Source organism: Amycolatopsis sp. NPDC004378 (assembly GCF_053602455.1).
On sequence record NZ_JBSGDR010000002.1, the window covers coordinates 446,658 to 502,525 of the forward strand.

General features: G+C 71.5%; 52 protein-coding genes, 1 tRNA gene and 1 pseudogene (1 of these 54 only partly in view). 35 read left to right on the top strand and 19 right to left on the bottom strand.

Translation table 11 applies throughout. From position 1 onward, the window contains the following. Positions 1 to 86: 86 nt before the first annotated feature. Genes ACWEN0_RS09815 through ACWEN0_RS09825 form a run of 3 tightly spaced genes read left to right on the top strand, consistent with a single transcriptional unit; the run spans position 87 to position 2,348 of the window. Positions 87 to 737 (top strand): hypothetical protein, encoded by a 651-nt coding sequence (locus ACWEN0_RS09815; RefSeq protein WP_451971007.1) that lies wholly within the window; start codon positions 87 to 89, stop codon positions 735 to 737. A gap of 10 nt (positions 738 to 747) precedes the next feature. After that, on the top strand, positions 748 to 1,398 hold the full coding sequence (locus ACWEN0_RS09820; protein ID WP_451971010.1) for an NAD(P)H-binding protein: 651 nt from the start codon (positions 748 to 750) through the stop codon (positions 1,396 to 1,398). Further along, on the top strand, positions 1,395 to 2,348 hold the full coding sequence (locus ACWEN0_RS09825; protein ID WP_451971013.1) for a ribose-phosphate diphosphokinase: 954 nt from the start codon (positions 1,395 to 1,397) through the stop codon (positions 2,346 to 2,348). Before ACWEN0_RS09820 ends, ACWEN0_RS09825 begins: the two co-directional genes overlap by 4 nt. On the opposite strand, the gene ACWEN0_RS09830 is transcribed toward ACWEN0_RS09825, so the two are convergent. Further along, a complete protein-coding gene (locus ACWEN0_RS09830) occupies positions 2,341 to 3,639 on the bottom strand; it encodes a D-arabinono-1,4-lactone oxidase (RefSeq protein WP_451971016.1) in 1,299 nt (432 codons plus the stop codon). The two genes, ACWEN0_RS09825 and ACWEN0_RS09830, sit on opposite strands and share 8 nt — an antisense overlap. Positions 3,640 to 3,724: 85 nt before the next feature. Between ACWEN0_RS09830 and ACWEN0_RS09835 the strand changes: the two genes are divergently transcribed. Then, on the top strand, positions 3,725 to 4,909 hold the full coding sequence (locus ACWEN0_RS09835; protein WP_451971019.1) for an amino acid deaminase/aldolase: 1,185 nt from the start codon (positions 3,725 to 3,727) through the stop codon (positions 4,907 to 4,909). Between the two features lie 495 nt (positions 4,910 to 5,404). On the opposite strand, the gene ACWEN0_RS09840 is transcribed toward ACWEN0_RS09835, so the two are convergent. Then, positions 5,405 to 6,052, bottom strand: coding sequence for a TetR family transcriptional regulator (locus ACWEN0_RS09840; RefSeq protein WP_451971021.1), 648 nt, complete (start codon positions 6,050 to 6,052; stop codon positions 5,405 to 5,407). 128 nt (positions 6,053 to 6,180) lie between these two features. Here ACWEN0_RS09840 and ACWEN0_RS09845 point away from each other — a divergent pair, with 128 nt between their 5' ends. Together ACWEN0_RS09845 and ACWEN0_RS09850 are read left to right on the top strand one after the other, a co-directional pair. After that, a complete protein-coding gene (locus tag ACWEN0_RS09845) occupies positions 6,181 to 7,497 on the top strand; it encodes a GH1 family beta-glucosidase (RefSeq protein ID WP_451971024.1) in 1,317 nt (438 codons plus the stop codon). Next, on the top strand, positions 7,490 to 8,749 hold the full coding sequence (locus ACWEN0_RS09850; protein WP_451971027.1) for an MFS transporter: 1,260 nt from the start codon (positions 7,490 to 7,492) through the stop codon (positions 8,747 to 8,749). Before ACWEN0_RS09845 ends, ACWEN0_RS09850 begins: the two co-directional genes overlap by 8 nt. Before the next feature lie 409 nt (positions 8,750 to 9,158). Here the strand turns inward: ACWEN0_RS09850 and ACWEN0_RS09855 are convergent, their stop codons facing one another. After that, on the bottom strand, positions 9,159 to 9,581 hold the full coding sequence (locus ACWEN0_RS09855; protein ID WP_451971030.1) for a hypothetical protein: 423 nt from the start codon (positions 9,579 to 9,581) through the stop codon (positions 9,159 to 9,161). Positions 9,582 to 9,593: 12 nt separating this feature from the next. Next, on the bottom strand, positions 9,594 to 9,929 hold the full coding sequence (locus tag ACWEN0_RS09860) for a hypothetical protein (protein WP_286000676.1): 336 nt from the start codon (positions 9,927 to 9,929) through the stop codon (positions 9,594 to 9,596). 316 nt (positions 9,930 to 10,245) lie between these two features. Here ACWEN0_RS09860 and ACWEN0_RS09865 point away from each other — a divergent pair, with 316 nt between their 5' ends. Next, a complete protein-coding gene (locus ACWEN0_RS09865) occupies positions 10,246 to 11,631 on the top strand; it encodes a tetratricopeptide repeat protein (protein ID WP_451971032.1) in 1,386 nt (461 codons plus the stop codon). A 22-nt stretch (positions 11,632 to 11,653) separates the two neighbouring features. After that, entirely contained in the window at positions 11,654 to 12,541 is an 888-nt protein-coding gene (locus ACWEN0_RS09870; protein WP_451971035.1) for a phosphotransferase family protein, read from the top strand. A gap of 211 nt (positions 12,542 to 12,752) precedes the next feature. On the opposite strand, the gene ACWEN0_RS09875 is transcribed toward ACWEN0_RS09870, so the two are convergent. The 4 genes from ACWEN0_RS09875 to ACWEN0_RS09890 form a co-directional block, all read right to left on the bottom strand. Then, on the bottom strand, positions 12,753 to 13,781 hold the full coding sequence (locus ACWEN0_RS09875) for a copper resistance D family protein (RefSeq protein WP_451971037.1): 1,029 nt from the start codon (positions 13,779 to 13,781) through the stop codon (positions 12,753 to 12,755). Beyond that, the gene (locus tag ACWEN0_RS09880) at positions 13,781 to 14,329 is read right to left on the bottom strand and encodes a copper resistance CopC family protein (protein ID WP_451971040.1); all 549 of its coding nucleotides are present in this window, start codon (positions 14,327 to 14,329) and stop codon (positions 13,781 to 13,783) included. Before ACWEN0_RS09880 ends, ACWEN0_RS09875 begins: the two co-directional genes overlap by 1 nt. Further along, positions 14,330 to 15,088, bottom strand: coding sequence for a YcnI family copper-binding membrane protein (locus ACWEN0_RS09885; protein ID WP_451971043.1), 759 nt, complete (start codon positions 15,086 to 15,088; stop codon positions 14,330 to 14,332). Positions 15,089 to 15,158: 70 nt separating this feature from the next. Beyond that, a complete protein-coding gene (locus tag ACWEN0_RS09890) occupies positions 15,159 to 15,647 on the bottom strand; it encodes a hypothetical protein (protein ID WP_451971985.1) in 489 nt (162 codons plus the stop codon). A 294-nt stretch (positions 15,648 to 15,941) separates the two neighbouring features. On the opposite strand from ACWEN0_RS09890, the gene ACWEN0_RS09895 reads away from it, so the two are divergent. Genes ACWEN0_RS09895 through ACWEN0_RS09910 form a run of 4 tightly spaced genes read left to right on the top strand, consistent with a single transcriptional unit; the run spans position 15,942 to position 19,489 of the window. Further along, positions 15,942 to 16,589, top strand: a complete 648-nt coding sequence (locus ACWEN0_RS09895) for an ABC transporter permease (RefSeq protein WP_451971046.1) — start codon at positions 15,942 to 15,944, stop codon at positions 16,587 to 16,589. Next, entirely contained in the window at positions 16,582 to 17,748 is a 1,167-nt protein-coding gene (locus ACWEN0_RS09900) for an ATP-binding cassette domain-containing protein (RefSeq protein WP_451971049.1), read from the top strand. The genes ACWEN0_RS09895 and ACWEN0_RS09900 overlap by 8 nt, the downstream gene beginning before the upstream one ends. After that, on the top strand, positions 17,745 to 18,524 hold the full coding sequence (locus tag ACWEN0_RS09905) for an ABC transporter permease (protein ID WP_451971052.1): 780 nt from the start codon (positions 17,745 to 17,747) through the stop codon (positions 18,522 to 18,524). The genes ACWEN0_RS09900 and ACWEN0_RS09905 overlap by 4 nt, the downstream gene beginning before the upstream one ends. After that, a complete protein-coding gene (locus ACWEN0_RS09910) occupies positions 18,521 to 19,489 on the top strand; it encodes a glycine betaine ABC transporter substrate-binding protein (RefSeq protein ID WP_451971055.1) in 969 nt (322 codons plus the stop codon). Before ACWEN0_RS09905 ends, ACWEN0_RS09910 begins: the two co-directional genes overlap by 4 nt. A gap of 51 nt (positions 19,490 to 19,540) precedes the next feature. Here ACWEN0_RS09910 and ACWEN0_RS09915 read toward each other — a convergent pair whose 3' ends face one another. Then, positions 19,541 to 20,002 carry a DUF6474 family protein gene (locus tag ACWEN0_RS09915; protein ID WP_451971058.1) on the bottom strand — a complete coding sequence of 154 codons (462 nt, stop codon included), beginning with the start codon at positions 20,000 to 20,002 and terminating at the stop codon, positions 19,541 to 19,543. A gap of 90 nt (positions 20,003 to 20,092) precedes the next feature. Here ACWEN0_RS09915 and ACWEN0_RS09920 point away from each other — a divergent pair, with 90 nt between their 5' ends. The 3 genes from ACWEN0_RS09920 (at position 20,093) to ACWEN0_RS09930 (ending at position 23,231) form a co-directional block, all read left to right on the top strand. Then, positions 20,093 to 21,733 carry a TM0106 family RecB-like putative nuclease gene (locus tag ACWEN0_RS09920; protein ID WP_451971061.1) on the top strand — a complete coding sequence of 547 codons (1,641 nt, stop codon included), beginning with the start codon at positions 20,093 to 20,095 and terminating at the stop codon, positions 21,731 to 21,733. 82 nt (positions 21,734 to 21,815) lie between these two features. Further along, positions 21,816 to 22,445: a PadR family transcriptional regulator gene (locus tag ACWEN0_RS09925; protein ID WP_451971064.1), complete on the top strand. Its 630-nt coding sequence runs from the start codon at positions 21,816 to 21,818 to the stop codon at positions 22,443 to 22,445. A 132-nt stretch (positions 22,446 to 22,577) separates the two neighbouring features. After that, entirely contained in the window at positions 22,578 to 23,231 is a 654-nt protein-coding gene (locus tag ACWEN0_RS09930; RefSeq protein ID WP_451971067.1) for a class I SAM-dependent methyltransferase, read from the top strand. Between the two features lie 47 nt (positions 23,232 to 23,278). On the opposite strand, the gene ACWEN0_RS09935 is transcribed toward ACWEN0_RS09930, so the two are convergent. Continuing rightward, entirely contained in the window at positions 23,279 to 24,037 is a 759-nt protein-coding gene (locus ACWEN0_RS09935) for an SDR family NAD(P)-dependent oxidoreductase (protein WP_451971070.1), read from the bottom strand. Positions 24,038 to 24,222: 185 nt separating this feature from the next. Here ACWEN0_RS09935 and ACWEN0_RS09940 point away from each other — a divergent pair, with 185 nt between their 5' ends. From ACWEN0_RS09940 to ACWEN0_RS09950, 3 genes are read left to right on the top strand one after another with little or no spacing between them, the layout of a single operon-like run. Then, the gene (locus ACWEN0_RS09940; protein WP_451971073.1) at positions 24,223 to 25,527 is read left to right on the top strand and encodes a UDP-glucose dehydrogenase family protein; all 1,305 of its coding nucleotides are present in this window, start codon (positions 24,223 to 24,225) and stop codon (positions 25,525 to 25,527) included. Positions 25,528 to 25,556: 29 nt separating this feature from the next. Beyond that, positions 25,557 to 25,973, top strand: coding sequence for a VOC family protein (locus ACWEN0_RS09945; RefSeq protein ID WP_451971076.1), 417 nt, complete (start codon positions 25,557 to 25,559; stop codon positions 25,971 to 25,973). Between the two features lie 28 nt (positions 25,974 to 26,001). Further along, complete coding sequence (locus ACWEN0_RS09950) at positions 26,002 to 27,768, top strand: gamma-glutamyltransferase family protein (RefSeq protein WP_451971079.1); 1,767 nt, start codon at positions 26,002 to 26,004, stop codon at positions 27,766 to 27,768. Here ACWEN0_RS09950 and ACWEN0_RS09955 read toward each other — a convergent pair. From ACWEN0_RS09955 to ACWEN0_RS09965, 3 genes are read right to left on the bottom strand one after another with little or no spacing between them, the layout of a single operon-like run. Further along, entirely contained in the window at positions 27,765 to 28,646 is an 882-nt protein-coding gene (locus ACWEN0_RS09955; RefSeq protein WP_451971082.1) for a VOC family protein, read from the bottom strand. The genes ACWEN0_RS09950 and ACWEN0_RS09955 overlap by 4 nt on opposite strands. Further along, positions 28,639 to 29,163, bottom strand: coding sequence for an RNA polymerase sigma factor (locus tag ACWEN0_RS09960; protein ID WP_451971085.1), 525 nt, complete (start codon positions 29,161 to 29,163; stop codon positions 28,639 to 28,641). Before ACWEN0_RS09960 ends, ACWEN0_RS09955 begins: the two co-directional genes overlap by 8 nt. A 53-nt stretch (positions 29,164 to 29,216) precedes the next feature. Beyond that, entirely contained in the window at positions 29,217 to 30,641 is a 1,425-nt protein-coding gene (locus tag ACWEN0_RS09965; RefSeq protein ID WP_451971088.1) for an MFS transporter, read from the bottom strand. 101 nt (positions 30,642 to 30,742) lie between these two features. Here ACWEN0_RS09965 and ACWEN0_RS09970 point away from each other — a divergent pair, with 101 nt between their 5' ends. The 6 genes from ACWEN0_RS09970 (at position 30,743) to ACWEN0_RS09995 (ending at position 37,841) form a co-directional block, all read left to right on the top strand. Then, positions 30,743 to 31,576, top strand: coding sequence for a helix-turn-helix transcriptional regulator (locus ACWEN0_RS09970; RefSeq protein ID WP_451971091.1), 834 nt, complete (start codon positions 30,743 to 30,745; stop codon positions 31,574 to 31,576). 67 nt (positions 31,577 to 31,643) lie between these two features. Then, on the top strand, positions 31,644 to 32,750 hold the full coding sequence (locus ACWEN0_RS09975; protein ID WP_451971094.1) for a sensor histidine kinase: 1,107 nt from the start codon (positions 31,644 to 31,646) through the stop codon (positions 32,748 to 32,750). Continuing rightward, positions 32,747 to 33,415, top strand: coding sequence for a response regulator (locus tag ACWEN0_RS09980; RefSeq protein ID WP_451971097.1), 669 nt, complete (start codon positions 32,747 to 32,749; stop codon positions 33,413 to 33,415). The genes ACWEN0_RS09975 and ACWEN0_RS09980 overlap by 4 nt, the downstream gene beginning before the upstream one ends. A 288-nt stretch (positions 33,416 to 33,703) precedes the next feature. Further along, entirely contained in the window at positions 33,704 to 34,867 is a 1,164-nt protein-coding gene (locus ACWEN0_RS09985) for a hypothetical protein (protein WP_451971101.1), read from the top strand. Positions 34,868 to 35,010: 143 nt separating this feature from the next. Continuing rightward, complete coding sequence (locus ACWEN0_RS09990) at positions 35,011 to 36,225, top strand: hypothetical protein (RefSeq protein WP_451971103.1); 1,215 nt, start codon at positions 35,011 to 35,013, stop codon at positions 36,223 to 36,225. Beyond that, a complete protein-coding gene (locus tag ACWEN0_RS09995) occupies positions 36,222 to 37,841 on the top strand; it encodes a class I SAM-dependent methyltransferase (protein ID WP_451971106.1) in 1,620 nt (539 codons plus the stop codon). The genes ACWEN0_RS09990 and ACWEN0_RS09995 overlap by 4 nt, the downstream gene beginning before the upstream one ends. Positions 37,842 to 37,845: 4 nt before the next feature. Here the strand turns inward: ACWEN0_RS09995 and ACWEN0_RS10000 are convergent, their stop codons facing one another. The 5 genes from ACWEN0_RS10000 to ACWEN0_RS10020 are packed head-to-tail and all read right to left on the bottom strand — an operon-like array spanning position 37,846 to position 44,798. Further along, positions 37,846 to 39,150, bottom strand: a complete 1,305-nt coding sequence (locus ACWEN0_RS10000) for an acyltransferase family protein (protein ID WP_451971109.1) — start codon at positions 39,148 to 39,150, stop codon at positions 37,846 to 37,848. Between the two features lie 3 nt (positions 39,151 to 39,153). Next, positions 39,154 to 40,959 (bottom strand): glycosyltransferase family protein, encoded by a 1,806-nt coding sequence (locus ACWEN0_RS10005; protein WP_451971111.1) that lies wholly within the window; start codon positions 40,957 to 40,959, stop codon positions 39,154 to 39,156. A 2-nt stretch (positions 40,960 to 40,961) separates the two neighbouring features. Beyond that, complete coding sequence (locus tag ACWEN0_RS10010) at positions 40,962 to 41,501, bottom strand: hypothetical protein (RefSeq protein WP_451971114.1); 540 nt, start codon at positions 41,499 to 41,501, stop codon at positions 40,962 to 40,964. Continuing rightward, entirely contained in the window at positions 41,498 to 43,438 is a 1,941-nt protein-coding gene (locus tag ACWEN0_RS10015; RefSeq protein ID WP_451971117.1) for a glycosyltransferase family 4 protein, read from the bottom strand. The genes ACWEN0_RS10010 and ACWEN0_RS10015 overlap by 4 nt, the downstream gene beginning before the upstream one ends. Positions 43,439 to 43,469: 31 nt before the next feature. Continuing rightward, positions 43,470 to 44,798, bottom strand: a complete 1,329-nt coding sequence (locus tag ACWEN0_RS10020) for an alginate O-acetyltransferase AlgX-related protein (RefSeq protein ID WP_451971119.1) — start codon at positions 44,796 to 44,798, stop codon at positions 43,470 to 43,472. Positions 44,799 to 44,946: 148 nt separating this feature from the next. Here ACWEN0_RS10020 and ACWEN0_RS10025 point away from each other — a divergent pair, with 148 nt between their 5' ends. From ACWEN0_RS10025 to ACWEN0_RS10045, 5 genes are all read left to right on the top strand, one after another. After that, positions 44,947 to 45,570, top strand: a complete 624-nt coding sequence (locus ACWEN0_RS10025; protein ID WP_451971121.1) for a hypothetical protein — start codon at positions 44,947 to 44,949, stop codon at positions 45,568 to 45,570. A 70-nt stretch (positions 45,571 to 45,640) separates the two neighbouring features. Further along, positions 45,641 to 47,194: a protein kinase domain-containing protein gene (locus ACWEN0_RS10030; protein ID WP_451971124.1), complete on the top strand. Its 1,554-nt coding sequence runs from the start codon at positions 45,641 to 45,643 to the stop codon at positions 47,192 to 47,194. A 142-nt stretch (positions 47,195 to 47,336) separates the two neighbouring features. Then, positions 47,337 to 47,876, top strand: a complete 540-nt coding sequence (locus ACWEN0_RS10035; RefSeq protein WP_451971127.1) for a DUF2716 domain-containing protein — start codon at positions 47,337 to 47,339, stop codon at positions 47,874 to 47,876. A gap of 33 nt (positions 47,877 to 47,909) precedes the next feature. Further along, positions 47,910 to 48,308 (top strand): Imm7 family immunity protein, encoded by a 399-nt coding sequence (locus tag ACWEN0_RS10040; RefSeq protein WP_451971129.1) that lies wholly within the window; start codon positions 47,910 to 47,912, stop codon positions 48,306 to 48,308. Between the two features lie 69 nt (positions 48,309 to 48,377). Beyond that, positions 48,378 to 48,671, top strand: coding sequence for a YiaA/YiaB family inner membrane protein (locus ACWEN0_RS10045; RefSeq protein ID WP_451971131.1), 294 nt, complete (start codon positions 48,378 to 48,380; stop codon positions 48,669 to 48,671). Between the two features lie 158 nt (positions 48,672 to 48,829). Here the strand turns inward: ACWEN0_RS10045 and ACWEN0_RS10050 are convergent. After that, positions 48,830 to 48,902, bottom strand: a tRNA-Gly gene (locus tag ACWEN0_RS10050). A 187-nt stretch (positions 48,903 to 49,089) separates the two neighbouring features. On the opposite strand from ACWEN0_RS10050, the gene ACWEN0_RS10055 reads away from it, so the two are divergent. The 6 genes and pseudogenes from ACWEN0_RS10055 to ACWEN0_RS10080 all read left to right on the top strand — a co-directional run. Continuing rightward, positions 49,090 to 50,634, top strand: coding sequence for a sigma-70 family RNA polymerase sigma factor (locus tag ACWEN0_RS10055; RefSeq protein ID WP_451971134.1), 1,545 nt, complete (start codon positions 49,090 to 49,092; stop codon positions 50,632 to 50,634). A 113-nt stretch (positions 50,635 to 50,747) separates the two neighbouring features. Further along, positions 50,748 to 51,188, top strand: a complete 441-nt coding sequence (locus tag ACWEN0_RS10060; RefSeq protein WP_451971137.1) for a DUF983 domain-containing protein — start codon at positions 50,748 to 50,750, stop codon at positions 51,186 to 51,188. 39 nt (positions 51,189 to 51,227) lie between these two features. Then, positions 51,228 to 52,088 (top strand): Fpg/Nei family DNA glycosylase, encoded by an 861-nt coding sequence (locus ACWEN0_RS10065; protein ID WP_451971140.1) that lies wholly within the window; start codon positions 51,228 to 51,230, stop codon positions 52,086 to 52,088. Positions 52,089 to 52,335: 247 nt separating this feature from the next. Further along, a complete protein-coding gene (locus tag ACWEN0_RS10070) occupies positions 52,336 to 53,652 on the top strand; it encodes a sensor histidine kinase (protein WP_451971143.1) in 1,317 nt (438 codons plus the stop codon). 19 nt (positions 53,653 to 53,671) lie between these two features. Then, complete coding sequence (locus ACWEN0_RS10075; RefSeq protein ID WP_451971146.1) at positions 53,672 to 54,517, top strand: S49 family peptidase; 846 nt, start codon at positions 53,672 to 53,674, stop codon at positions 54,515 to 54,517. Between the two features lie 104 nt (positions 54,518 to 54,621). Next, a pseudogene (locus tag ACWEN0_RS10080) lies at positions 54,622 to 55,868 on the top strand (long-chain-fatty-acid--CoA ligase) (its annotated part continues 295 nt past the right edge of the window); the annotation flags it as partial.

Below are 55,868 nucleotides of genomic sequence, written 5' to 3' on the forward strand. Positions count from 1 at the left end.
CGACTCCGCGCCGTCGCGCTGTTAGACAAGTGAGGTGCCGGTTTTCACCGGTCACGAAGCGGTGCAGGTTAGAAGGAGGCGGACTCGTGGCGGCTACACCTCAGAACACCGAGCGCTCGACGGTCGCCGGTGGCGCGAAGCGCAGCCGGTCGATGCCGAGCCGGGTGGTGCCGCCGATCGAGCTCCCCGCGAGCGTCGACGAACTCGCCCGCACCGCCGCCGCCCAGCTGGGCTGGAACGGCATCGTGCTCCCCGAGACCACGATCCTCGGCCGCAAGGTCTGCGTGGTCGCCAAGCTTCGCACCGAAGTGCACGCCGAGCGCATCGCGATGGGTGCCGGCCCGGTGGCCGACCGCGCCACCGTCGACACCTGGACCTGGCCGGAGCTGGCCGGAACCGCCCCCGCCCCGGCCGCCGAGATCGTCGGCGTCCTGGCCGTCGCGCGCCACTGGCGCACCGCGATGGCCTCCGCGGTTCCGTTCGCCCGCTACGGCGAGGCCGCGATGGTGCTCCCGTCGCCGGCCGTCCTCACCGAGGACTACGTCGGCAACTGCCTGCCGCGCGCCCGTGCGTACGGCCTCGCGGTCGTCACAGCCGACCCGAACGCGGTCGTCGACCTCGACCTCGAGGGCCGCACCGAGCGCGTCGTGCTGGCCGAGGACCCGGTCTCCCGTCTGGTGAACGAGCTGGTGTACGACCACCTGCTGCGCACCGCGGAGGCGCCCGCTTCGCACTAGGGTCGGCTCCATGCGAGTCGTCATTGCAGGTGGACACGGTCAGATCGCGCAGCGGCTGGAGCGGTTGCTCGCCGCGCGCGGGGACGAAGCGGTCGGCATCATCCGGAACCCCGCCCACGCGGCGGACCTCGAGGCCGCCGGCGCCCAAGGCGTGGTGCTGGACCTCGAGAACTCCGATGTGGACGCCGTCGCCGAAGTGCTGAAGGGGGCCGACGCCGCGGTGTTCTCCGCGGGCGCCGGGCCGGGCAGCGGCACCGCGCGCAAGGACACTGTGGACCGTGGTGCCGCGGCGTTGTTCGCCGAAGCGGCCGAGCGGGCCGGCGTCCGGCGGCACCTCCAGGTCGGCTCGATGGGGGCCGACAACCCGGACAACCCCGACGTCAGCGAAGAGTTCCGCTACTACGTGCGGGCCAAGCGCGCGGCGGAGGACGACCTCAAGGCCCGCGACCTGGACTGGACGATCCTCCGGCCGGGCCAGCTGACCAACGATCCCGGCACCGGCCTGGTGCTGCTCGCCGACAAGACCGGCCGCGGCCCGGTCCCGCGCGACGACGTCGCGGCCGTGCTCGCCGCCCTGCTCGACGCCCCCGCTTCCGTGCGCCGCACCCTTGAGCTGATCTCCGGTGACGTCGCGATCGGCGAAGCGATCGCAGCGCTGTGATCAGCCAGGCGTCGAGAGAGATCGCCGTCTTCAGCGGTTCCGCGCACCCCGAACTGGCCGAGGAGATCTGCACCCAGCTGGGCGTGCCGCTGCAGCCGGTCGAGATCCAGCGGTTCGCGAACGACTGCCTCGAGGTGCAGTTGCAGGCGAACTGCCGCGAGCGGGACGTCTTCATCATCCAGCCGCTGGTCAAGCCGGTGCAGGAGCACCTCGTCGAGCTGCTGCTGATGCTCGACGCGGCGCGCGGCGCCTCGGCGTCCCGCATCACCGCCGTGATGCCGCACTACTCCTACGCGCGCTCGGACAAGAAGGACAAGCCGCGGATCTCCATCGGCGGCCGTCTGGTCGCCGACCTGCTGACCACGGCGGGCGCGAACCGCGTGCTCGCGATGACGCTGCACTCGCCGCAGGTGCACGGCTTCTTCAGCGTCCCGGTCGACCACCTGCACGCCCTGCAGGAGCTGGCCCAGCACTTCCGGCAGTACGACCTCTCGCGCACCACGGTCGTCTCGCCCGACCTGGGCAACGCGAAGGAGGCGTCGCACTTCGCGCGGCTCCTCGGCGTGCAGGTCGCGGCGGGCGCGAAGGAGCGCTTCCCCGACGACCGCGTCCAGATCACGTCGGTGATCGGCGAGATCACCGGCCGCGACGTGATCGTGCTCGACGACGAGATCGCCAAGGGCAGCACCGTGCTCGAACTGCTCGACCGGCTGGCTGAGCTGGAGCCGCGCTCGATCCGCGTCGCGTGCACGCACGGGCTGTTCGCGGCGAAGGCCATCGAACGCATCGGCGGCCGGCCGGAAGTGCTGGAGATCGTCTGCACGAACACGGTCCCGGTGCCCGAGGAAGAGCGCACCGAAAAGCTCAAGATCCTGTCGATCGCCCCCGCCATGGCCGAGGCGATCAACCGCATCCACAACGGCGAATCGGTGTCCGCCCTGTTCAGGTGAGCGGGCCGAGCACCCGGTCGAGGTAGGTGTTGGTGAAGACGCCGGCCGGGTCGGTTTCCTTGCGCACGCGCAGGAAGTCGTCGAAGTGCGGGTAGCGCGAGCGGAGGACGCCGGCGTCGAGGTCGTGCATCTTGCCCCAGTGCGGGCGGCCGCCGACCGCGCCGGCGATCTTCTCGAACGCGCTGAAGTACTCGCGGTACGGCATGCCGGTGAACTGGTGAATGGCGATGTAGGCGGAGTCGCGGCCCTGCGCGGTCGAAAGCCAGATGTCGTCGGCCGCGGCGACGCGCACCTCGACCGGGAACATCACCGGGTCCTTCAGCGTCGGCACTACAGCCCGTAGTTCGGCGAGCACGTCGAGCACTGATTCACGTGGAACAGCGTATTCCGTTTCGGTGAAGCGGACATTGCGCGCGGTGACGAAGACCCGGTGGGAGGTGTCGCTGTACTCGCGCGCGGACAGCATGTTCGACGCGAAGCTGTTCAGCGGACGCACCAGCCGGGGCATCAGCCGGCCCGTCCGGCAGAGGCCGCCGAACGCGACGTTTTCCATGATCTGGTAGTCGACGAACTCGCGGAGCTTGCTCAGCGGCTCGGCCGTCTCGCTGCGGTTGTTGCGCTTGACCAGGGCGTTCTTGCCGTAGGGAAACCAGTAGAACTCGAAGTGCTCGTTGTTCTCGGCGAAGTCGTGGAAGCCCTCGAGGACCTGCTCCAGCGGCTCCGGCCGTTCCTGCGCGCGCAGGATGAACGACGGTTCGCACTTGAGCGTCACCGTGGTGATGACGCCGAGGGCGCCGAGGCCGACGCGGGCGGCGGCGAAGAGGTCGGGGCGTTCGTCGGCCGAGCAGGTGACGGTCGAGCCGTCCGCGAGCACGAGCTCGAGCGCGGCGATCTGCGTGGCGATGCCGCCGAGCTTCGCGCCGGTGCCGTGCGTGCCGGTGGAAATCGCGCCGGCGATGGTCTGTGCGTCGATGTCGCCGAGGTTGGTCATGGCCAGCCCGAGCGCGTCGAGCTCGGCGTTGAGCCGCTTGATCGTGGTGCCCGAGCGGACGGTCACGAGGCCCGTCTCGAGGTCGGCCTTTTCGATGCCGGTCCAGTGGCGCAGGTCGAGCGCGTCGGAGTCGGCGACGGCGATCGCGGTGAAGGAGTGTCCGCTGCCCCAGGGCCGCACGGTCCGGCCGGCCGCGGCGACGGCTTCGACGGCCGCCGCGATTTCGGCCGCGCTGCGCGGCTGGTGGACGTGCTGCGGCGACGCGGACGCCGTGCCCGCCCAGTTGGTCCACCGGGTCATGCGCGCACCCTCCATCGGTCGAGTGCCCGAAACAGTATGTGAACAGTATTCGCGTTTCAAGCCTTCGTGTCGTACTTTAGACCTCGTGACCAGTGCGACGGTGTACGACTTGGCGACCAAGGACCTCGATCCACCCTTGGCCGTGGTCGACTTGGCGGCCTTCGACGCGAACGCGGACGACCTCCGCCGCCGCGCGGCGGGCAAGCCGATCCGCGTCGTCTCGAAGTCGGTCCGCTGCCGGGCGTTGCTGGAGCGCGTGCTCGCGATGCCGGGCTTCGAAGGCCTGATGTGCTACTCGCTGGCGGAGGCGGTCTGGCACGTCGAGCAGGGCACGACCGACGACATCGTCGTCGCCTACCCGACGGCCGACCACGAGGCGCTGCGCCGCCTGGCCGAGTCCGAGCGGGCCCGCGCGGCGATCACGATCATGGTCGACTCGCCCGCGCACCTGGACCTGGTCGACGCCGCGCTCGGCCACGGCCACCCGGAGATCCGGGTGTGCCTGGAGCTGGACGCGTCGTGGCGCCCGCTGCCCGGAATCCACGTCGGCACGCGGCGTTCCCCGATTTTCACGCCGAAGCAGGCGTCGACGTTCGCCCAGCAGGTCGTCGCGCGCCCGGGTTTCCGCCTGGTGGGCGTCATGGCGTACGAGGGCCAGATCGCCGGCCTCGGCGACGCGGCCGGCGCGCGCCTGAACCGCGCGGTGATCGGCTGGATGCAACGCCGTTCGGCGGCGGAGCTGAACCGCCGCCGAGGCGAAGCGGTCCGCGCGGTCCAGGCGGTGACCCCGCTGGAGTTCGTCAACGGCGGCGGCACGGGCAGCGTCGAGTCGACGGGCGCGGACACGGTGGTCACGGAGATAGCGGCGGGCTCGGGCCTGATCGGCCCCACGCTGTTCGACGGCTACACGAAGTTCAAGCCCCGCCCGGCGGCCCTGTTCGCCTTGCCGGTGGTCCGCCGCCCCACGCGCAAGATCGCCACGCTGTTTTCGGGCGGCTACATCGCTTCGGGCCCGGCGGGCGCTTCGCGAGTCCCGCAGCCGTACTTGCCGACAGGCCTGAAGCTCCTGGGCTTCGAAGGAGCGGGCGAGGTCCAGACCCCGGTGACGGGCCGCGCAGCCCGCACCCTGCAACTCGGCGACCGAGTGTGGCTGCGCCACGCCAAGGCGGGCGAGCTGGCGGAGCGGTTCACGCACTACCACCTGCTCAACGGCGACCAGGTGGAGCGAACGGTTCCCACGTACCGGGGCGAGCACCAGAACTTCGGCTAGCGGATGAAGCTGATCTTCGCCAGCTCCCCGCGGAACGAGGCGAGCAGGAAGCCTTGTGGTCGCCCGGGAGCCGGGCGCCCAGCTGACGTTCTACTGCCGCCCAGTCGACGGGCACCGGCTCGACGTCCGGAGAACCCGAACACCCGCGCCACCTCGAAAACCGCATTCGCCGACCGCTGGGGCAAGGCATCTCTCTTTGAGATGGTGGCCAACGCATCAGCACTCGAAGGACCGATCGCGCGGGCCCGAGCAAGATGGCGGCCGGGGAGCAAGTCGCGGTCGCCGGTGCGCACTTCCACCGCGGGGAGCATCGTGGTGTCCCAGGCCCGGACGGGTGAACAAACTCTCCTGCCAGCCGGTGGCCGGGCCGCGGACGCAGCCCACCCTCCCCGGGGGAACCCCCACAACCAGTCTATCGGCGCACCCCGACGGACCCGGCCCCGAACACCGGGTTGTCCACAGCTGTGCATGGCTGTGGACAACTTCTGTGGACAGCTAGGACCGCTCCCCGAACCGAGCCGCCAGATACCCCTTCACGACGTACTTGGCCTCGGCGACGATCTTCTCGTCCCCACTGGGCTCCCTTCGGAACGCCAGCTTCAACAGCGCGTCGGCGACCTCGTTGGCGATCGTGATCGCGAACCGGAGGTCCTCCACCGGGCGGTCGACCTGGGCCGTCAGGAGCTCCGTCAGGGAGTCCACGATCACCGCGTTGTTGTCGCGGGTCTCGTCCAGCAGCTGGCGGTCGATGATGTCGCCGAAGTGGACCTTCGAGAAGCCCGGCACCGAGCGGTGCATCTCCAGGTAGATGTCGAGGATCGAGTCGACGACGTCCCACCAGTGCTCCGGGCCCAGCTGCTGCAGGCGCTCGTTCACCGCGCCTACGAAACGCTCCAGGTTGCGTGCGGTAAGCGCTTGCACGACGGCTCGCTTGTCCGGGAAAAACTGGTACAGCGAACCGACGGCCACTCCTGCGCGCTTGGCGATCAGGGTCGTCGTGAGTGCGTCGTAACCGAGCTCGTCGATCAGCGCCGCGCTGGCGTCGAGCATCTGCTCGACCCGCTTGGCGCTTCGCTGCTGGACCGGCTGACGGCGCAAGGGGGTGGCTTCTGCCGGCACCTTCGCGGCCTGGATGTCGGACACGGCACTCCTCCTCGTCTGATCTGGGACTTTATCGTGCCGACGGGCTTCCCCACGGACGAGTGAAGACCTAGTATATGAGAACTTTTCATGTTCACCCGAACGGGTGGCCTGACGAAGGGTCTTCAGCGGTGCAGAACCCGATCTTCCCGCCCGGCTTCCTCTGGGGTGTTTCGACCTCGGCGTTCCAGATCGAGGGCGCTACCAGCGAAGGTGGGCGCGGACCGTCCATCTGGGACACGTTCACCGCGACCGAGGGCAAGATCGCCCGCGGTGAAGAAGCAAAAGTAGCGGCCGACCACTACCACCGCTACCCCGAGGACATCGCCTTGATGGCGGAGCTCGGCGTCGGGGCCTACCGGATGTCCGTTGCCTGGCCGCGCATCCAGCCCGACGGCAAGGGCGCGCCCAACCCCGAGGGGCTCGGCTTCTACGACAAGCTCATCGACGCCGTCTGCGAGGCCGGTATCGCGCCCGCGGTCACGCTCTACCACTGGGACACGCCCCAGGCGATCGAAGACGAGGGCGGCTGGCTCACCCGCGCGACCGCTGAGCGCTTCGCGGAATACGCCCACATTCTCGGCGAACGCTTCGCCGATCGGGTGAAACTGTGGATTCCGCTCAACGAGCCCATGGTGATGTCGATCTTCGGCTACGCGATCGGCGAGTACGCGCCCGGCAAGACGCTCCTGCTCGACGCCATTCCGACCGCGCACCACCAGAACCTCGCGCACGGCCTCGCCGTCCAGGCGCTCCGCGCGGCCGGTGCGACGAACATCGGCACGGCCAACAACCACTCGCCGATCTGGCCCGCCGACGAGAGCGACCATGATGCCGCCGAGTGGCTCGACGCGCTCCTCAACCGGCTCTTCGCCGACCCCGTGCTGCTCGCCACCTACCCCGAGCAGCTCCACGAGCACCTGCCCGCCGGGTTCGCGGACGACCTGCCGGCCATCGCGCAGCCGCTCGACTTCTACGGCATCAACTACTACGAGCCGCAGGGGGTCGCGAAGCCCAGCCCGGGCAACCCGCTGCCCTTCGACCTTCGCCCGATCGAGGGCTACCCGATGACGACCAACGACTCGCCGATCGTCCCGCACGCGCTGCGCGAGCTGCTGCTCGGCTTCCACCGCCGCTACCGGGACAAGCTGCCGCCCATCCAGATCACCGAGAACGGCTGCAGCTTCGCCGACGTCGTCGCCGAGGACGGCGGCGTGCACGACCCCGAGCGCATCGAGTTCCTGCACAGCCACCTGACCGCCCTGCGCGAGGCGATGGACGCGGGTGTCGACGTCCGGGGGTACTTCTGCTGGTCCCTGATGGACAATTTCGAGTGGTCCAAGGGCTACGCGCCGCGCTTCGGCCTGGTGCACGTCGACTACGAAACCCTGCGGCGCACGCCGAAGGACTCGTTCCACTGGTATCGGAAGCTGGTGCGCGATGAGTGAAACGACCCGGACGGTCCCGGAAGCGCTCGCCGAGCCCGTCGTGCGGGTGCGGCCCGGCTGGATGAGCCTGCTGTTCTTCGCGAACATCGCGCTCTGGCTGGGGATCTACGCGCCGATCCAGGTGCTGCTGCCCCAGCAGGCGGAGCTGCTCGACCAGGCGAACAAGGAGTTCGTGCTCGGACTGGTGATGGGCGTCGGCGCGATCGTCGCGCTGATCGTCAACCCGGCGGTCGGGCTGCTGTCCGACCGGACGTGCTCACGCTTCGGCCGCCGCCACCCGTGGACGGTGATCGGCGCCGCCGTCGCGACCGTCGGGCTGCTGGTGCTGGCGTTCGCGCCGAACGTGGCGCTGCTGATCGTCGGCTGGTGCCTGGTCCAGGCGGGGCTCAACGGCATGCTCGCCACGCTGATGTCCGCGATCGCCGACCGCGTCCCGGTCGGGCAGCGCGCGCAGGTCGGCGGGCTCGTCGGCATCGCGCAGATGCTCGGCACCGTGCTGGGCGCGGTCGTCGTGGTCGTGATGCTCGGCATCGCCGGGATCCCGCTGGCGTACGCGGTCTGCGCGGTGATCGTCGTGGCCGGGGCCGCGTTCTTCGTGCTGCGGACGCCGGACGCGCGGCTGCCGGTCGAGTTCCGCCCGTCGTCCCAGGCCGGCGAGGTGCTGCGCAACCTGTGGGTCTCGCCGCGGCGGCACCCGGACTTCGCGTGGGCGTGGTCGTGCCACTTCATGATCAACCTCGGCAACGCGTTCGGGACGCTCTACCTGTTGTTCTTCCTGAAGGACGCGGTGCACTACGAGGACCCGGACACGGGCCTGCTGATCATGATGGGGCTGTACGGCGTCGCGCTCGTGATCGGCGCGGTGCTCGCCGGCCACTTCTCGGACAAGTCCGGACGGCGTAAGCCGTACGTCCTTGCGGCCTCCGGCGTGATGGCGTTGGCCGCTTTGCTGCTGGTCGTCTGGCAGAGCTGGCCGGTCGCGCTCGCGGCGTCGCCGCTGCTGGGCGTCGGCTTCGGTGCGTACATGGCCGTTGCGCTCGCGATGCTGACGCAGGTGCTGCCGACGGCGCAGGACCGCGCGAAGGACCTGGGCGTCATCAACATCGCGAACTCGCTGCCGCAGGTGGTCGCGCCGCTGCTGACGCCGCTGGTGCTCGCCTACCTGGGTGGCTATCCGGGACTCTTCGCCGCCTCGGCCGTCGCGACCCTCTTGGCCGCGGTCCTGGTGCTCCGGGTGAAGGCGGTTCGCTAGACGTGGAACCGCGGGCCGGTGCCGGTCGGGGGAGGGGAGTGCAACGGCACCGGCCCGCGGAATTCAGGGGCCGCAGGGGCGGATCAAGGCGGGGTGAACCAGTGGTCCACGTCCCGTTCGATGATCAATCTAGCGGGGGATTACCGCCTGGGCTAGGCCTGACGCGTATTTTTTTCGATTAATCGCGGTGGGGACCGGGTGGTGTGGCCGAGGACCGGTTCGCGCTGCTCGGGGGTGCGGGCGAAACAGTCCTCGGCCGGGCGAGAGCAGGCGCGGGTCCGATGGGGCGATCGGTCGGCCGCGCTCGCCGGTCTGGGTGGGCGGCGCCGGTGGGACCGGCGCGAACCCTGGTGGTTCGGTCAGGACGGGGGTGGGTCGCCACCGCGGGAGGAGGCGACGGCCCGGTCCGTCAGGCCGTGACCGCTCGGCGCGGGTTCACCAGTGCGTGGCGCCCAGTGGTCTCCGCCGCGGTGGGACCCGGGACCGGACGGCCCTGCGTGGGGACCGGGCTCTTGCGCCGGCCCTGCAGGCGGTTGTCCGCCGAGGTCTGCTGCGGCGCCAGCCCGCCGGCGACCAGGTGCTCGTGCGCGACCTGCCAGACCGAGCACGGCGCCTTGCAGCGGTGCCACCGGGTCGAACAGGTCGGGCAGTCACCGCGCTCGTCGGGCTCGTGCATCTTCAGCATCGCGCGCCACGCCTCCGTCAAGCGGGGCAGTTCGGAGCGCGCGACCGAGACGAGCGACTGGGCGTCGGCGCGGTTCGCCAGGTCGGTCAGCATGTCGAGGCGCTCCCAGACCGCATTGCGGAGGACCTGCCCGAGTACCTGATCCATGTCAGCTCACCGTTACCTTTCCGCCATCTTGGCGGCTTCGTTGAGCGCGGCGCGCAGCTGTCCGAGCTGGCCGGACGTCAACCGCGCGGTCTCGCCGGGGGGCGAGACCAGTACCACCTGGTTGTCTTCGACGAACACCGTCACCGCGCGTTCCCGGCTGATGAGGTCGCCGCACTGCACGCGCCACACCAGCTGGCCGCCCTCGTAGTGCCGGACGCTCGCGGTGCGGGGGTCCACCGCGGCGGCGGGGGTCACCGGGCGGACGGCGGAGATGGGAGAGACCACCGGCCGCACGGCGCGGGTCGCCGTGCCGGCATGTCCCCCTGCGAACGAGTCCACGAACTCCACGCCCTTCTCCGCTCTGTCGTCCTCTTCGGAGCGGGCTCCGAAGATGCCTTCTGCAACATCCCTGCGGTTTTCGTAGCTCTCCGTGATCGCTGCCGGTGTCCGGGCGGTGACGGAGATCTGACAACTACAGTGAGGTGAAACCGGGTGCGATAGAAGGTCGAAATGGCGTCATAGCGGTGACCGGACCGGGTTCCACGGTAAGCGGTCAGTGGACTTCGCCCGGACCGATCAGGGCACCAGTTCGGCTGTTCACACGGCTTCGCCGGTTTGCTTACGCTGTTTCACAGACGCCCGACCGGACAGTGGAGGGGGCGCGATGGACGCCAACAACGGTGGCAGTGCCGAAGCCCGGCAGAGCCACGCGGTTCCCGCCGACGCGTGGGAGCAGCCGGAGATGAGAGCAGCTCTCGCCACTCGCGAGATCAGCGCCGTCTACCGCCTCTTGCGCAAGCACGGTGTCTCTCAGCGCCAGATCGCCGCGATGACCGGCCAGTCCCAGTCCGAGGTGTCGGAGATCCTCAAGGGCCGCCAGGTCATGGCCTACGACGTGCTCACGAGGATCGCCGACGGCCTGGGCGTCCCCCGTGGGTACATGGGTCTCGCCTACGACGAGGCCACGGCGATACGGGTCGTCGGCTCCGCCGACGGCCAGCAGGCTGAGGAGGACGAGTCCGTGAAGCGACGGAGGTTCCTCGCGCACGCCGCCCAGGTCACGATGGGTGCGGCGGTGTTCGGTCCGGAATCGGGCACGTGGTCGGCGGGACCGGCCAGGACGCCGGCGCCCGGGCGCATCGGCATGACCGACGTGCGCCAGGTGGAGGCCGCGACGCGGGCCCTCCGGGCCCTGGACTACCAGTACGGCGGCGGGTTCTGCCGCGACGCCGTCGTGGCGCAGCTGTCCTGGGGGCAGCAGATGCTCGAGGCCAACGGCACCGACATCGTCAAGAACCGGCTGTACGTGGCGCTCGCCGACCTCCACTCGCTGGCCGGCTGGACGTCGTTCGACACCGGGCTGATGGACTCCGCGCGCGGCCACTTCGCGAACGCGCTGGACCTGGCCAAGCAGGGCGAAAACCACCCGCTGGTGGCCAACGTGCTCTACCGCATGGGGCGCGTCTACCTGCACCAGGACGCCCCGAACGACGCGCTGAAGCTGTTCCAGCTGGGCCAGATCGCGGCCCAGGAATCCGGTTCCGAGCTGGCGGTCTCCGTGCTGTGCGCGAACGAGGCGTGGGCCTACGCGATGATGGGCAACGAAGAGCAGGCCGTGAAGCTGCTCGGGCGGAGCAAGGACGAGTTCGAGCGCGCCAACCTGGCCGAAGCCGAGTCCTGGGTGAAGTTCTTCACCGAGACCGACGTCTACGCCATGGTCGGCACCGTCCACACGGTGCTGGCGCAGAAGAACACCGAGCACACGAAGTACGCGATCCCGGCGCTGACCAGGGCCGTCGAGTCCTACGACGACGAGATGGCTCGGTCCAAGACGTTCATGCTCAGCGCCCTGGCCACCAACCACCTGATCGAGGGCGACCTCGACCACGGCGCCAAGGTCGGCGGCAAGGCCATCGACTGCGCCGAAGGCATCAAGTCCGAGCGGGTCAAGGACCGCATGCGCCCGCTGCAGGACGAAGCCGAGCGCCGCCGCAACAACGCCGACGCCCGTGACCTCGCCGATCGCCTCAACGCTTTCTACGCCGCTTAAGGCCGAAGGGGCCGGCACCGTCTTGGACGGCCGGTTCACCCCCGCGAAGCTGCGTGGCGTGCTGGCGGAAACCTGTGCCCGGCTGGGCGTCGACCCGGCCGGTGCCCGGCTGCTCCGGTTCACGAACAACGCCGTGTACGCGCTGGTCACGGCGCCGTTCGTGATCCGGATCGTCGGCTCGACCCAGCTCCGGCACCGCGTCGACACCGTGGTCCTGGTGGCCCGGCACTTCGAGCGGCACGGCGTCCCCGCGATCCGCCTGCTCGACACCGTCGAGCAGCCGATGCCGGTCGGCGGGCACCTCGTGACCGTGTGGCACCAGGTGCCGAGCATCGGCCGTCCGGCGACCTCCGCGGACCTGGCCCGGCTGCTGCGCCAGGTGCACGCCCTCCCCGCGCCCGACGGCCTGGCCGAATGGGCGCCGTTCGCCGCCGTGCGGGCCCGGGTGTCCGACGCCGAAGAGCTCAGCCACGCCGACCGCGTGTTCCTGCTCGACCGCTGCGCCGAGCTCGAAGACGCGCTGTCCGGGCTGGAGTTCCCGCTGCCCAGGGGCCTGGTGCACGGCGACGCGTACCCCGGCAACGTCATCCCGGGCCCGGACGGGCCGGTGCTCTGCGACTTCGATTCGTCGTGCGTCGGCCCGCCGGAGTGGGACCTGACGCCGCTGGCCGTCGGCCGCGAGCGGTTCGGTGACCCGCCGGTGCGCTACCGCACGTTCGCCGCGGCGTACGGCTTCGACGTGACGTCGTGGCCCGGGTTCGCCGTGCTCCGGGCGATCCGGGAGCTGAAGCTGACGACCAGCGTGTTGCCGATCCTGCGCAGCCGGCCGCAGGTGCGGCCGGAGCTGTTCCGCCGGCTGGACGATCTTCGCAGCGGCCGGACGGACGCACGCTGGACGCGTTACCGCTGACCTTCGACTGTCACATGATGTGACCGGGACCACAATCTGCACGTGCATTCGCCGACTGCAAATGACCGTTCGTCGCTTCCGAAGTGGGCTCTTCTCTGCGTAGAGAGTTCGGTCCGACGGGTCGCCCCCAATGGTCTATCCCTCGGTCCAATGCGCAAGTTGCAGCTACACGGCGTCACCTGACACCGGATCTACCTGCGGGGAAGGGCTTTCAAGAGGCGACGACGGGCGCCCGCGTCAGCACGACGGCGAACCCGAACGCCAATCCCATGACCGTCAGCTCGAGCGTGGCCCACGCGGCGAGCGCCGTGCGGTTGTGCCGGACGATCTGCGGCATCAGCCGGAAGCGGGTGTACGCGCCGAGCAGCGCGATGACACCCGTGCAGAGGAACTTCAGGATGAAGAGCCGCCCGTACGGCGTCGTGAAGATCGCCGCCCAGAACCCGATGGTCGGGTTGAGCGAGATCTCGATGAGGCCGTTGAACAGGCCGGTCGCCGCGGAGAGGAGCAGGCAGAGCGTCGCGAGCTTCGAGAACCGGGGGAGCGCGTGCGCCAGCAGCGTCCGGTTCGCGACGAGGAGCACGGTCATCGCGCCGAGGCCGCCGGTCCAGGCGACGGCGCTCATCACGTGCAGCTCCATCGAGATCATCGTGTAGTCGTGGTAGCTCCAGTTCGACGCGTGCCCGGTGACCGGCAGCGGCAGCAGCGCGAACAGGCCGAGCCCGACCCGGACCTCGGCGGGCACCTTCTCGCCGTAGCGCAGCGCCAGCGCGCCGATCCCGGCGTGGACGAGGGCGAGCGCCGCGACGATGACGAGCGCCTTGCCCGCGCCGACGTTCGCGATGTAGCCGCCGATGTCGCCGGCCGTGAGCGTCGACGAGCCCGGCTTGTACTCGGCCGTCTGCAGGATCAGCGCGACCACCGCGGCCGTGGCCCAGACGAGCGCGGCCGCGACGCCGGCCGGGCGGGCCAGCCGCATGACCGGTTCGGTGAGCTTCGGCCGGTCGTAGCCGACGAGGACCGACAGCAGGGCGAGCCCGATCGTCGTGACCGCGGCGAGGTCGAGCAGGACCCGCACGACCGGGATGCCGGCCGAGACCACCGCGCCGGGTTCCACGACCCCGGGGACCGGGGTGGTGGACATGAGCGCGACGCCGATGAGGGCGCCGAGCAGTCCCGCCGTCACGACGCACAGGAGCGTCGAATAGCGGGGCTTCGCGGTGGCCTCGGCCTGGGTCATCAGTTCTTCTCTTCCACCGACCGGCCGGACCGCAGGGCGACGGTCAGGCCGATGGCCAGCAGCACCACCGCCCCGGCGATCCAGACCCAGATCGGCACCCCGGTCGACGACGACTGCGGTGCGGCCTGCGAGGCGCTGCCCGGCGACTTCGCCGCGTCGACGGTCGCCGGCGTGCCGGTGCCCGCGGCGGTGAGGGTGAAGGTCAGCTCCCCGGTCACCGGGTGGCCGTCGGCGGACAGCACGCGGTAGCCGACGGTGTACTTCCCGGCCGGCCCGAGCGGCCGCAGGGGTGCGCTGATGACGTTGTTCACCACGCTGATCGGGCCCTCGGCCCACTGGCCGCCGCTCGGCCCGGTCACCGCGATCTGGTTGACGTCCGCGCCCTGCACGTACTGGTCGAACGTCAGGCTGACCTTCTGCGGGCCGGCGGCGATGGACGAGCCGTTCGCCGGGTCCGAGGAGATCAGCACGTTGTGCGCCAGCGCCGGGGTGGCCGTGCCGAGCACGGCCACCACCGTCAACGCCAGCGCGACGAGCGCCTTCCGCATCTAGCTGTTGCCTCCCGACTTCGCCGTGGCCTTGCGGGCCCGGATCGTCGCGCCGGCTCCGACGCCGACGCCGATGGCGCCGACGAGCAGGCCGGCCCCGCCGAGCCAGCGAGCCGTGCTGTCGGACGCGGCCGCGGCGGCTTCGGTGTGCTCACCGGTGGTCGACGCCGTCCCCGCCATACTGCCGTGGTCGTCGTCGCCCGCGGACTTCGCCGCCAGCTTGACGGTCGGCGCCGGGTGCTCCGGCTCCTCGCCGCCGGGCGGGGTCGGCTGGGTCCAGTCGACGACCTTGCCGTCGCTGTAGGTCTGGTGCGCCGGGAACTCCACCTCGTCCACGTTGGTGGGCAGCGGGCCGAAGCTGACCGAGAACTCCTGGTAGTCCGTGGCCTTGAGCTCGTTGCCGGGCTGCGCGGTCCACGTCACCGCGGTGACGGCCTCGGTGATCTGCGTGCCGTTGTCCTTGGTGATCGGGGCGGGCAGCTTCGACGTCGTCACCTCGGCGGTCCAGCCGGGCACCGGCTTGGTCCGCACGCTGCCGATGCCGTAGTCGGGCTTGAAGTCGACGGCGACCTTCTTGGTGGTGGTGTTCGGTTCCTCGCTCGGGACGCGGAACACGATCGCCGCGTAGCCGCCCTTGGTCGGCTGGGCGCCGTAGACGTTGGCGGTGACGTGCGCGGAGGCGACGCCGGCGCCGAGGAGACCGGCGGCACCGACGGTGGCGGCGAGGAAACCGGCGCGCTTGAAGACGTGCTGGGACATGGGTTCACTCCTGATGAACTCAGTAAGGGGTAGCGGCCTCGGGGAGCCGCTGTTCGGGGATGAGCTGGTTTCAGGAGTGGCCGGGCGGGCCGCGCCGCCCGCGGATCCGGCGCAGGTCGACGCCGACGAGGTGGCCCGGCGCGGCGGCGCGGACCGGGACGGGCGCGGGGGCCGCCGGGACCGGCAGCGGGGTGAGCAGCCGCGGCAGGATCGCGCGCAGCACGGCGAGCACCGCCAGCAGCGTCGAGTCGGCGCGGGCGAGCAGGAGCGCGGTGAGCAGGGTCGCGAAGGCGTGCGCGGCGACCATGCCGAGCCCGCTGCGGCCGGGCGCCGCGGCCATGTCGTGGCCGGCGAGCGTGGTGAGCAGCAGGTGCATCACGAGCTGGGCGGCGCCGAGGAGGGCGATCGTGGCCACCGGTCCGCGGGCCTTGCGGGCCAGCGCGCTCGCCGTCCAGCCGAACAGGCCGGCGAGCAGCACGGTCATCGCCGGGTCGGGCAGGCCGCCGTCGGCCAGGCGGTGCGCGGTGACCGACAGCGCCGCGGCGCACACGGCGAGCAACACACCCCGGGTAGCACCGAGCACGGCGGGTCGCCGTGCCGGAACGCTCATGAGGAGCAGCCTAAGGGACCGCCTCCCGCGTGAGCGTGTGATCCCGTGAAGTGAGCACACGCCGAGTTCACGTACCGCGCCACGCCGTGGTTCAGGTCACTGGTTGCCGATCACGCCCGGATAGGCCACGGTGTTCGGAACCAACGGGGGTTTGGACCGGCGTCGCGCTGGGTACTGAGTCGTCGGTCAGGAACTAGCCCGATCGGGTGAAGGTCCGAGCGAAGGGCGGGAGAGCGCACACGGATGAACCTCTTCGACTACATCTCCGATCGGGCGAGCAAGCTCTGGCTGGAGGCCTACCTGCACACCAGCATGGTGGTGCAGTGCACGATCCTCGCCGCGGTCCTCGGCGTGCTGATCGGGGTCGCGGTGTACCGCAGCCCGATCGGTTCGGCGGTGGCCACGGCGCTGGCGAGCACGATCTTGACGGTCCCGTCGTTCGCCCTCCTGGGCCTGCTGATCCCCATTTCGGGGCTCGGTCCGACGACGGCCGTGATCGCGCTGGTGCTCTACGGCCTGCTGCCGATCGTCCGGAACACCATCGTCGGGCTCGACGGGGTTGACCCGGCCGTCGTCGATGCCGCGCGCGGCATCGGGATGAGCCGCTTCGGCGTGCTCACCCGGGTCGAGCTGCGGCTGGCCTGGCCGGCGATCCTCACCGGCATGCGGGTCGCGACGCAGATGCTGATGGGCATCGCGGTGATCGCCGCCTACGCGAAGGGTCCCGGCTTCGGCGCCGAGGTCTTCTCGGGGCTCACGAACGCGGGGAGCACGAACTCCCTGAACCAAGCCGTCACCGGAACGGTCGGGGTCGTCATCCTCGCGCTGATCCTCGACGGCGTCTACGTCCTGATCAAGCGCTTCACCATCTCTAGGGGTGTCCGTGGCTGAGAACGAGGAAGTCTCCGGCGTCGAAATCGAGCTGGAGAACGTCACCAAGCGGTACCCCGGTACGCGTGAGCCGGCCGTCAAAGAGTTCTCGATGGTCGTGCCCGCGGGCAAGATCGTCGTCTTCGTCGGGCCGTCCGGTTGCGGCAAGACGACGACGATGCGGATGATCAACCGGCTGGTCCAGCCGACGTCCGGCCGCATCACCATCGGCGGCGAGGACGCGCTGAAGCTCGACGTCGACACCCTGCGCCGCCGGATCGGCTACGCGATCCAGCAGGCCGGGTTGTTCCCGCACTTCACCGTGGCGCAGAACATCGGGGTGGTGCCGGGCCTGCTCGGCTGGGACAAGAAGAAGGTCAACGACCGGGTCGAGGAGATGATGGACCTGGTCGGGCTCGACCCGGCCGACTTCCGCGACCGCTTCCCGCGTCAGCTCTCCGGTGGCCAGCAGCAGCGCGTCGGCGTCGCCCGCGCGCTCGCCGCGGACCCGCCGGTGCTGCTGATGGACGAGCCGTTCGGCGCGGTCGACCCGATCACCCGCGGCAACCTGCAGGACGAGCTGCTGCGCCTGCAGGACGAGCTGAAGAAGACGATCGTGTTCGTCACGCACGACTTCGACGAGGCCGTGAAGCTCGGCGACAAGATCGCGGTGCTCGGCAACCAGTCGTCGATCCTGCAGTACGACACGCCCGAGGCGATCCTCGCCAACCCGGCCAACGACACCGTCGCCGGGTTCGTCGGCGCGGGCGCGTCGCTCAAGCAGCTGACGCTGCTGCGGGTCCGCGACGTCGAGCTGACGCAGGACGCGCTGACCGCATCGGTGTCCGACGACCCCGCCGAGCTGCGCAAGAAGCTCGAGGAGACGCGCAAGCACTTCGCGCTGGTCCTGGACGCGCGGCGCCGCCCGACGCGCTGGGTGCACGTCCGCGACCTGGTCGCCGGGGCGTCGCTGGCCAACGCGGGCAAGCCGCTGCGCGACATCGTCAGCCTGCAGTCGACCCTGCAGGACGCGCTCGAGGCGATGCTCGCCGAGGGCGGCTCGGTACCGGTGACCGGCGCGCGCGGCGAGTACGCGGGCACCATCCAGCTCGACACCGTGATCTCGACCATCCAGCAGCTGCGTGACGAGCACACGAACGGCGAGGAGGTGTCCGCATGACGGCTGCCGTCGATACCGGTTTCAGCACCGAGTCCGGCTCCAACCGCGCGGAACGCGTCCGGCTGTTCGCCCAGCCCGTCGCGGTGCTGGTGATCGTCGCGGTCACGCTGATCTGGGTGTTCTCCAGCGGGCTGAACGCGACGGAGAAGGAGACGCTGAACGCGTCTTCGCTGCTGACGGCGCTGTGGGACCACCTGCTGATGACGATCGTGGTGACCGCGATCGTGGTGCTCGTCGCCGTGCCGCTCGGCGTGGTCGTGACGCGGCCGTGGGCGCGTTTCCTGGCGCCGATCTTCCTGGCGATCGCGAACATCGGCCAGGCCGCGCCGGCCCTCGGCGTGCTGGTGCTGTGGTTCATCATCACCGGCTCGACCGGCGGGCTCTGGGTCGCGGCCCTGCCGCTGGCGTTCTACTCGCTGCTGCCGGTGCTGCGGAACACGATGGTCGGCATCCAGCAGGTCGACCCGGCGCTGATCGACGCCGGCCGCGGCATCGGGATGTCGGCGTCCGCGGTGCTGTGGCGGGTCGAGCTGCCGCTGGCCGTCCCGCTGATCCTCGCCGGCCTGCGCACCTCGCTCGTGCTGGCGGTCGGGACCGCGACGTTCGGCATGTTCGTCAACGCCGGCGGGTTCGGGCTGCTGATCGACACCGGCTACAAGCTGAACCTGACCTCGGTGCTGGTGACCGGCTCGGTGCTGGCCGTCGCGCTGGCGCTGCTGGTCGACTGGCTGGGCGCGGTCGCCGAACAGTTCTTCGGACCGAAGGGGCTGCGATGAAACTCCGGCGCTTGAAAGCGCTCTTCGGGGTGGCCGTGCTGGGCGCGACGCTGTCGGCGTGCGGCCTGACGGTCAACCAGGCGGTGCCCTACGACATCCAGCCGGGCTCGATCCAGCCGATCCCGTCCCTGCAGGGCCTCAAGGTCACGGTCGGGTCGAAGGACTTCACCGAGAACATCATCCTGGCGTACATGGCCGAAATGGCCCTGACGGCGTCGGGTGCGGACGTCGTCGACCTCTCGGACATCAAGGGGTCGAACTCGTCGCGGCAGGCGCTGCTGACCGGGCAGACGGACGTCACCTGGGAGTACACCGGCACCGGCTGGATCAACTACCAGGGCAACGAGCTTCCGGTGCCCGGTGGCGAGAAGGCCCAGTACGAGGCGACGGCCAAGGCTGACGAAGAGAAGTTCGGCGTCAGCTGGCTGAACTACTCGCCGCTCAACGACCAGTACGCGTTCGCGGTCACCGAGGACTACGGCGCGAAGAACAACCTGAAGACGACGTCGGACCTCGCGGCGTTCCTCAAGCAGAAGCCGGACCAGAACGTGTTCTGCCTGGAGACGGAGTTCACCAGCCGTCAGGACGGCTTCCCGGCCGCGGTGAAGGCCTACGGGTTCCAGAACCCGAAGATCGAGAACTTCGGCATCGGCACGATCTACTCGGCCGTGGCGAGCGGCACCTGCCCGGTCGGCGAGGTGTTCACCACCGACGGCCGCATCTCCGGGCTGAACCTGAGGGTGCTCGAGGACGACAAGAAGGCGTTCCCGCAGTACAACGCGGTGGCCACGCTGCGCACCGAGTTCCTGAAGCAGCACCCGGACATCCGCGGCCCGCTGGAGAAGATCAGCGCGGCGATCGACAACAAGCAGATGATCGAACTCTGCAAGAAGGTCGACGTCGACGGCGAGGACGCCGGCAAGGTGGCCCACGACTGGATGGTCGAAAAGGGCTTCGTCAAGTAACGGCCCGATCGGAAACGGCCCCGGTTCGCCGGGGCCGTTTCCGTATCCGGGTCAGATCCCGAGCCGGTGCAGCAGCTGGCCTTCGAGCCGCTCCAGCTCGCCGGCCACCGCGCGGTGCGCCGACTTCCGGCGGGCCGCCGGCATCCGCTCCGCCGCGCGGACCGTCGCCGACAGCTGCTCGAGCGTGCCCAGCGAGTCCTTGGCGAACTCGACGTCCGCGGCCGAAGCCTTCTCCGACTTCTCCAGGTCGCGGCAGCCTTCCGCGATCCCGGCGATGCGGGCGTGCAGCGCCGCGCCGCGGCCCGTGTACGAGCCCAGCTGGTCCACGGCCACCCCCAGCTTGCGGGCCTGGTAGCGGTCGTACAGCTCCCGGGCGGCGCCCGCCGCGCGCACCGCGTACGGCGCGACGACCGGGATCACGGCCGGGCCGAGCACCTTCGCCACCGCGACCGCGTTCTTCGCCTTCTTGGGGGTGATCCGGGCTTCACCCTCGACCTTGGCCTTGCGCGCCATGGCACCTCCTGCGACGTGTCGAGGTCGAACTTACTGGTCGCCCGGGTGGCGGGCATGTCGGCTCGGCCGTGGGAATCTAGAGTGATCTCCATGAAGACCGAGGTGGTGCTCGACGCGGGAGCGGTCAGCCGCTGCCGTCGTCGCGTGCACCTCGAGCACGATCCGGCGATGCGCGAGGTACCGCTTTCCCCGCCGGACCCGACAGCGCAGCAGCGGATCGCCGACGCCACGGCCCACCGCGAAGACATCGTGACGCGGCTGATGGAAGCGAACCCCGGCCACTGGGTGAAGATCGGCCGCGACCTGCCCGCCGCCGAGCGCGTCGAACTGACCGAGCAGGCCTTCGCCGCCGAAGCGCAGTACATCTGGGGCGCGCTGTTCCCGGTCGACGCGGCCGGGCACCGGCGCGGCGGCATCGACCTGCTCGTCCGCACCGGCCGCGGTTACGTGCCGGTGCTCGTCGTGCGCCACCGCATCACCGATCGCGGCACGGGCGCGATCGTCACCGGGATGACGGACCTCGACCCGGCACACCGCGGCGCCGACGAAGGCCGCAAGGTGCGGGCGCAGCCGCGTGACCAGCTGCGGCTCGTGCACATCCGCCGCATGCTGCAGACGCTCGGCCAGGCCGACGAAAGCGTCGCGATCGGCGGCGTGATCGGGCTCGACGCCGACGTCGTCGTCTGGCACGACCTGACCGCCGGCACCTGGCCGGGCGGGCGCAGCGCGCTCACCGAGTACCAGGTCCGGTTCGCCGACCGGCTCGCCATCGCCTCGGCGGCGGCGAACGGCGAAGAGCCCCTCGCGGAGCCGTCGCGCGTGCTGGAGTGCCGCCGCTGCCCGTGGTGGCCGACGTGCGAGGTGGTGCTCACCGAGACCCGCGACGTCAGCCTCGTCGTCCGCGGCGAGGACGCCATGGAGCTGCGCCGCGCCGGGGTGTCCACTGTGGACACGCTGGCCGCGCTGGACCCGGCGGGCGAGCCGCCGGCGGTGAACTGGACCGGCGTGACGTTCCCGGACGCGGTCGTGCTCGCCCGCGCGTGGCTGGCCGACCTGACGCTGGTGCGCCGGGTCGATCGCGTCGACGTGCCGCGCGCCGACGTCGAGGTCGACGTCGACATGGAGAGCTTCGGCGACGCAGGCGCGTACCTCTGGGGCTGCCTGCTGAGCGGCGCCGACATCGGGCTGGAGCCGGGCTACCGCGCCTTCGCGACGTGGGACCCGCTGCCCACCGACGACGAAGCCCGGTCCTTCGCGGAGTTCTGGGCCTGGCTCACCGACGTCCGCCAGCGCACCGAAGCGGCCGGGCTGACCTTCCGCGCCTACTGCTACAACGCGCTCGCCGAGAACCGCTGGCTCTTCGGCTCGGTCGAGCGCTTCGGCGACCACCCGGGCGTCCCGGCGAAGAAGGACATCCAGTCCTTTGTGGACTCCGACGAGTGGGTCGACCTCTTCCGCAGCGTCACCGACCAGTTCCTGTGCTCCCACGGCAAGGGCCTGAAGGTGATCGCCCCGGTCGCCGGGTTCGCGTGGCGTGATCCCGAGGCGGGCGGCGAGGCGTCGATGCGCTGGTACCGCGACGCCGTCGGCATGGACGGCGAGGTGCCGGACACCGGCCAGCGCGAGCGGCTGCTGCGCTACAACGAGGACGACGTCCTGGCGACGCGCGCGCTGCGCGAATGGATCAGCGAGCGGGCGCAGGCCGAAGTCCCGTACATGTTCGACCTCTGAGTAGTTCGCCGACTAAGACACTTGCCGACTGACGCGTCTGCGTGCATACTCGTCTGCGAGTACTCGTGGACGAGGAGTCGGGATGAAGCGGCGGAAGGTCGGCAACCTGCTCGGGCTGGCCGTGCTGTCCGCCGTGGTCGAGCGGCCCATGCACCCCTATGAGATGGCCACGGTGCTCAAGCAGCGCGGCAAGGAAGCGGACCTGCCGATCAAGTGGGGTTCGCTGTACACGGTCGTCGCGAACCTCGAGAAGCACGGCTTCGTGGAGGCCGTCGAGAGCGTGCGTGACGGCGCGCGGCCGGAGCGGACCGTCTACCGGATCACGCCGGCCGGGCACGCCGAAATGGAGGACTGGGTCCGCGAGCTCGTCGGCACGCTCGACCGGGAGCCACCGCGGTTCAAGGCCGGGCTGTCGCTGATGGGCGTGCTCGGCCCGGACCAGGCGGCCGCCCTGCTGCGGCAGCGGGCCGCCGACCTCGACGAACGCGCCGCGGCGCAGCGGGCGAGCCTCGAGCAGCTGCGTCCGGTGACGCCGCGGATCTTCCTGGTCGAGGTCGAGTACGACCTCGCGATGACGGAGGCCGAGGCGCGCTGGGTGCGGGCCTTCCTGGCCGACCTGACGAGCGGTGCCGTGCCCGGCACGGACGCCTGGCGCCGCTGGTACGAGACCGGCGAATTCCCCGACGACCTCGGGGCATTCGTGGAGAGATAGCACGGACCCCGGGAGGTGCTGGCACACCGCCCGGGGTCCTCGACCCCGAACCGAGCACGCCCGGCCCCGAGGTGGCACCACGAGGATAACCGGGCGGCTCTCCGGTTCGGATCACCCGAAGAGGAGAGATCCATGGAGACGACCCGCAAGCACAAAGTCCCCGAGATGGAGGGCTTCCAGGCCCGCTGGTACGCCAAGAACCGCGGCACCGAAGCGCAGCTCCGGCAGTACCGGAAGCAGGCCGCCGCGGTGACGGCCGGGCTGAACGAAGGCGCCGAGGTCCTGGAGGTGGCGCCCGGCCCCGGCTACTTCGCCATCGAGGTGGCGAAGCTCGGCTTCCGCGTCACCGGGCTCGACATCAGTCACACGATGGTCGAAATCGCCCGGGAAAACGGCGCCGGCCTGGACGTCGACTTCCGGCAGGGGGACGTCACGCACGCGCCGTTCGCCGACGAGTCGTTCGACTTCCTGGTCTGCCAGGCCGCGTTCAAGAACTTCCGGCAGCCGGTGGCGGCGTTGAACGAGATGCACCGGGTGCTGCGCCCGGGCGGGTTCGCGGTGATCCACGACCTCAACCACGAGGCCACCGCCGCGGACATCGGCCGCGAGGTCGCCGGGATGGACGTCGGCGTGGTCAGCGGCTTCACCGTGCGGCAGACGCTGGGGTGGCTGCGGCGCCGGGCGTTCACGCGCGAGCAGTTCGAGGCGCTGGCCGCGGAGAGCGCTTTCGGTGGCTGCTCGGTCACCACCGACGGCATCGGCCTGGAGGTCCGCCTCGCCCGCTGAGACCGCCCTGGGGCGGCACTTTCACCTGAAAGTGCCGCCCCTTCGGGTCAGCGCGGGGCCATCCGGAGCGAGCCGTCCATGCGGACGACCTCGCCGTTGAGGTAGTCGTGGTCGATGAGCGACAGCGCGAGCTGCGCGTACTCGTCCGGCCGCGCGAGGCGCTTCGGGAACGGGATGCCGGCGGCGAGGGCCGCGCGGAACTCGTCGCTGACCGTGGCGAGCATCGGCGTGTCGACGATGCCGGGCGCGATGGTCAGGACGCGGATGCCGTGCGAGGCCAGGTCGCGGGCCGCGGGGAGCGTCATGCCGACGACGCCGCCCTTGGACGACGAGTAGGCGACCTGCCCGATCTGGCCGTCGAACGCGGCGATCGACGCGGTGTTGATGATGACGCCGCGGGCGTCGTCCTCGAGGGGCTCGGTCTTCGCGATGGCCTCGGCGGCGATCGTCAGGACGTTGAACGTCCCGACGAGGTTGATCTGGACGACCTTCGCGTACAGCGCGAGGTCGTGCCGGCCCTTTTTGGACAGGATGCGCGCGGACGGCCCGATGCCGGCGCAGTTCACGACGGTCCGCAGCGGCACCCCGGAGCCGGCCGCGGTCGCGACGGCGGCTTCGACCTGCTCGACGTCGGTCACGTCGGCTTCGACGTAGGTGATGCCGTCGACCTGCTCGGCCTTCTCGATGGACGGCGCCAGGTCGAGCGCGAACACCCGCGCGCCCTTGGCCGCGAGGGCCTTCGCCGTCGCGCCGCCGAGGCCGGACGCGCCCCCGGTGACGAGCGCCGCGGTGTCGGTGATCTGCATCTGTGCGGTTCCCTTCGCTGCTCTGGTTCCGGACCCAGGTTAACGCTCGTTCGCACGGGCGCTTTGTGTGCTCGCTCACCGGCCGCAAACTGCTGTTAACGCACCGCCGCGGTGTCGCGTGGAGTACTCACCGGTGTCCGGTTCCGTTAGCGCGATCGTCAACTCCGGCTGTCACCTTCAGCACCATGACGCCAGCTCGGATCGTGGTGGTAGGAACCGGTTACGTCGGCTTGACCACGGGGGCCTGCCTGGCCAGTCTGGGTCATTACGTCACCTGCGTGGACGTCGACCGCGCGAAGGTGTCGCGGCTCGCCGCCGGACGCGTCGACATCCTCGAACCGGGGCTGGCCGATCTGGTCACCCGCGGGATCTCGGCCGGGCGCCTCCAGTTCGTCGTCGGCGCGCGGGACGCGGTCCGCGACGCGCAGGCGGTGTTCCTCTGCGTCCCGACGCCGATGGGGGCCGGCGGCTCCGCGGACCTGCGCGCGGTCGAAGCCGTGACCGCCGAGATCGGTGACGTCCTGCCCGCCGGCTGTGCCCTGATCACCAAGTCGACCGTGCCGGTCGGCACGTCGAAGCGGATCCGGGAGATGCTCGGCCGGACCGACGTGCCGGTGGTGTCGAACCCCGAGTTCCTCCGTGAAGGCACCGCGGTCGCGGACTTCCTGGGCCCGGACCGGATCGTCGTCGGCTGCGACGACTTCGCCGCCGCGAGCTGGGTCGGTGACCTGTACGCCGAACTCGACGCACCGGTCGTCGTCGCGGACGCGGCGAGCGCGGAGCTCGTCAAGTACGCCGCGAACTGCTACCTCGCGCTGAAGCTGTCCTACGTCAACTCGATCGCCGAACTGTGCGAGCGGCTCGGCGCGGACATCAACCTCGTCACCGAGGGCATGGGCTACGACCGGCGGATCGGCCGGACGTTCCTCAAGCCCGGCCCGGGCTGGGGCGGCTCGTGCCTGCCGAAGGACACGAGCGCGCTGGTCAAGGTCGCCGAGTCGGTCGACTACGACTTCAGGATGCTGACCTCGGCGATCGACGAGAACCTCGCCCAGCGCGACCGGATCGTCGCGAAGATCGCCGGCGCGGTCGGCGGGACGCTGGCCGGCGCGCGGATCGGTGTGCTGGGCCTGGCGTTCAAGGCCGGCACGAACGACCTGCGCGACTCGCCGGCGCTCGGGGTGTCCTCGGTGCTGTGCGCGCTGGGCGCCGAAATCGTCGCCTACGACCCGGCGATCGACTGCGAGATCGACGGGATGACCGTGGTCGACGACGCCTACCAGGTCGCCAAGGACGCGGACGTGGTCGTCGTGCTGACCGAGTGGGCCGAGTTCAAGGACCTCGACTGGCGGGCCATGGCCGAGCTGATGGAGGGCATCGACGTCGTCGACACGCGGAACCTGCTCGACCCGCCGACGATCGTCGCGGCCGGGTTGTCCTGGCAGGGCGTCGGCCGGCCGCGCGCGGCGGCGAAAATCAAGGTGTCTTGACCGGGTAGCGCTGGCTACGATCCGAAATCGTGCCAGTATCCGTATCCGTCGAACTCAACCATCTGATCGTCCCGTCCCGGAACAACCGGGAATCCGCCGAATTCCTGGCGAACCTGCTCGGCCTCGAAGTCGGGGAAGAGTGGGGTCCGTTCATCCCCGTCGAGACGCGCAACGGCGTCCGGCTGGACTTCGCGACCGTCCCCGAAGAGGACCTTCGCCTGCAGCACTACTGCTTCCTGGTCCCGGAAGACGACTTCGACGCCGTGTTCGCGCGGCTCGTCGAAACGGGCGTGACCTACCACGCCGACCCGATGGGCAAGCAAGTCGGGGAAATCAACCACAACCACGGCGGTCGTGGGGTCTATTTCCTCGATCCCGGCGGGAACGGGATGGAAATCATCACGCAGCCGTACGAGCCGGAGCGGCGGCGGCCGGCGCGCTGGTAAGTTCCTTAGCTTTGCGTACTATCGGGGCATGTTCACGACGAGGCCGGAACTGGCCGGCACCTTCGGGATGGTGGCATCGACGCACTGGCTGGCTTCGGCCACCGGGATGGCGGTGCTGGAAGACGGCGGCAACGCGTTCGACGCGGCGGTCGCTGCCGGGTTCGTCCTGCAGGTCGCCGAACCGCACCTCTGCGGGCCGGCGGGCCAGGTGCCCGGCCTCTTCGTGACAGCGGACGACCCGACCCCGCGGGCACTGGCGAGCCAAGGCCCGTCGCCCGCGGGGGCCACGCCCGCGCACTTCGCCTCCCTGGGACTGGACCTGATCCCGGGCAGCGGTCTGCTCCCGGCGACCGTGCCGGGCGCCTGGGACGGCTGGCTGCTGCTGCTTCGCGACTACGGCACGAAGTCCCTTCGCTCGGTGCTCGGCTACGCGATCGGCTACGCGCGCAACGGCGTTCCGCTGGTTTCGCGGGTGGGCGACACGATCCGCGCCGTCGAGCGGTTGTTCGTCGAGCACTGGCCGACGTCGGCCAGCCTGTGGCTGCCGGACGGCAAGCCGGCTTCGGGCCTGCACCGGAATCCCGCGTTGGCCGACACGTGGGAGCGGCTGCTGCGGGAGGCGGAAGCCGTCTCGGGGCGTGAGGCGCAGATCGACGCGGGCCGTCGCGCCTGGTCACAGGGCTTCGTCGCCGAGGCGATCGACGCGTTCAGCCGTGAGGCGTTCCGCGACGACTCCGGCCGCGACCACGCCGGCCTGCTGACCGGCGACGACCTGGCGTCGTGGTCGGCGTCGTACGAGGAGCCGTCCTTCGTGGACGTCGACGACTGGCGCCTGGTCAAGCTGGGCGGCTGGACGCAGGGCCCGGCCCTGCTGCAGCAGGCACTGCTGCTGCACGGCTTCCGCGACGAGGTGTCCTTTGTGGATGGTGTCGCGTCGGAGCGGACCGTGCACCTGGCCGTCGAAGCGGCGAAGCTGGCCTTCGCGGACCGCGAGGCTTGGTACGGCGACACCGACGTGCCCCTGGACGTGCTGCTTTCGCAGTCCTACACGGACTCCCGGCGTGCCTTGATCACCGACACGGCGTCGGCCGAGCTGCGTCCGGGGGACGCTCGCGGCCCGGCGCGGCTCCCGGCGATCCTGGACTCGCTGCGCGGCGTGCGGGCGGAAGGCGGCGCGACGGGCGAGCCGACCGTCGGCCCGCAAGGTCAGACACGCGGCGACACCGTCCACCTCGACGTCGCCGACGCGGCGGGCAACCTGGTCTCGCTGACCCCGTCGGGCGGCTGGCTGCAGTCCAGCCCGGCCATCCCGTCGCTCGGCTTCTGCCTCGATTCGCGCGGCCAGATGTTCTGGCTGGAAGAGGGCCTGCCGAACTCGCTGGCGCCGCGCAAACGCCCGCGCATCACGCTGTCGCCGTCCCTGGCCCTGCGCGACGGCGTCCCGACGCTCGCGTTCGGCACGCCCGGCGGCGACCAGCAGGACCAGTGGCAGCTGTGCTTCTGGCTGGCGCACGTCTACGGCGGCCTGAACCTCCAGGAGTCGATCGACGCCCCGGCCTGGCACACGACGGCGTTCCCGAGCTCCTTCTACCCGCGTTCGTGGAACCCGCGCGAGCTGGTCGTGGAATCCCGGCTGGGCGCGTCCACTTTGGACGCCCTGCGCGCCCGCGGCCACGAGATCGCGGACGCGGGCGACTGGGCACTGGGCCGCCTGTCGGCGGTCTCCCGCGACGGCACCCTGCTGCACGCGGCGGCCAACGCCCGCGGCATGCAGGGCTACGCGGCGGGCCGTTAGCTCGGCTGCTGCCAGAGGTAGAACTCGATGCCCTGGGTGTCGGTGCAGTCCGCGGTGAGGCCGTACGGATGGGTCTCGACTTCGCCCGCTTCGCCGCCCTGCTCGCGTACCCGCGCGAGAGCCGCTTCGAGGTCGTCGACCGCGTACATGAGCTTCCAGCCGACCTGCCGGCCCGGGCCGCCCCAAAGGCCACCTTGCAGGCCGTGGCCCTGGACGTTCCACGCGCCTTCGACCGAGCCGGGGGTGAACTCCCAGCCGAGCACCGCGCCGTAGAACACCTTCGCGGGCTCGTCGGCCGGGACCTGGAACGTGAAGTACATGGCTTCGCCGTGCTTCGGCTGCGGCTCGGGCTCAGCCGTCGCCTGCGAGACGAGCCAGCGCTGGCCGAACGGGTCGCGGAACGAGCCGCCCCGGCCGTACGGCGAGTCGCTCACCGGGCGGATCAGCGTCGCGCCGCGTTCGAGTGCGCGGGCCACCGAGACGTCCGGGTCCGGCACCTCGACCCGCACCGACGCGCCACCCTCGCGCGGCGCCACGTGCCCGATCTCCGGGTGTTCCTCGGCGAGCATCAGGACGGCGTCGCTGACGGCCAGTTCGGCGTGGCCGATCCGGCCGTCCGCCATGACGATCGGGTCGCCGCGGCGGGTCGCGCCGAAGACGTCGACGTAGAAGTCGAGCGCGGCCCGGGCGTCGGACACGGCGAGGTAAGGAGTCAGGGAACGCAGCGCGGCATCGGTGGTGGCAGGCGCTTCGGTGGTCGTCACATCGGCTCCGTTCAAGATGACGCGACGCAGGTTGTCGCGCAGTTCGGCGGCGAAGGCCGGGTCGGGCTCGACCCGCTCGGAGGGCCGGCGAAGCGCGTCGTACGGCTCAGGCATCGCGACCCTCCTCTTCCTGGTAGGCACGGCGGAACGCGGCACGGGCCCGCACGAGCAACGCCTCGGTGGCGTGCACGCTGCGGCCCAGGTGGCCGGCGACTTCGGGCACGCCGAGGCCGTCGACGTACCGCAGGGTCAGGGCCGCGCGGTGGTGCGACCCGAGGGATTCGAGCACCTGTCTCGCGCGCAGGGCGTCGAGTTGCTCGTCCCACGGGTCTTCGACGTCCGGCTCGCTGTCGTGCACCAGCCGCAGCCCGCGTTCCTCACGTTCTTTGCGCCGCCAGTGGTCGGCGAGCTTGTGCCGGGCGACGCCGATCAGCCACCCGGTGCTCACTGGAGGTGCGTACTCCTTGCGACAGGCGGCGACCGCGCCGAGGAACGTCTCGGACGTCAGCTCCTCGGCGAGCGTGCGGTCGCCGCACCGGGACAGCAGGTACCCGTAGACCTCCGGCAGCGCGGTCTCGTAGAGCCCGAGCAGCGCGAAAGCCGGGTCCGGTCGCACCCGTGGTTCCGTCACACCCTCATAGTCGTCTGGGGCGCGGATTTTCCGACGGGTGAATCGGGACTTTCTCAGACCCGCGGGTCGGGCAGCCGCCGTCCGGTGACCGCGACGACCGCCGCCAGCACCGCGACCACGCCGATCACCAGCGCGAACGCCTCCCGGCTCCCCAAGGAACCCGAAAGGGCCGCGTACAAGCTCCCGAGCGTCGCGACGCCCAGCGCCAGCGACGTCTGCTGGTTCGTCGTCATCACGCCCGAGCCGACCCCGGCCAGGTCCGTCGGCACGTGGGACAGCACGATCCGGAACAGGGTCGTCATCGCCAGCGCGTTGCCCATGCCGATCGCCACCATCGACGGCGCCAGGTCGAGGATGGTCACGTGCGGCCACGCCGCCAGCGTCGTGCACAGCAGCGCCACCATGCCCACCGCCGTGATCGCGCCGCCGAGCGGGACGACCTTCTGGCCGTAGCGCGCCACCAGCCGGCTGCTCAGCATCGACACCGTGAAGTACGCGACCGCCAGCGGCGTCAACGCGCCGCCCGCGCCGAGCGGGCCGAAGTGCAGGCCCTCCTGCAGCGTCATCGCGAACACGAACATGAACGAGCCGAACGCGGCGAAGAACGGCACCGCCACCATCAGCCCGCGCCGGACGCTCGGCAGGCGCATCACCGACGGCGGCAGCAACGGTGTCCCGCCGCGCCGTTCGAGACGCCGTTCGACGTGCACCAGCGCCGCGGCCGAGAACGGCGACAGGGCCAGCAGCACGATGGACCACACGGGCCAGCCCAGCGCGCGGCCCTCCATCAGCGGGACCAGGAAGGCCAGCAAGGTCGTTGCCAGGAGCAGGGTGCCCAGCCGGTCGACACCCAGCGGGTTGTGCGCGCGGCTTTCCGGCAGGCGGCGGGCCAGTACCAGGACCACCAGGCCGATCGGGACGTTCACCAGGAAGATCGGCCGCCAGCCGGTGCCCCACAGGTCGGCCGCCACCAGCGCGCCGCCCGCCAGCTGGCCGACGACCGTCGAGAGGCCGCCCGTCGCGCCGAACAGCCCGAGTGCCCGCGAACGCTCTTCGCCGGACGCCGTCGCCTGGATGATCGAGAGGACCTGCGGCAGCAGCAGCGCCGACGCCGCCCCCTGCGCGGCGCGGGCGATCACCAGCGTGGTCGCCGTCGGGGCGATCCCGCAGGCCAGGGACGTCAGCGTGAACAGCCACAGGCCCGCGAAGAACAGTCGCCGCCTGCCGAACGAGTCGCCGAGCCTGCCGCCGACCACCAGCAGCACCGCGTACGCGATGCCGTAGGCGGCGACCACCAGCTCCAGCGTGGCCGTCGACGCGTGGAGGTCGGCATCGATCGTCGGGAGCGCGACGTTGACGATGAAGAAGTCGATGATGGGCAGTGCCGCCCCCAGCAGCACCGTGACCAGGCCGGCGGGGGTCAGTCCCGGCCTGGCCGGGGCGCCGGTGGTGACCGGCGCGAGGTGAGTCGTGGTCATGACTACTACGATCAGCGCTTTCCTAACCTGGTACCAGTTGTCGTTTATCCGGGTATCACGACTACCTGGTACCAGTTTCCGGAGCGTGGCATTCTGGCACCATGACCACGGCCGTCGAATCCGAGCTCCGCCGCCAGGAGCTGGCGAGGTTCCTGCGCAGCCGGCGCGAGCGGATCACGCCCGAGCAGGTCGGCCTCCCGCTGGTGGGCCGCCGCCGGACACCGGGCCTGCGCCGCGAGGAGGTCGCGCAGCTCGCCGGCGTCGGGGTCACCTGGTACACGTGGCTCGAGCAGGGCCGCGACATCAACGCGTCCGAGCAGGTGCTGCAGGCGATCGCCCGCACCCTGAAGCTCGACCCGCACGAGCACACGCACCTCTTCCGCCTCGCCGGCGCGCCCGAACCGGAGAGCGAGAAGGACTGCCAGGTCATCACGCCCGCGATGGAGCTGATGCTGCGGAAGCTCGAGCCGTACCCGGTCGCGGTGCGCAACGCCCGCTGCGACCTCATCGCCTACAACCGCGGCTACACCTGGCTGATGGGCGACGTCGACGCGATCCCGTTCGAGGACCGCAACACGCTCGTCCAGTGCCTGCTCAACCCGCAGTGGCGCGAGCGGATGCTCGACTGGGACACCAACATCCCGCGCGTGATCGCGTCCTTCCGCGCGGCGATGGCCGAGCACGTCGCCGAGCCGGCGTGGAAGAACCTGGTCAAGCGGCTGAAGGCGGAGTCGCCGCTGTTCGCCGAGCTCTGGCCGCACCACGACGTCAACTCCGAGCCGATCCGCACGAAGCGCTACCTGCACCCCGACGTCGGGCTGCTGCGCTTCAACTTCACGTACCTCTACTACGGCCGCCGCTCGGAGATCACCATGTCGACCTACACCCCGGCCGACGAGGAGACCGCGGCGAAGCTGCCGTTCGTGTTCGACTGACGACGTACGCCGGCGGCGCGCTTCGGGACGGACGCGCCGCGGCCTGCCGGCCGGTAGTTTTCGCGGCATGAGATGGCCGCCGTGGGTGGGGCGCGTGGTGCGCACCGGCGTCGTCCTGGGCTTCGTGCTCGGGGCGACGAGCGCGTCGTCGCGGTGGCAGCCCGGCGCCACGCCGCTGACCCCGCTCGGGGCCGCCTGGCTCGCCGCGACCGTCCTGACGCTGCTGCTCGTCCACCGCTTCCCGCTGACGCTGTTCCTGGTGACCGGCGCCTCGGCGTTCGCCTACTACTCCTCCGGCCTGCCCGGCGGGCCGGTCGTCATCGTGCCGACCGTCGCGTTGTTCGTGCTGACGCGGCAGCGGGGGCCGCTCACCGCCGGGCTCACCGGCTCGGCCGCGCTCGTCGTGGCCTACGTCGCGCACGTCGTCCTGACCGGGTCGTTCACGCTCGAAGCCGGGGCCGCGTTCGTGGTCGTCTGGCTGACCGCCGTCATCGGCGTCGGGACCGCCGTCCGCTACCAGCTCGACGCCCTCGCCGCCCGTCGCGGGCAGGCCGACGAGCACCGCCACCGGCTCGCCGAGCAGGAGCGGCTGCGGATCGCCCGCGAGGTGCACGACGTCGTGGCGCACAGCCTGGCCATGATCAACGTCCAGGCCGGGGTCGCCGCGCACGTCGCCGACCGGCGGCCCGAGCAGGCGAAGGAGGCGCTGCTGAACATCAAGGCGGCCAGCGCGTCCGCGCTCAAGGACCTGCGCGCGACCCTGGCGGTGCTGCGCTCGGGCGAGGACAAGGCACCCGCGCCGAGCCTCGCCCAGGCCGCCGAGCTGCTGGCGCACGCCCGCGACGCCGGGCTGACGGTCGAGGTCCACGGCGAGGCCGGCGACCTCCCGGCGCCCGTGGACGCGGCCGCGTACCGGATCCTGCAGGAGTCGCTGACCAACGTCGTCCGGCACGCCGACCGGCCGCACCACGTCGACGTCCGGTTCGAACGCCGGCCCGGGGCGTTCACGCTGCGGGTGCGCGACGACGGCCGCGGCACCGCCGAACCGGTCCCGGGCCACGGCCTGCGGGGCATGGGCGAACGCGCCGCGGCGCTCGGCGGCCGGTGCACCGCCGGGCCGGTCGACGGCGGGTTCGAAGTGCGCGTCGAGCTACCGATCGAGGGGGAAGCATGATCCGCGTCCTGCTGGCCGACGACCAGGTCCTGGTCCGCGCCGGGTTCCGCGTGCTGCTGGAGACCGAAGACGGCTTCGAGGTCGTCGGCGAGGCCGGCGACGGCGAGCAGGCGGTCGCCGGCGCGGTCGAGCACCGGCCGGACATCGTCGTGATGGACGTCCGGATGCCCGGTGTCGACGGCCTCGAAGCCACCCGCCGGATCACCGCCAACCCCGAGCTGGCCGGGACCAAGGTGCTGGTCCTGACCACCTTCGACGTCGACGAGTACGTCTACGAAGCGCTGCGGGCCGGCGCCAGCGGGTTCCTCCTCAAGGACACCGAGCCGGTCGAGCTGCTGCGCGCGCTGCGGGTCGTCGCGAGCGGCGAGGCCCTGCTGGCGCCGACGGTGACCCGCAGGCTGATCCAGGAGTTCGTCGGGCGGCCGGAGAACCGGCGCATCGACACCAGCGCCGTCCGGGAGATCACCGACCGCGAGCGCGAGGTGCTCGGCCTCGTCGCGGGCGGCATGTCGAACGACGAAATCGCGGCCCACCTGGTGATCTCGACGGCGACGGCCCGCACCCACGTCAGCCGCATCATGACGAAGATCGGCGCCCGCGACCGGGCGCAGCTGGTGGTGCTGGCCTACGAGTCGGGGCTCGTCACCCCGCGCCACTCCGCCTGACCCGGCGCACGATCCGCACCGCGCGGACCGCGAAGACCATCGCCAGGACGGCGACCAGGCAGATCCAGACCATGCCGCCTCCTCTCGGTCCCGATGCTCTGCTCGTAGGGCGCGCGGGGGTGGGAGGGCGTTGACCGACACGGCGTAAGTCACCCCTTCGGGGCATGGCCGGGAAGGCTCCCCAAAACCCGCTTCTTCCGCTACGTTGCGGATCAATCGCAAACCGCAACCTCGCAGGTCGGCCCTCCGTGCCAGACTTATGCCCCGAACGGTGGATGGGGGTCGAAGATGAGCTGGCAGGAAGATCTGCGCCGACTCGACGCGGACCTGGCAGCCGGGCGGATCGAACCCGCGGCGCACCGCAAGCAACGCGACGAGCTCCTCGCCGCCGCGTCCGGAGCCACCGTGCCTTCTCCGGTGCCCTCCCCGCTGCGCCGGCCGGGTGAGCCGCGCTCTTGGCAGAGCACCAACCCGGCGTCCGTCCCGCCGGCCGGCCCGGTGCCGGCGCCGCGGCCCGTGCCGAGGCCGGCGACCCCGCAGGAACGGCCGTGGATGCGGACGCCGCAGGGCGCGAAAGCGCCTTCACCGGGCGGGATCCCCGCCCTGCCGGACCACATGACCACCGCGCCGAGCCCCGCCGACATCGTCCCGACGCGGTACCTGCGCGTCGAGGGCCAGGTGCCGCAGAACTCGCCGCTGAGCCGGTTCCCGCCGCTCCCGGCGGACGCCGGTGCGCCGCCGGACCCGGACGCCGAGGCCGGACGGCACCGGCACCGGGGCACCGACGGCGACGACCGGTCGGGCCGGCCGGTCTGGCTGTTCCTCGCCCTCGGCGTGGTGCTGGTGCTCAGCCTGGTCGTCGGCGGCACCTACTGGCTCGGCACCCGGACCGACGCGCCCTCGGACTCGGCGCTGCCCCCGATGCCGACCAGCGCGGCGCCGTCGACGAACGGCGCGATCGACCCGCAGGCCCCGCTCGACCGGCGGCTGCCGGCGCTGCCGGGCAAGCCGAACGACGCCGATTCGACGATGTCGATCGACAAGGCGCTCGAGGCCAAGGTCATCACCGAAGCCGACGCCAAGCAGCTCCAGGCCCACAACGCCAAGGAGATCATCTTCCGCGCGTCGTCCGACCTGGCGAAGCCGCGCAACGGCAACCTGCTGATGGCGATCCCGACGCTGTCCGTCTTCGACGCGAAGCAGCTCGCGGCGGGGCTGCGGACCAACCTCTCCGGGGCGCACCTGGCCGCCACCCAGATCGGCCCGACCGACAACGACCTGATGTACACCCAGCGGGGGACCGACGGCTGGGTCGCGATCCTCTGGTACGCGTCGGGAGCCGTCGTGGTCGGGGTCGGCGTCTCGCAGCGGGAAACCGGCGATTCCGCCGAGCTGCGGACCCGGCTCGAGGCGATTCGCGACAGCGTCTCGACCGTCCTGCCGCCCGGCTGAACGGCCCGCCGCGGACGCCCGGATAACAAATCGACCCGCAGGTCGGCCGGGGCGGCCTGAAGTGCACAATGTGCGTGGCATTCGACAGGCGAAATCGGGTTGGCCGCCGGCCGGCCGATCGGACCGGAATAAGGGGGCTCCTGGTGTCCTGGCAGGAGGAGCTGCGTCGGCTTGACGAGGAGCTCGCGGCGGGCAAGCTGTCCGCGGACGACTACCGCCTCCGGCGCGACCAGGTACTTTCGTCCGCCGTCGGCGTGGAGAACCAGCAGCCGCCGCAGCAGGCGCCGTCCAGCGCGGACGAGACCCAGGTGATCAGCCCGGTCAGCCCGCCTGGTGGGATCCCGCAGCCGAACCAGGGCGGCGGGGACGCCGAGCGCACCCAGGCGGTCTCGTGGCACCCGCAGCAGGCCCAGCCGGGGGCGACCGCGTACGTGCCGCAGTCGCAGCCGTTCTCGCCGTCCGGTGGTTTCCCGGCGCCGCAGAACGCCGAAGACAGCCCCGAGCGCACCCAGGTGGTCCGCAACACCGGCGAGTACCAGCCGAACTACGGCGAATACGCGCAGCAGCAGCAGCCCGCGCAGCCGGGCTGGAACCAGGTGCCGCCGGGTGCGGCCGCCCCGCCGTGGGGCGGTGGCGACCCCGGCGCGCCGCACGGGGCGAACGACCTGAACTGGATGCGCCAGGGCCCCGAGTCCTACTTCGAGACGAAGAGCGGCTCGGGCAAGAAGAAGGGCATCGTCATCGTCGCGGCGGTGCTGGTCGTCCTGCTCGCCGGCTTCGCCGTCTGGTGGTTCGGCCTGCGCAGCGACTCGAACTCCGTCGCGGACCCGTCGACGTCGAACAGCCCGACCTCCGCGCCGACCACCAGCGCCCCGCCGCCGAGCGTCGCGCCGACCCGCGTTCCGCCGATGCCGGGCAAGGCCAGTGAGAAGAACGGCACGATGAGCGTCGACGACGCCGTCGACAAGGAGTTCCTCACCGCGGCCGAGGCGACCTCCGTCAAGTCCGCCGGCTCCGCGTACGTCAGCTGCCAGGCGTCGACCAACACTCCGTTCGACTACACGGTCGTGCTGGTGAACACCAAGAGCGTCGAGGACGCGAACCGGCTCGCGCAGAGCCTGCAGAAGCCGGCGGCGAGCACGAGCCTCCAGCCGGTCGCCGACCACGCCGGGCTCCCGCAGTCGGTCTCGGTCTTCAAGGCGGTCCTCTCCGACCACACGACCTATCGCGCGGTGTACGTCTCCGGCGCCGCCGTGCTGCGCGTGGACGTCAACCAGGCGCCCGCCACGGACACGGCCGTCACGAAGGAGTTCCAGGGCGTCATGAAGGCGATGCTGGAGAACGTTCCGAACTCGTGACCGGTACCCGGGTGACCACGCCGCTGCGGTCCCTCGTCGACCACGACGAGCACGGCTGCACGGTGCTGTCCACCGGCGTCTCCGACTACGCCGACGGAGCCGAAGACCTCGTCACGGCGTTGCTGGAGAACGCGCAGGACCGCGGGTCGCTCAGCGACGAGCTGACCCTCGCCGCGCGCACCTGGCCCGAGCGGTACCACCTCGACCACGGCCGCGCGAACGTCCTGCGCGGCCTGCGGCTCCCGCCGGAGGCCGCGGTGCTGGAGATCGGCTGCGGCACCGGCGCGATCACCGGCTACCTCGCCGAGTGCTGCGCCACCGTGGACGCCGTCGAGCCGGTGGCGAGCCGCGCGCGGGGTGCGCGGGCCCGGACCCGCGACTTCGGCGACGTCGAGGTATTCGTCGGTGGCATCGAAGACGTCCCCGCGGCCGAAGCGTACGACGTCGTGGTCGTCGTCGGCGTGCTCGAGTACGTCGGTGGCGGGAGCAATGCCGACGACGCCTACCTCGGGTTCCTCCGCGCCGCCCACGCCCGGCTGCGTCCGGGCGGGGTGCTCGTGCTCGCGATCGAGAACCAGCTGGGCGTCAAGTACCTCTGCGGGGCGCCCGAAGACCACACGGGCATCCCGTGGGACGGCGTGGCCGGGTACCCGGCGGGCGGGGTCGCGCGGACGTTCTCCCGCAAGCGGCTCCTGGACCTGGTGGCCCGCGCCGGGTTCGCCGAACCGGCGGTGCTCGGGGCGTTCCCGGACTACAAGCTGACGCGGGCCCTGCTCTCCGACGAACTCCTCGCCACCCAGCCGCGGCTGGCCACGGGGCTGCCCGCGTTCCCCAGCCCGGACTGGGCGGGCGGCGGTGAGCGGGTCGTGGACGAGCAGCGGGTGTGGCGCGAACTCGTCGACGCCGGAGTGGCCGCGCACCACAGCAATTCGTTCCTCGTGCTGTCCGGGAAGGACGGTGCCGAGCGGCTCTGGCCGGCCGGCGCGCTGGCGGTTTTCTTCAGCACGGACCGGGCCGCCGACTTCTGCACCCGGTCGGTCGTGGAACGCGACGGCGAGGTCCTGCGCGTGCGCCGGACGCCGCTGGCCGAGCACCCCGCCGCCGCGCACGGCGTCCGCATCGTGTCCACAGTGGACGAAGTGTTCGACGCGCCGACCGTGCTGGCGCTCGCCGCGGCCCAGCCCGGGCGGCGGACCGAACTGCTCACCGCGTGGCGCGACCTCGTCGTCGCCCGGGCCGGGGAGCTCGGCCCACGGCTGTGGGACCTGACCCCGCAGAACCTGCTCGTGACGCCGTCCGGGCTCGTCCCGATCGACCTCGAGTGGTCGGTCGACGACTGCACGGCGGCCGACGTCGTCGCCCGCGGCGTCCTGATCACCGCCGACGAGCTGGCCCGGGGCGGCCACGCGGCGGGGCCGGTGGTCGCGGACGTCGTGCGCGACCTCTGCGACCGGCTCGAGCTCGACGAAACCGCGGTGCTGCGGGCCACCGCGGTGGAGGCCCGCTTCCAGGTCGTCCGCCAGGCGGGCCGCTGCGACGCCGGCTACCTCGCCGAGCGGACCGCCGAGCTGCGCCAGGCCTGGACCGACCGGCTCGCCGAGCCGGTCGCCGGCTGACCCTTCAGGCGCGCATCGACTCCGGCAGCATGCGGCGCATCGCGCGGCGGGTCGGCTCCTCGAAGTACCGGTGCAGCACGTGCGCGATCAGGATCGTCAGCGCGATGAAGCCGAGCACGATGAGCCGGTACTCCCAGCTCGTCGGCATGTCCGTCAGCTTCAGCTTGGTCTGGATGACGTGCCGCATCACGTCGATGACCAGCCAGTGCACCAGGTACAGGGCGAACGAGATCTTGCCGCCCCAGATCAGGACTTTCGTGCGCAGCAGCCACGACAGCGGTTCGCGGCGGCTGATCGCCAGGGAACCGATGAGCAGCAGGAAGAGCGGCACCACGACCACCGTCTCGGCCGAGCCCCACATCAGGTGGCCGTTGATCCGCCAGTCCAGGCCCATGTTGTAGCGGCGGAACGGGTCGAAGTGCTGCACCAGGAAGATGATCGCGACGATCACCACGAACACCGGCGACGGCCGCAGGAACCACGGCAGCCGCGCGGACCGGCCGTAGCGCAGCACGATCAGCGCGGTGAACGCCCCGCCGAAGAACTCCGTGAGCACGCGCAGCGGGATCATCCCCGGCACCAGCGCGTTGTGGAACAGCAGCAGGTCGCTGCCGTCCTCCATGGTCACCCCGATCGCGACGATCGGGAACACCGCGACCAGCGCGCACAGCACCAGCGAGCGCAGGCGGACCGTCTTCAGCATCTTCGCCAGCACCGCGACCGCGACGCTGAACACGAGGTACGCCAGCCATTCCGCGCTCAGCGACCAGTCCACCGGGTTCCACTGGTCGGGCTCGATGAACCAGCCCTGGATCAGCAGCACGTGCTCGAGGAACCGGGCCGGGCTGGCCGCCGCCTGGATGCTCGCGTCGGAGTTCACCTGCAGCGAGTACGCGCGGTAGAGCGCCCAGCCGAGCAGCACCAGGAACATCACCGGCCAGATCCGGCTCAGCCGCAGCCACAGGAACCCGAGCGCCTTGCGCGGCGTCCACGGCTCGGTCATCCGCTCGAGGTGCGTGAAGGTCATGATGAAACCGCTGAGCACGAAGAACAGGTCGACACCGAGGTGCCCGGCGTCGAACAGCGGCGCCAGCCGGCCGAGGAACGGGAACGACGAGACCAGCTCCGGGCGGAAGTGGAACGTCAGCACCCAGAGTGCCGCCAGTGCGCGGACCCCGGTCAGCTGCGGGATGAACGACGGCAGCGGCCCGTGGTCGGCCGGCTTCGCCGGTTCCGGCCGGGACTCCGGCGGGGCGGGGGTCCCGGCCGTGATCGCCGGGAGCACGTCCGTGGTCTCGGTGCTGTCCATGTCCTACCGTTTCGCGTTGGCGGCGGCCCAGGCGCGCTGGGGGTCGAGGTCGATCGGCCGGGCCGGCGGGTCCGGCACCGTGCGGGACAGCAGGACCTGCTGCACCAGCTCCGTGCGGTCGCCCCGGCCGGCCACCCCGAGCCAGAAGCCGTGGTGCTCCAGGCCTTCCGACCACGGGTCTTCCGGCCAGCCGCCCAGGTCGTCGAGCACGCTGCGCCGCACCAGGTAGCCGCTGCCCAGGTAGGGCAGCCGCGCCAGCCGCCGCGCCTCCGGCGGGAGCGCGCCGACCAGGCCCCGCTCGGCGTCCGCCACCGGGCAGTGGGCCACGTCCGCGCCCGCCCGCACCGCGGCGAGCAGCCGGGCGACCAGGTGGGGCGAGCATCGCACACCCGCGTCGAGCACCAGCAGCAGGTCAGCCGCGGACTCGGCCAGGAGCCGGTTGTACGCGTGGCCGGTCCCGCGTGGGACGGCGTGGTGGAGCACGTCGTAGGGCTTCGGGCCGGGTGGCTCCGCGGTGCCGTCCTGGCAGACGAGCACCCGCGCCGGCACCGTCGTCCCGCGCGCGAGGTCGTCGACGAGCGCGGCGACGCCCGGGTCCGCGACCCGCCGGACGATGAGCACGTCGAGGTCTTCGGCCCGGGTCGCGTCCCCCGGCGAGAGGGGCAGCGCGGCCGGGGTCAGCACGCCGTCGTCCGTCCGCCGGGCGGTTTCCGAGCGCTCGACGACGAGCCGGGCCGCGAGCCGCCGGTCCGGGCCGGGTTCGGCGCCGAGGCCGGACTCGCCGGGGAACCGCGGGTCCCAGCTCGGCGTGTCCTCGGCCAGCGGGCCTTCGGCGGGCACGACGACCGGAGCCGCTTTGCGGAGCGGGCGGTCCGGCCGGGCCGGTGCCGGGTGCCGCTCCGCCAGGTCGGCGGCCAGCTCCAGCAGCGCACGGGCCGACGGGCCCATGTCCAGCTCTTCCTTGACGAAGCGGTAGGACTCGGCGCGGATCGACCGCTCCAGCTCCCCTTCGCGCAGCATCGCCGCCGTCGCCGCGCCCACGACGGTTTCCCGGGCCACCAGCAGGTGCTGCCCGGCGGTGAACGGCGCGAGGTCGCGGCTGGGCTCGGTGACGACGACGCAGCCGTTGCAGGCCGCCTCGAGCACCCGCACCCACTCCAGGGCTCGCGACGCCTCGCGGTGCAGGTTCAGCAGCACCCGGCTGCGGGCCAGGTGTTCGTGCTTCGCCCGGCCCATCAGGAAGTCCGGGCGCGGCTTGACCATCGGTTCGTGCGGCGGCGTCAGCAGCCGGACCGCGAAGCCGTCCAGGTCGCGGGCGGCGCGGGCCAGCAGCGCGGACCGCCGGTGCTCGGCCGTGCCGAGGTAGGTGACGTCGATGTCGCGCGGCGCGTCGAGGTCGCCGCCCCACCGGTCCCACAGCGGGGTGTAGCCGAGCTGGAACCGGCGGACGTCGTGGCCGCGCCGCACCAGCTCGTCGGTGGAGTCGGCGTTGATGTCGACCGCACCGCCGAACCGCGGCAGCAGGCCGGCGCTGGTGTCGAAGGTCCGCGTGCCGGGGTGCTCGACGCAGAACGCGATCGTGCGCTGCAGCTGGTCGGGCCGCGGCCGCTGCCGCTCGGGCAGCACCACCAGGTACTCGTGCGGGACGACGACGAACACGGTGTCGTCGTTCGCTTCGGGCAACGGCCCGACGTGCGTCTCGGCCCGGCCGCCCGCCGTGCGCACGGCGTCGGCGACGACTTCGAAGAGCTCTTCCATGAAGGCGCTGCCGCCCGGCGCGGACGCCAGCACCAGCCGTGGGTCGGCCACCGTCAGCGGGTCTTCCGGCGGACCGTGCGCAACGGCGCGGTGACCCGCCAGCTGATCGTCTGCCGGTGCGCTTCGAGCTCCTGCGCGAGGTCGGCGACCTGGCGGCGCAGCTGTTCGGTGTCCCGGTCGTCCGCGGGCACGACCTCGGGCAGGTCCGCGCCGTGCAGCGTGAGCTCGGCCTGCAGCAGGTCCATCCGCAGCTGGTCGCGCTCCATGCGGGTGCGCTCGAGCTCCTGGCGGGCGAGGTCGCGGTCGCGGCGCAGGGCGTCCAGCTCGACGCGGGCCTCGGAGGCCTCGTCGACCTGACGCCGCAGCTCGTCGTTCGCGCGGGCGTCCTCGACGAGCCGCTCCTGCACGCGCAGGGCCTCGCGCAGGTCGGCGTCGGCGCCGCGGAGCCGGCCCTGCAGCCGCTCCCGTTCGGCCATCAGCACCGAGCGCTCGGCTCGCAGCTGCAGCAGCTCGGCCCGCACGGACGCCGGCACGGCGTACTCGACCGGGGCGTCCTCGTCTTCGCGGTGGACCGCGCCTTCTTCGGAGCTCATGCGTCCCGTTCCTCGGTACCGGTGCCTCGCGCGAGGCTCTTCAGGATGGTGGAGAACTCCTGCCCGTAGTGCGTGGAGTCCAGGAAGGCGCCGACGCCGGCCCGGGCCCGCTCGGCGATCCGCTCGCGGGCTTCCGGCGGGGTGTCCAGCGCCCGCAGCAGGCCGACGGTCAGCGCGCCGAGGTCGTTGGGCAGGAACAGCCAGCCGCTTTCGCTGTCGCTGATGATCTCCCGGGTGCCGAAGACGTCGGCCGCCACCACCGGCACGCCGAACGCCATCGCCTCGAGGATCGAGCGGGGCAGCGACTCGATGTCGGAGCTGTTGACGAACAGGTCCGCCGCGCGCAGCCACTGCCGCGGGTCGCGGCAGATCGGCACGAGGCTGACCGAGCCGCCCAGCCCGGCCGCCTCGACGTAGTCCTGCAACGCGTCGCAGTACGGCGACTCGTGCGTGCCGACGATCACCAGGTGCGCGTCCGGGTGCGTCACCCGGATCTGCTCGAAGGCCAGCAGCAGCGGCGCCTGGCCCTTGCGCGGCTCGCTGACGCCGATGTTGAGCAGCACGGTCGCCGACTCCGGCAGGCCGAGCTCGCGCCGGACCGCTTCCTTGGTGGCGTACTGCGCCTCCTGGACCGGGACGAGGTCGATGCCGTAGCGGACCGTGACGCACCGCCGCGGCCGCGACCAGGGCAGGAACATCTCGCGCGTGGCGTCGGCGACGAACAGGAGCGTGTCGGCGTCCGCCAGGCAGTGCTCCCAGCGTTCGCGCACCAGCGGGTCGAGGCCGTCCATGCCCCAGTTCAGGTACGCGAAGTCCTCCAGGCTGAAGCTTTCGTGGATGACCCAGGCCACCGGCAGCCCAGCGCGCTTCGCCGCGTCGACGCCGGCGAACATGCCGAGCGTGTTCACCAGCACCACGCCGGCACCGGAGGCGGTGGCCAGCATCGCCAGCTCGCCGACGTAGGCGGCGTACTGCGTCGAGTCCTGGACTCGGTGGTGGCCGGTGACGTGCACGGTGACGCCGAGGTCCTCCAGCTCCGCGCGCAGCGGCCCGTCTTCGGGGGAGACCAGCGTGACCTTGTGGCCGTGCGGGCCCGCCAGGTGGCGCAGCAGCTCGCTGAGCCAGAACTGGCCGCCGCCGACGCGCAGGCTGTGCGTGACGACCAGGACGTGGTCGGTGTCCACGGCCGCCTTCACGCGGCCGAGCAGCTCTTCGGTGAACGCCGACGCGCGCGCCGCGGCTTCGGCGTCGCGCCGGTCGGCCGTCCGCCGGCGCAACGTCGCGTACCGGACCGGCGAGGTCCACTCGCGCCCGTCCCGGGTCCAGGCCCGGACCCGCAGGCTCACCTTCCGCCGGTCGCCGGGGGCCAGCGGCAGGGGGATGCGGGCTTCGTACCCGCTCAGCCCGGCCTGCCGGACGTGGCCCGGCAGGTTCCGCGTGACGTCCGGCCGCGGCAGCATCAGCCGCGCGCGCTGCGGTGCGGCGCCGTCGACCTCGACCTCGATCCGGCTGGGCAGCCGGCCGTCGAGGAGCAGCCACCCCGAGACGACGACCAGGTCGCCGGCCAGCTCGGCGTCCGCGGCCGGGAAGTCGATCTCGCCCAGCGGCGTCGGCATCCGGTAGGTGCTCTCCGGCCAGACCGCGACGCGGCTGAGCTCGGTGCCGTCGGGCGCGGTGACCGTCGCCTCGACCCCGGTCGGCCGGTCGACCTCGACCTCGGCCCGCCAGGCCCAGGTGGGCCAGTCCCCGGGCACCCCGGGGACGGCCTTCGTGCCCTGCTCCCAGTGCACCCGGGCGATCTGCCCGCCGAGCCGGACGGTGCTGCCGTCCGGCCCGCTCGGGGAGACCAGCCAGCCGCCGACGGCGACCCGGCCGGCGGTGATCGAGGCACTGCCGGCGTCCACGCCGGCGAGCCACGGCAGCTCCCGCACGATCATCCGATTCCTTCGTCCATGCGCTGGTGCGCGCTCACTGCCGGGGGTGTTTCGCGAGCTGCTCGCTCAGCGTCTTCACCACGGCCGGGGCCAGGATAGGGCTTTGCCCGCCGATGAGGTTGCGTTCCGCGATTTCGAGGACGACGACGTCGCTGTCGGCGAGCTTCGCCGCGGCCGCCGCCGTGTCCTGCGAGACGTAGTCGGAGTGCATGATCGTCATGTCGGTGAACGCGGCCGCGAGGTACATGTTGGCGAAGCCGGTGAACGAGTCCCCGATCATCGCGACCTTGTCGGAGATCGTGCCGGGGACCGCCGGGCCGTGCAGCTCGATGGGCACGGTGTTCGGCTGGCCGAAGAAGGTGCGGGTGCGGTCGGCGCCGCCGTCCGGGGCCAGGCTCTCCAGCTCGGCGGGCTCGCTGCCGGTGCGGCCGATCAGCGGCGGCAGGTCCGTCTGCTTGTCGAACTTCTCCTTCGGCGCGGTCGTCCAGGTGCGGGTCACGCCGGGACGCAGGTCCTCGGCCAGCGCCCGGACCATGGTGAGCCCGCCGTGGAACTGCCAGTGCGTGTCCTGCTTGAAGTAGATCGGCGACCCCTGGCGCTGCGACTCGCCGAGCAGCGGCCCGCGCAGGTCGAGGTAGCCGACGTCGTCGTGGAGCCGCTGCCACATCGTGCGGGCCGCGACCGGGGCGCAGTCCTTGCCTGCGTACTGGTCCGGCAAGTACTGCGGGAAGAGGTCCGACTTGTCCGGCGGCACGATGAGCACCAGCCGCCGCCCGGACGCCTCGACCACCTTGCGGAACCCGAGCAGCTCGTTCATCACGGTGGCGGGCGGGACGATCGGGTTGCACTTGGCGTACAGGTCGTTGCCGAGGAACAGCCAGCCGTCGCGGCCTTCGACGACCGGCGGGTAGTTGCTGTTGGTCTGGCCCTGCAGCTGGCCGGTGTCCGGGCGCGGGGGCGGCGGCTGGCTCGGCACCGGGCCGACCCCGGGAGCGGCGGGTTTTGCGCCGAGCGCCGGCGGCTCGCCGAACAGCCCGCGGCTGATCCCGTCTTCGGCCTGGACGGCGGCCTGGCGGCCGGGCAGCCAGTCGGTGGCCCAGTCGGCGAGCCCGCCGAAGAAGCCCCAGCCGTCGGACAGGCTCGGGAAGTCGTGCAGCTTGCGGTTTTCGAACTCCGAGGGCGGCCCGAAGACGCCGAGTGAAACCACCGGGGCCAGGAAGAAGACGACGGCGCAGACCAGCGCCACCTGCTGGCGCCCGTGGCGCGGGCGGTACATCGAGTGGTCCCGCGGCAGCCAGGCTTCGTGGACCGTGAGGGGCTTGAGCCGCTTCTCCGGCTCCCCGCCCCTCAAGTGCACCGACACCCGTCAACCATAGCCGACCCCCGGTTCGCCGGATCCTGACCTCGCGCGTTCGCCGCCGTCACCTCGTCGGACGCCGAAAACTGTCGTACATATGTTCTAAAATGGGCGTTGTCCAGGGGAGATGCCGCCCGCGTTCGCGGGTGGCGTGATGGAGGAAGGCAGGGCCATGGCCTACATCACCCTGCCCACGTTCGTGGGCTACAGCGCGAGTTCCGGGCCGTCGCGGTCGTCGTTCGTCCGGCGGCAGCGCCGGCTGTACGAGGACCCGGCGCGGGCCGCGTTCAACTACTACCGGCGGGCGGCCGGCGCCGTGCGGTCCGGGCGGGCGGCGGGGCAGGACGAGGTCGCGTTGCGCGCCCTCGTCAACGCCGCCGACGAACGGACGAAACCGCACTACGCGGCGATAGCCGAGGGCTGGCTGCGCTACCTCGGCCGCAGGTCGCCGCGGCTGGTCGAGGTCGGCCGCGGCCGGTGCCGCATCGGCGACCTCGAGATCGGCGTCAGCCCGCAGCTCGGGCTCCGCAAGGGTGACGGCCGCCGGTACGCGACCTGGCTCTACTTCAAGGAGGAGCCGTTGACGAAGGACTCCGCGCAGCTCGCGCTGTGGGTGCTGGAGCAGGCGATGCCGGACGTCCTGCCGGGCGGGCACGCCCTGGTCGTCGACGTCCGCCGGAGCAAGGAGTTCCGGCTCTCCGCCCGTGACCGCGAACGGCTGCGGCCCTGGGCGCGCGCCGAGGCTTCGGCGTTCCTGACGCTCTGGGACGCGGCCTGAGCCCGGGGAGGCGCCGGACCCGTCCGGCGCCTCCCCGTTAGCATCGCCCCCGAGCGTCAGGGGGACGACGATGAGACTGGTCGCGGGGCGGTACGCGATCTCGGCCGAGCTGGGCCGGGGCGGCATGGGCGTCGTCTGGCGCGCCGAAGACCGGGTGCTCGGCCGGCCGGTCGCGCTGAAGGAGCTGGCCACGCCGCCGGGCACCAACCTCGAGCGGGTCATGCGCGAGGCGCGCACCGCGGGCCGGCTCAACGACCCGGCCGTCGTCACGGTGTACGACGTCGTCAGCGAACACGGCGCCACGTTCATCGTGATGGAACTGGTGGTCGCGCCGACGCTCGCCGACCTCATCGGGCGCGAAGGCGCGCTGGCGAACGACCGCGTCGCCGCCATCGGCCTGCAGGTGCTCGGCGCGCTCGAGACCGCGCACGCGGCCGGCATCGTGCACCGGGACGTCAAGCCCAGCAACATCATGGTGCTGCCCGGCGACCGCGTGAAGCTCGCCGACTTCGGCATCGCGCGGGCGCTGGACGACCCGTCGCTGACGCAGACCGGCGGCGTCATGGGGTCGCCCGGGTACATGGCGCCCGAGCTGTTCGCCGGGGCCGGGCCGGCGCCGGCGTCGGACCTGTGGGCGCTGGGCGCGACGCTCTTCCACGCCGCCGAGGGCCGGGCGCCGTTCCAGCGCACCACCACGGCCGCGACACTGCACGCGATCATGTACGACCAGCCGGTGCTGGACCGCTGCCGCGGCCCGCTCGCCGAAGCCGTCCGCGGGCTGCTCACGCAGTCCACTTCGGACCGGCTGGGCGCGCCGGGAGTGCGGCGGCTGCTGGAAACCGCGCGCACCGCGATCACCGACTCGCCGACGCAGGCCGTCGACCCGGCGGCGCTGCCGACGGTCGTCTTCGAGCCGGTGACCGCGCAGGTCGCCAAGCCGGCACCGACCACAGTGGACTGGGAGCGGCCGCGCGGGAAGCGCCGGCTCCCGCTGGTACTGACCGGGGTCGCGGTGGCCGTCGTCGCCGCGCTCGGCGCGATCTTCCTCCTGAAGCCGGACAAGACGACCCCGGTGGCCGCGGGCGCGCCGGGCCACACGCCGACGTCGTCGACCTCGTCCGCGAAGCCGACGACCAGCTCGCCCGGCCACAAGAAGCCCACGCCGTCGTCGAGCGCGCCCGCGTTGCCGGGCGCGAGTTCCGCGCCCGCGCCGCCGCCGTCGAGCACCGCGGACAAGCCGCACCCGGCCGAGGTGCCGCTGACCCGCTACCACCACCCGGACGGCGGCCACTTCAGCGGCACCAAGAAGATCGGCCCGCCGGACGGCTTCACAAAGGAAGGCGTCTTCGGCTCGCTCGTCGCGACGGACGAGCCGGGCACGCGGAAGCTGTTCGCCTGCAAGGTGAAGGACCAGGAGGACTGGTTCACCTCGACCGACCAGAGCGGCAAGTGCGAGGGCCAGCAGTCGCTCGGCCTGCTGGGCCACATCTACGTGAACCCGCCGTCCTGGGCGGGCGCGCGGGCGCTTTACCGCTGCAACGCGGGCGCCAGCCATTTCGACTCCCTCGACTCGGGCTGCGAGGGCAAGACGAAGGAGTTCCTGATGGGCTACGTCGTCGTCTGAAGCAGCGTGGTGACCATCTGGCAGACTCCACCCGTCCGAGTGACACAGTTCGCGCCGGGCTGACGGGGACTGGACAAACCGGAGGCCGAACACGAAGCTTTCGCGTGTTCTTCCGTGCCCGGCCAAGTCAGAGGTCGTAACAGTGAATGCTGCCTGGGAAGCTGTCTCCCGCGTCGCCGACGAACCGGCCTGGTACTGGGTCTACGACAAGCTGGCGTTCTGGCCGAGCACCTACGCCCACGCCTGGCCGGGCTTCCGCGAGCCCGCGCCGTCGCGGACCTGGGACCTCTCGCCCGGCGACCTCGACCGCGCCTCGGCCGAGTTCCGCCTGGGCCCGTACGCCGTCGAAGAGCACCAGGTCGCGGCGATCGCGCTGGCGGCGTTCCGCGAGGTCTGCGGCCCGGACGACTGGCTGTGGGCGCTGCACTGGCAGCACCAGTCCTACCGCGTCCGCCCGCACCTGATGACCCCGGGCGCGCGCTGGCCGGTGCCGGTCTTCCCGCGTGCGGACTACCACCTGTTCCTGGCGTCGGACTTCTCGTTCGGCACGCTCGGGCACCCGTGGGAGCGCACGCTCTGCGTGTTCGGCGACAAGCTCGTGCCGGCGTTCGAGAAGCACGGCGAAGGCGTGCTGACGAACGTCCTGCGCCGTGACGGGAAGCCGTCCGCGCTGGCCCGCTGAGCCCGTGGTTGATCTCTTGCTACCGTTCTGCGGGTGTTCGAGTATCACGGCTGGGTGACCATCCAGGCGACCACCAGCGGCGACGACGACCCGGCCCTGCTGGAGCGCCTGGTCGACCGCGTGCACCGCGCGGTCCGCGACGCGGGTGCCTTCGACCTGATCGACCTCAGGTGGAGCGAAGGCATGCCGATGCTCCACATCGCGGGCTTCGACAAGCACGGTGGCCCCGGCCTCGAGCTCCTCGACCTCTTCACCAGGGTCGGTGAGCTGGCGGCGGGCTCGTACGGCCTGCTCCACGTGTGGGATGACCAGGACACCGAGCACGACAACGAGTTCCGCGTCTACCGCATGGCCCGCGGCCAGGTGACCGAGCGCGAAGACCCGCACCTGACGCCGGTTGCGCCGACGGTCCTCGACGTCTACGAGCTGTAGCCCGATCGCAACCGCGCCTGAGTAGTCCTGCTCAAGACACGCGGGCGGCCCGGACGAGACCGTGGTCACATGACCAAATCCGGAACCACGTCCCCCACCACGACGGCCTTCTACATCCAGGCGGCGCTCTCGTTCGGCCTGGCCATGGCGGCGGTCATCGGCGGCATCGCGTACCTGCCGGTCGACGGCTGGATCCGCGGTTTCCTCGCCCTCGGCGCCCTGTACCTGGTGACCTCGACGTTCACGCTCGCCAAGTGCGTGCGGGACAGACAGGACGAGACATCGGTGGTCTCCCGCGTCGACCAGGCCCGCCTCGACAAGCTCCTCGCCGAGCACGATCCCTTCAAGACCCCCGCCGTGTGAGCAAGCATCACCCGAACAGGTGGGATCCCTGAAAGAAGATCGATTGTGACGGTGATCACGCGATGCCTGGCCGAGACATCGTGGGGGCTCGGGTCCCCGGGTGAAATGGCGAGAGGGCCGTATCGACGTTTTCTGCCGATACGGCCCTCTCGCACTCGAGCGGATGACGGGATTCGAACCCGCGACCCTCACCTTGGCAAGGTGATGCGCTACCAGCTGCGCTACATCCGCACCGCGTTGCTGTTGAGAACACTCTATACCCTCCCGAAACCGCTCCGATGAGCGGGTCCCGCAGTGCCCTGACCCGGTGCTTCGGTGTCACAGCTGGCGTACAAGGGGTGACGACGGCTGGATCCCTCCGTATGGTGTCCCCATTCGACCGAATGGGGAGACCTTCGGGGAGGAGGTGCCGGGCCGGATGACCGAGCTGGGCACGGTGCCGCCACCAGCGGCCTCGGAATCCGACGAGCAGGCACTGCTGCAGCGACTTCGAAACGGCGAAGACGCCGCGTTCGGGGAGCTGTTCGAGCTGCACGCCGCCGCCGTCCGCCGGCTCGCGCAGAGCCTGGCGGCCGACCGGTCCGAGGCCGAGGACATCACCGCGGAGACGTTCTTCCGCGTGCTCCAGGCTCTGCGCCGTGGTTCGGGCCCGAGAGACTACGTCCGCGCCTACCTCCTCACGGTCGCCCGCCGCGTCTCCTGGGAGTGGCACGGCGCCCGCCGGGACGTCCCGGTTTCCGACGACGAGCTGACCTTCCGCGCCGGGGCGGGGGCGGACACGCACGCCCGCACGGCCGAGCACACGCTGATCACGACCGCGTTCACGAGCCTGCCCGAGCGCTGGCGCACGGTGTTGTGGCAGACCGAGGTCGAGGGCGAGCAGCCCGCGATGGTCGCGACGCACTTCGGGTTGAGCGCGAACGCGACGGCCGCGCTGGCCCGGCGTGCCCGTCAGGGCCTCCGCGCGGCGTACTTGCAGGCACACCTTTCGGTGAACCGCGGGCCGGATTCGTGCCGCGCGGTCGTCGAGAAGCTGGGCGGGTTCACCGCGGGCAGCGTCACCGGCGCCGAGGCGGAGCGGATCAAGGCGCACCTGCACGGCTGCTCGTCGTGCCGCGCGACCCAGGACGAGCTGCGCGACGTCTGTTCGTCGCTGCGGGCGCACGCCGGGGTGCTGGTCCTGCTGGTGCCGGCCGCCGGGGCGGCGGCGAGCGGCAGCGGGCTGCTGGCCGGGCTCGGCGCGACGATCAAGGGTGTGCTGGTCGGCTCCAAGGTCAAGGTCGGGCTCGCGCTGGCGTCGACCGCGGCCGTGGGCGCCGTCGGCGTCGCGGCCGGTCCGGTGCTGTTCGGGACGTCGCCGGCGCAGGACGTCGGCCTGACCGGCGGGGCGCCCGAGCTGGTCGTCGTGCCGCCGTCGGAGACGCACCACCAGCCGCCCCCGCAGCCGCAGCAGGACCCGCGCATCGGCATCGGCGTGCTGAACGGCCGCGGCACCGGCGCGGTCGCGTCGGTCCGGCCGCGCGCCGAGTCCCGGCACCTGGCGGCGAACGAGGTGCCCGGTGGCCTGCCCGCGGGCGGTGGTCCCGCCGGGGACACCGGGACCGGGACGGACCCGGGCGGCACGAGCGGGGTGACCCCGCGTGACGACCTGTCGTCGACGACCTTCAGCACGCCCGACCACTCGTCGACGTCGCCGCGGCTGGACACGACCAGCACCCGGATGACGGAGTCGAGCACGGCCGGGAGCGCCGATTCGCCGGAGCTGTCGCCGTCCGGCCGCCCGACCACCACGACGACGACCGCGCCCGGCAAGCCCGAGCCGACGGGCGACGATCCGGAGACCACCGAGCCGTCCACGTCCGTGACGCCGACGTCCGGGAAACCGTGCCCGAGCAGCACGTCCGAAGTCACTGGTTCGAGCGAATCGACCGATTCGACCCCGACCGGCTCGTCGGCACCCTGAGCTGCGGTGATCAACTTCGCCGGGCGGGATGTCCGATTCCTCCCTCGCGCGGCGGAGCCCGCGCACGGTACCGTTGTGCTGCTCACCCTGCGGGCGGCCCTGGAGGCAACTGAATGAACCGGCTGGTACGCGGCGAAGACGGCCGCGACTGGGTGGTCCGTGCCCAGATGGAATGGCGCGCACCGGCGACGGCCGACGACTTCGAGCACGACGTCGCCGGGAGCTACGGCCCCGGGATCGCGATGATCGTGGTGACCGCGCTGCTGGCCGTGATCCTGGTGGTGTGGACGCCGGACCAGGTCAACGTCCCCGCGTGGGTGCTGCTGGCGCTGCTGCTCGTGGTGCTGTTCTTCCCGCTGCGGTGGATCCTGCGCCGGCCGTGGACGGTGGTCGCGGAGACCGAGGGCGACCTGACCGGCGACCGGCCGTCCGAGCGCTGGGTCGGCACCATCCGCGGCATGTTCACCGTGCAGGGTGAGGTCAAGAAGATCTCCAAGACGATCCAGCGGCACTCGCTGCCGGACTTCGACGGGCCGCTGCACCCGGTCGAATAGCGAGTACCGGAATGCGGCCGAAGGGGTGAAACTGGGGACATGCCCGAGCTGCCCGAGGTCGAAGCACTGGCCCACTACCTGCGCGAGAACGCCGTCGGCCGGACGATCTTCCGCATCGACGTCGCATCGCTGAGCGTCCTGAAGACCGCGACCCCGCCGTGGACCGACCTGCACGGCCGGGAGATCACCGCGGCGACCCGGTACGGCAAGCACCTGGACGTCGTCGCCGGTGACCTGCACCTGGTCGTCCACCTGGCCCGCGCGGGCTGGCTGCGCTGGTCCGACGGCCTGGCCGCGGCGCCGCTGAAGCCGGGCAAGGGCCCGATCTCGCTGCGCGTGCACCTCGAGTCCGCGACGGGGCCCGGGTTCGACCTCACCGAAGCGGGCACGAAGAAGGGCCTCGCGGTGTGGATCGTGAAGGACCCGCAGGAGATTTCCAGCGTCGCGCGCCTCGGCCCGGACGCCCTCTCCCTGGACGCCGCCCAGCTCCGGGAGCTGTTCGCCGGCAAGAACACCCGGCTCAAGTGGGCGCTGACCGACCAGTCGCTGATCGCCGGCATCGGCAACGCCTACTCCGACGAGATCATGCACCGCGCGAAGCTCTCGCCGTACGCGACGATCGGCAAGCTCGACGAAGGCGCCCTCGAGACCCTGGCCGAGGCGATCATCGAGATCGAGTCCGACGCCGTCGAGCGCTCGGTCGGCCAGAAGGCGGCGCGGCTGAAGGGGGAGAAGCGCTCGGGTCTGCGGGTCCACGCGCGCACCGGCCTCCCGTGCCCGGTCTGCGGCGACACGATCCGCGAGATCTCCTTCGCCGACAAGTCGTTCCAGTACTGCCCGACCTGCCAGACGGGCGGCAAGCCACTCGCCGACCGCCGGATGTCGCGGCTGCTCAAGTAGCAGATTCGCCCGTTCGGCCGCACGTGCTGCGCCGGGCGTCGCCGACCGCGTGACCGCCGGCGGGAAAATCGCGGTCTGCCTGCCACTTTCGTCGGAACGGGTGGAACAGCGAGCCCCCGCCGCGTGTTGCGGACAGTGACCGTGAGGCCCTGGTTCCGACTCTCGGTAGGGTCGCCTCAACCCTCGGTCATCACAGTTGGACAGAAAGTGGGAACAGGCCTTGCACCCGGTTGGTCGAGCGCAGAGCATGGACGCCGTGTCCGGGTTTCCGCTTGCGCAGATCATTCCGTGGGGTGTCGCGGTGCTGCTCGGCATCGTGGTGATCGTGCTGCTCGTGAAACAGCGCAAGCCGGCCAGCGTGGTGGAGGACGCCATGCTGCAGGCCGTCCACCGGATGTCGAAGGCCGCGCCGAACCTCCGTTCCGGCCTGGACGAGGACGCCGCCGACAAGATCACCACCCAGCTGCTGCAGATGCTGGACTGCGTCGCCGTCGGCATCACCGACAGCGAGGGCACGCTGCTGTCCTGGGACGGCGAAGCGAACGAGCACTATGTCGACCTCGTCGACGCGATCGGCGCGGCCATCCGCAAGCACCGCCGCGAGGTCGTCGCGCACGACCGGATGCCGTGCAACCACCGCGGCACCTGCCGGATGAAGACCGCGGTCATCGTGCCGCTGCTGGTCGAGGGCGAGACGGAGGCGGCGCTCATCGTCGTCGGCCGCACCCGGGGCCGGCTGGTGCAGATGGCCGACGCGGTCGCCCAGTTCGTCTGCACGCAGTTCGAGCTGTCCCGGCTCGACGAGTCGAAGCAGCAGCTCCAGCAGGCCGAGATCAAGGCGCTGCGCGCGCAGATCTCGCCGCACTTCGTCTACAACGCGCTCAACACGATCTCCGCGCTGATCCGCACGGACCCCGAAGAGGCGCGAGAGCTGCTCCAGGACTTCGCCGACTTCACGCGCTACTCGTTCCGGACGTCGGGCATGTTCACCTCGCTCGCCGAGGAGCTGCGCAACATCGACCGCTACCTGACCATCGAGAACGCCCGCTTCGGCGGCCGGCTCGAGGTGCGGATGAAGATCGCGCCCGAGGTGCTCAGCGTCGTCGTGCCGTTCCTGATCATCCAGCCGCTGGTGGAGAACGCGGTCAAGCACGGACTGGCCAGCAAGCCCAGCGGCGGCTGCGTCACGGTGATCGCGCAGGACCACGGCACCGAGGCGCTGATCAGCGTCGAGGACGACGGGATCGGGATGGACCCGCGGCGGCTGCGGGACGTCAAGAACGCGCACAGCACCGGCGCGCACGTCGGGCTCGGCAACATCAGCCAGCGCATGCAGCAGGTCTTCGGCAGCGACTACGCGGTGATGGTCGAGACCGCGCCGGGCGCCGGCATGAAGGTGACGCTGCGGGTGCCCAAGTTCGTCCCGGGCGTCCGGCCGAACATGCCGGACTACAGCGCCGACGCCGAGGCGGACGTCCCGGCCCAGGGCGGTCCGGCCCAGCTGAACGGCAGCGAGGTGAACGGCGTCAACGGCTCGCGCTCCGGCATCCTCCCCATGGGCTGAATCCCGCTAGCCTGGCGGTATGAGCGTTACCGACAAGCTGGCTTCGCGGATCCCGGTGCTCGCCGACCGCGTCGAGCGCAAAGACGTCGTGGCCGTGGTGAAGCTGCACGGGGTGATCACGCCGTCGCCGTCGCCGCTGGGCCGGGGCGCGATCAACCTGGCCGCCGTCGAATCGGCCCTGACCCGCGCCTTCGGCCACGAGCGGCTGAAGGCGGTCGCCCTGCTGATCAACTCGCCGGGCGGCGCGCCGACGCAGTCCGGCCTGGTCGCCGAGCGGATCCGGCAGCTGGCCGACGAGAAGAACGTCCCGGTGCTGGCCTTCTGCGAGGACGTCGCCGCGTCCGGCGGCTACTGGCTGGCCTGCGCGGCCGACGAGATCTACGCGCACCGCACGTCGATGGTCGGCTCGATCGGCGTGATCAGCGGCGGCTTCGGGTTCACCGGCCTGCTGGAGCGGTTCGGCATCGAACGCCGCCTGCACACGGCGGGCGCCAACAAGTCGCGCCTCGACCCGTTCTCGCCGGAGAAGCCCGAAGACGTCGAGTGGCTGAAGAAGATGCACGCCCAGCTCCACGAGCTGTTCGTGAACTGGGTCAAGGACCGCCGCGGCGACCGCCTGACGGACACGGAGGACCTCTTCACGGGCGACGTCTGGCTGGGCGCGAAGGCGGCGGAACTCGGCCTGATCAACGGCGTCGGCAGCCTCCGCCAGATCGTCACCGAGCGCTACCCGGACGCGGAGATCTCGGTGGCCGAGCCGAAGAAGGCCCTGCTGGCCCGCTTGGGCATCGGCGCCCCGGCCGCGGCATCGGCAGTGCTGGAGGCGGTGACCCAGAAGGCGGCCTGGTCCCGCTTCGGTCTCTGACCCCTTCCCTCGACGGCTTCCGGCCGCCGAGGTCTGGTCGCCTAAGTGAATTTTCGCTAGGCTATGTGAACCGGCGCTAGGGAAACCGGACCGCAAAGGAGCGGCGGATGTACCTCACGCAGACCCTCCACCAGGCCGTGCAGCAGGGGCCGGACCGTCCGCTGACCGTGTTCGGCGACCGTGTCCGGACCGTCGCCGAGAGCGCGGATCGCGTGGCCCGGTTCGCCGGGGCGCTCAAGGAGCTCGGCGTCGGCGAGGGTGACCGCGTCGGCATCCTCGCCCTCAACTCCGACCGCTACCACGAGTACCTGCTGGCCACGCCGTGGGCGAACGCCGTGCTCAACCCGATCAACATCCGCTGGAGCCCGGCGGAGATCGCCTACTCGCTCACCGAGTCCGACACGCGCGTGCTGCTCGTCGACGACGCCTTCGCCCCGGTGGTGCCGAAGCTCGAAGCCGGTTTGACCACCGTCGTCCACATCGGCGAGGCGGCGACGCCGGACGGGATGCTCGGCTACGAGGACCTCGTCGCCGGCGCCGAGCCGGTCGAGGACGCGCGCCGCGGGGGCGACGACCTGCTCGGCGTCTACTACACCGGCGGCACCACCGGCACGCCCAAGGGCGTCATGCTCAGCCACCGCAACCTGCTGACCTCCGCGCTGGGCAGCCTCGCCACCGGCCGGTTCCTGACCGCGCGCGGGAAGCTGCTCCACGCCGCGCCGATGTTCCACCTCGCTGACGGCGCCGCCTGGGCGGCCGGGCAGCTCGTCGGCTCGACGCACGTGATCGTCCCGATGTTCACCCCGCCCGGCGTGCTCGAGGCGATCAGCGGCCAGGGCGTCACGGACACCCTGCTGGTGCCGACGATGATCCAGCTGCTCGTCGACCACCCGGACGTCGCGAACCACGACCTGACGTCGATGGCCCACGTCGTCTACGGCGCTTCGCCGATCTCCGAAGCGGTGCTCGAGCGCGCGCGAAAGGTGTTCCCCGGCGCGGGTTTCGTGCAGGCGTACGGCATGACCGAGCTGTCGCCGGTCGCGACGCTGCTGTCGACCGAGGACCACGACGACCCCGCGTTGCGCCGCGCCGCCGGCCGGGCCGCGCCGCACGCCGAGGTCCGGATCGTCGACCCCGAGGACGTCGAGGTGCCGCGCGGCACGGTCGGCGAGATCGTCTGCCGCGGCGACCACGTCATGCTCGGCTACTGGAACCGGCCCGAGGAGACGGCGACGGCGTTGCGCGGCGGCTGGATGCACACCGGCGACGGCGGTTACATGGACGAGCGCGGCTACGTCTTCGTCGTCGACCGGATCAAGGACATGATCGTGAGCGGCGGCGAGAACGTGTA

Excerpts from the sequence above, each read along its gene's own strand:
- ACWEN0_RS09820 (WP_451971010.1), top strand. The coding sequence starts at position 748 with ATGCGAGTCGTCATTGCAGGTGGACACGGTCAGATCGCGCAGCGGCTG.
- ACWEN0_RS09830 (WP_451971016.1), bottom strand. The coding sequence starts at position 3,639 with ATGACCCGGTGGACCAACTGGGCGGGCACGGCGTCCGCGTCGCCGCAG.
- ACWEN0_RS09850 (WP_451971027.1), top strand. The coding sequence starts at position 7,490 with ATGAGTGAAACGACCCGGACGGTCCCGGAAGCGCTCGCCGAGCCCGTC.
- ACWEN0_RS09855 (WP_451971030.1), bottom strand. The coding sequence starts at position 9,581 with ATGGATCAGGTACTCGGGCAGGTCCTCCGCAATGCGGTCTGGGAGCGC.
- ACWEN0_RS09865 (WP_451971032.1), top strand. The coding sequence starts at position 10,246 with ATGGACGCCAACAACGGTGGCAGTGCCGAAGCCCGGCAGAGCCACGCG.
- ACWEN0_RS09875 (WP_451971037.1), bottom strand. The coding sequence starts at position 13,781 with ATGACCCAGGCCGAGGCCACCGCGAAGCCCCGCTATTCGACGCTCCTG.
- ACWEN0_RS09880 (WP_451971040.1), bottom strand. The coding sequence starts at position 14,329 with ATGCGGAAGGCGCTCGTCGCGCTGGCGTTGACGGTGGTGGCCGTGCTC.
- ACWEN0_RS09885 (WP_451971043.1), bottom strand. The coding sequence starts at position 15,088 with ATGTCCCAGCACGTCTTCAAGCGCGCCGGTTTCCTCGCCGCCACCGTC.
- ACWEN0_RS09895 (WP_451971046.1), top strand. The coding sequence starts at position 15,942 with ATGAACCTCTTCGACTACATCTCCGATCGGGCGAGCAAGCTCTGGCTG.
- ACWEN0_RS09905 (WP_451971052.1), top strand. The coding sequence starts at position 17,745 with ATGACGGCTGCCGTCGATACCGGTTTCAGCACCGAGTCCGGCTCCAAC.
- ACWEN0_RS09910 (WP_451971055.1), top strand. The coding sequence starts at position 18,521 with ATGAAACTCCGGCGCTTGAAAGCGCTCTTCGGGGTGGCCGTGCTGGGC.
- ACWEN0_RS09915 (WP_451971058.1), bottom strand. The coding sequence starts at position 20,002 with ATGGCGCGCAAGGCCAAGGTCGAGGGTGAAGCCCGGATCACCCCCAAG.
- ACWEN0_RS09920 (WP_451971061.1), top strand. The coding sequence starts at position 20,093 with ATGAAGACCGAGGTGGTGCTCGACGCGGGAGCGGTCAGCCGCTGCCGT.
- ACWEN0_RS09925 (WP_451971064.1), top strand. The coding sequence starts at position 21,816 with ATGAAGCGGCGGAAGGTCGGCAACCTGCTCGGGCTGGCCGTGCTGTCC.
- ACWEN0_RS09930 (WP_451971067.1), top strand. The coding sequence starts at position 22,578 with ATGGAGACGACCCGCAAGCACAAAGTCCCCGAGATGGAGGGCTTCCAG.
- ACWEN0_RS09935 (WP_451971070.1), bottom strand. The coding sequence starts at position 24,037 with ATGCAGATCACCGACACCGCGGCGCTCGTCACCGGGGGCGCGTCCGGC.
- ACWEN0_RS09940 (WP_451971073.1), top strand. The coding sequence starts at position 24,223 with ATGACGCCAGCTCGGATCGTGGTGGTAGGAACCGGTTACGTCGGCTTG.
- ACWEN0_RS09950 (WP_451971079.1), top strand. The coding sequence starts at position 26,002 with ATGTTCACGACGAGGCCGGAACTGGCCGGCACCTTCGGGATGGTGGCA.
- ACWEN0_RS09955 (WP_451971082.1), bottom strand. The coding sequence starts at position 28,646 with ATGCCTGAGCCGTACGACGCGCTTCGCCGGCCCTCCGAGCGGGTCGAG.
- ACWEN0_RS09965 (WP_451971088.1), bottom strand. The coding sequence starts at position 30,641 with ATGACCACGACTCACCTCGCGCCGGTCACCACCGGCGCCCCGGCCAGG.
- ACWEN0_RS09970 (WP_451971091.1), top strand. The coding sequence starts at position 30,743 with ATGACCACGGCCGTCGAATCCGAGCTCCGCCGCCAGGAGCTGGCGAGG.
- ACWEN0_RS09975 (WP_451971094.1), top strand. The coding sequence starts at position 31,644 with ATGAGATGGCCGCCGTGGGTGGGGCGCGTGGTGCGCACCGGCGTCGTC.
- ACWEN0_RS09980 (WP_451971097.1), top strand. The coding sequence starts at position 32,747 with ATGATCCGCGTCCTGCTGGCCGACGACCAGGTCCTGGTCCGCGCCGGG.
- ACWEN0_RS09985 (WP_451971101.1), top strand. The coding sequence starts at position 33,704 with ATGAGCTGGCAGGAAGATCTGCGCCGACTCGACGCGGACCTGGCAGCC.
- ACWEN0_RS10000 (WP_451971109.1), bottom strand. The coding sequence starts at position 39,150 with ATGGACAGCACCGAGACCACGGACGTGCTCCCGGCGATCACGGCCGGG.
- ACWEN0_RS10010 (WP_451971114.1), bottom strand. The coding sequence starts at position 41,501 with ATGAGCTCCGAAGAAGGCGCGGTCCACCGCGAAGACGAGGACGCCCCG.
- ACWEN0_RS10015 (WP_451971117.1), bottom strand. The coding sequence starts at position 43,438 with ATGATCGTGCGGGAGCTGCCGTGGCTCGCCGGCGTGGACGCCGGCAGT.
- ACWEN0_RS10025 (WP_451971121.1), top strand. The coding sequence starts at position 44,947 with ATGGAGGAAGGCAGGGCCATGGCCTACATCACCCTGCCCACGTTCGTG.
- ACWEN0_RS10030 (WP_451971124.1), top strand. The coding sequence starts at position 45,641 with ATGAGACTGGTCGCGGGGCGGTACGCGATCTCGGCCGAGCTGGGCCGG.
- ACWEN0_RS10045 (WP_451971131.1), top strand. The coding sequence starts at position 48,378 with ATGACCAAATCCGGAACCACGTCCCCCACCACGACGGCCTTCTACATC.
- ACWEN0_RS10055 (WP_451971134.1), top strand. The coding sequence starts at position 49,090 with ATGACCGAGCTGGGCACGGTGCCGCCACCAGCGGCCTCGGAATCCGAC.
- ACWEN0_RS10060 (WP_451971137.1), top strand. The coding sequence starts at position 50,748 with ATGAACCGGCTGGTACGCGGCGAAGACGGCCGCGACTGGGTGGTCCGT.
- ACWEN0_RS10065 (WP_451971140.1), top strand. The coding sequence starts at position 51,228 with ATGCCCGAGCTGCCCGAGGTCGAAGCACTGGCCCACTACCTGCGCGAG.
- ACWEN0_RS10070 (WP_451971143.1), top strand. The coding sequence starts at position 52,336 with ATGGACGCCGTGTCCGGGTTTCCGCTTGCGCAGATCATTCCGTGGGGT.
- ACWEN0_RS10075 (WP_451971146.1), top strand. The coding sequence starts at position 53,672 with ATGAGCGTTACCGACAAGCTGGCTTCGCGGATCCCGGTGCTCGCCGAC.